The organism is Micromonospora sp. LOL_025 (assembly GCF_048060285.1).
Classification (GTDB): Bacteria; Actinomycetota; Actinomycetes; order Mycobacteriales; family Micromonosporaceae; genus Micromonospora.
In genome coordinates this window covers 1-57671 of sequence record NZ_JBHMIR010000017.1, presented here as the reverse complement: position 1 = coordinate 57671, position 57671 = coordinate 1, and the positions used below count along the sequence as shown (strand labels likewise).

The following is a 57671-nucleotide window of genomic DNA, read 5'->3' as shown; positions in this document are numbered from 1 at the left end:
CCAGTGCACGCTGGCCAGGGTGCCGCCGGTCAGGAGCACCGCGCCGACGACGGCCGCGACGACGGCGCGACGCAGCCAGCGCGTACGCCGGCGAGCGGCCGGGCGCGGCCTTCGGATCAGCTTGGGGAGTCGGGGCCGCATCGGGCGAGTATCCCAGGGCCGCCCGACGACCGGTCCCGCCCCCGGCCGTGCGCGGTCGCCGGCGGCGCGGAGCGACTGACCGGTCCCCGGCGGCGGTGACGATCGCCGAGGCGGACCGGACGCCCTGTGGCGCCGTTCCGGGCGTCACAGGTGGTGCCGCCGCCCGGCCGAGCGGTCAACTATGAAGGTGCCGGAAGCCGGCCCGCTTCAGTTGCAGCGAGCCGGCCGGTCCTCTCCGCGGTCACCCCCGGGATGGCTGCGTGGTCAGCAGCACGGTGGTGCCGTCAGGCAGGCACCGTCCCGTTCAGGTACGCGTTGATCTGGTCGATCTCCAGCGCGTTGAAGACCTCGGGCTGGGCGGCGGCCTGGTTCGAGTTGATGATCCGCTTGAACAAGTTGTAGTGCGCGATCGACCGCAGCCCGATGACGCGGTTGGGGGTGACCAGGTAACCGGTGCCGCCGGTGCTCCAGATGAGGTACATCAGTCCATCCTTCGTGACAATCTCGGGGGGAGATCCGGGCGCCCCGGCGTACGGGGCACCCGTGAGAACCGACTCGGGGTTAACTCGCTGACCGTTCGGCTGGAAGATCTCAAGGTGCAGGTGCGCGCCGGTGGAGCGGCCGGTGGATCCCACGTTGCCGATGTGCTGGCCGGCGGCGACCTGCGTGCCCGTCCCGACTCTGGGAGCCTCCCGCATGTGCCCGTAGACACTCCGCCAACCATCGGCGTGCGTGATGGTGGCGTGGTGGCCGAGGCCGCTCGCGCTGTACGAGACGCTGGTCACCGTGCCCGCCGCGATCGAACGGATCGGATAGCCGAGGATCCCGGAGTAGCTGTAGTCCGTGCCGTTGTGCATCCTGGACTGACCGGTGATCGGATCTGTCCGCATGCCGTACGAGGACGTGACCGGGACCCATTTGTCGAATGGCCGGTTCCATCTCGGCGTCGCGCCGTACGCGGCCTCCGCGAGCCACGCTTCCGGAATGATGCCGGCCGCCAGCGTGGCGGTGACCAGGCCAAGCAGATGGCGACGGTCGATGCCACGCGGCGCCGCCCCATCCACCGGCGATGTTTCGTCGAACGTCTGCATTCGGCCCCTTGCTCACAATGAACGACGAACGATCCGCACCGGGGAGACCACCGACTGTGACTTCTGCTCAGTTCCGGGCCGCTGGTTCGGGACGGGCCGACCAACCCCTTCGGCAGCGAACCAGCGAGCCCGCGTGCATCTGGGATCTTGGATATTAGGGGATCGAACTCCGTTGGTGTCAAGACTCGGCTTCCGCCCGGTGGTCAGGCCCGAAGCCGCGCCGGCCGCCTCGGCGGCGCCGGCCGCCCTCGACGGTGCCCATGGAACGGATAAGGGGCGACGCGACCGCTGGCGACCGACCGTGGTCACCGAAGGGATCACCTGAACCCGGGCCGGACGCGCCCGCGGTCGGCGACCGCCCCGGCAACGGCCACCGAGCGTCCGCAGTGGACGACGCATTGACACGGCAGCGCGTACGCGGCCAGACTGACGCCACAACTCCATCAGCGCGTGTGTATGGGGGAAGTCCGGTCGAAGTCCGGCGCTGGCCCGCAACGGTAGGCCGTCGAGGTGCACCTCTGACGGCAAGCCCGAATACCCGACGTACGCGAGTCCGCTCCCCCACCCGTCGTGGCCCACGGGTCGGAGTCCCGCTCGACCCCCCGCGCTGCGATGGTCGTCCGGGCTTCTGACGACCGCCGGGCCGGAAAGGCGCTTCCGATGGCCGTCCGCCTGAGCCGGCACCGCCTGCTCGCCCTGCTCTGCGGTGTGCTCACCGCACTCACCCTCGCGACGCCGGCATCGGCCCACGTCTCCCCCACCTCGCCCGCCGGGGTCGGTCGGTCGGAGGCCGCGGCCGGCTGGCTGGCCCGGCAACTCGTCGACGGCGAACGCCTCGAGGTGGTCTTCGACGGCGTCGCCTACCCCGACCAGGGGCTGACCCTCGACGCGGTGTTCGCCTTCGCCGCCGCCGGCGTCGCCGACGACCCGGAGGCCCGGGCGCTGGCCTGGGTCACCCGGCCGGACATCCGCGACACCTACGTCGGCGACGGCACGACCGAGGCGTACGCGGGCGCGACCGCCAAGCTCGCCCTCGCCGTCCAGGTGCGCGGCGGCGACCCGACCGACGTCGGCGGCGTGGATCTGATCGCCCGGCTGCGCTCGCTCCAGGCCCCCAGCGGCCGGTTCACCGACCGGTCGGCGTACGGGGACTACAGCAACACGTTCAGCCAGTCCTTCGCCCTCCTCGCCCTGGACAGCACCTCGCAGGGCACGCCCCCGGCGGCCGCCGCCTGGCTGGCCGGCACCCGCTGCCCGGACGGCGGCTACCCGGCGCTGCCCGCGCAACCGGTCTGCACCTCCGACGTGGACGCCACCGCGCTCGCGGTGCAGGCGCTGCGGGTCGCCGGCCGCCCGACCGACGCCACCGCCGGGCTGCACTGGCTGCTGTCCGTGCAGCGCGCCGACGGCGGTTTCGCCAACGCCGCCGGCACCCCGAACGCCAACAGCACCGGCCTCGCCGCCCAGGCGCTGCGCGACGGTCACCGACCGCTGGCCTGGGCACGGGCGCGGGCGTTCCTCGCCGGCCTCCAGGTCGGCTGCGCCGGGGCACCGGCCGACCGGGGCGCGGTCGACTTCGACGGCGGCACCTTCGACCCGGGCACCGCTGCCCGGGCCACCGGCCAGGCTGTCCTCGGCCTGACCGGCACCGGCTACGCCCGGCTGTCCGCGGCCGGCGCCACCCCGGGCACGCCGGCCCCCGCCTGCCCGTGACCCGTCCCGTCGCTCACCCGATTCCAGGAGGAACCGTGTTCCGTCACCGATCCACCGTGCGCGCCCGGCTCGCCGGCCTGCTGGCCGCCGCCGTCGCCACCGTCGCCCTCACCGCCGTCGAACCCGCCCCACGGGCCGCGCACGCCGCCGCCTGCACCGGCACCTCCGGCGTCACCGTCGTGGTGGACTTCGCCGCGCTCGGCGGCGGCGTCCAGGTCGCCTGCGCCCCGGGCGACCCGGCCACCGGGGTGGCCGCCCTCCAGGGCGCCGGCTTCACGGTGACCGGCACCCAGCGCTGGGGACTGGCATTCGTCTGCCGGATCAACGGCAAGCCGACCGTCGCGACCGATCCGTGTGTCAACACCCCGCCCGCCACGGCGTACTGGTCGTACTGGCACGCCTCCAGCGGCGGCGCCTGGTCCTACAGCACGTCCGGCGCGAGCAGCTACAACCCGGCCCCGGGCACCGTCGAGGGCTGGTCGTTCGGCGCGGGCGCCCCGCCGAGCATCGCCGCGCCCTGACCGTAGCCGCACACGGCGTGACCACGGTGCCGCACCGGGTGTCGGCCACCGCCCCTGGCGTCGCGAGACCTGCGGGCGGTACGGTGTCGGCACCCGGTGCACACCGGGTCCACAACTGCATACGTCCCGTGTGGGGGGAAGCCGGTTCGAAGCCGGCGCTGACCCGCAACCGTGAGCGAGGCCCCGGCCTCGCGAGCCGGAATGCCCCGCCCGGGACGAGCGGCTTCCACTGTCGAGGTTCACAGGGTGAAGTCCGGGCCACCGAGGCCCGCTCCACCCCGCTCATCGCATCACGCGAGCGGGGTGTCGCTGTCCCCGGGTGCTTTCCGGAGCTTCCACCGACCGCTCCGCGAAAGGCACCCCTCATGTCCCGGTCCCGGTCCCGCTCCCGGCGTCTCGGTGCCGGCGTGTTCGCCGCCACGGCGGCGACGATCGCCGCGCTCACCGCCGTACCCCTGACCGTCGTGGCCGCGCCCGCCCCGGCCCACGCTGCCGCCGCGCGCGACGCCGCTTCCTGGCTGGCCGGCGAGTTCGCCGACGGGGTGCTGCCCGGCCCGTTCGGCGGCCCGGACTGGGGTCTGACCGTCGACGGGATCCTCGCCCTGTCCGCGACCGGGGTGGACGCGCCGGTACGTCAGGCCGCCACGGCGCAGATCGCGGCGCACGTGCGGTCCTACAACAGCTACGACGACTGGGGCTTCCCGGGCTTCACCGACGGCGGGGCGACCGCGAAGCTGCTGTACGCCGCCTCCGCCGCCGGAGCTGACCCCACCGACTTCGGCGGCTTCGACCTGCGGACGGAGACCCTGTCGCTGGTCGCCGGCGCGGACGCGGGGCACCAGCGGGGGCGGATCACCAGCCGCACCACCGCCGACAGCGGGCCGGACGCCAGCAACACCTTCGACCAGTCCTTCGCGGTGCTGGGCCTGGCGCGCAGCGGCGACGTGCCGCAGGACACCGTCGACTTCCTCGTCCGGCAGCAGTGCGCGGCCGGTGGGTTCCGGCTCTACCCCGACACCGCCGACGGCCCGTCGCCGTCCTGCGACGAGCAGGCCGGCGCCACCCTCGACGTCGACTCGACCGCGATGGCCGTGCAGGCGCTGCTCGCCGCCGCCGACGACGGCGCCACCGGCGCCACCACAGCGGCCGGCAAGGCCGCGGACTGGCTGGTGGACCAGCAGCACCCCGACGGGTCGTTCGGCGGGTCCGGCCCGACCACCGGCGTAAACTCCAACAGCACCGGCCTGGCCGGGCAGGCCCTCGCCGCCGCCGGCCGCGACACCGAGGCCGCGCGGGCCGCGGGCGCGTTGGCCGCACTACAGCTCACCGCGGCACACGGTGGCGCGGCCGCCGCCGACGCGGGCGCCATCGCCTACAACGCCGACAGCCTGGCAACGGCCGTCGCGTCCGGGATCGGGGACAACGGCCGGGACCAGTGGCGCCGCAGCACCGCACAGGCCCTGCTCGGTCTCGTCCAGGTGCCGCTGGGGCGGATCGGACTCGACCCGCCGCCGTCGTCCCCCGGGCCGACCCCGACCGGCACGACCTCGCCCACCGCCACCGCCTCCCCGACGGCCACCACCTCCCCCACGCCCACCGGGTCACCGACGCCCACCGTGCCGGCCAGCCCGACGCCGAGCCCGTCGGCGACCACCGGGTCGCCGACGCCGTCCGCCACGGCATCGGCGACCGCCGCCCCGAGTGCGACCCCGACCACCCCCGGCCTGGGCGGGCTGCCGACGACCGGCGCGGCGATCACCAGCTACGTGCTGATCGCGTTCCTGCTGGTCGGGGGCGGGGTGCTGCTCCTCGTACTCAGCCGTCGGCGGGCGGCATGACCGTCCGGGCCGCCCGCGCCGGTCTGGTCGTCGCCCTCACCGCCGCCGGCACGGTGGTCGGGTCGGGCACCCCCGCGAGCGCCGCCGGCTCGGCCGGCTACTGCCCGGACGCCTCCGGCGTCACGGTGGTGGTCGACTTCCACGAACTCGGCGGCGGGACCGTGGTGCGGTGCGCCCGGGGCGAGCAGCCCACCGGTCTGGCGGCGCTCAAGAACGCCGGCTTCCAGGTCACCGGCACGCTGCGCTGGGGCGAGGGGTTCGTCTGCCGGATCGAGGGCAAGCCGTCGACGGCGTCCGAGAAGTGCGTCGACACGCCGCCCGCCAGCGCCTACTGGTCGTACTGGCACGCCGCCAGCGGCGGCAACTGGACGTACAGCGACAAGGGTGTGCTCAACCGCAGGCCGCCGGCCGGCAGCTTCGAGGGCTGGTCGTTCTCCCTCAACCGCGATGCCAGCGACGCGCCGCGACCTGGCGCGGCGCCGAGGCGGCCCGCGCCCCCGCCACCGCCCCCTCCGCCACCGGCACCGCCCACCCAGGGCGGTGGCCCGGTCGCCCCACCGCCGGCAGGAGACGGCGGCCCGGTCGCGCCACCCCCCGCCACCGCAGGCCGCCCCGGTGTGGCCGGACCGGCGCCGGGCTCCTCCGGGCCCGCGCCGCTCCCCACCGGTACGCCGACGGCCGGTGGCCCGGGCCCGACACCGAGCGCGGGAGCCGCGACACCACCTGCGGGCGGTGCCGTCGGCACACCGTCGGGCAGCTCCGTCGACCAGCCGGTGGTGACCGAGGTCGCCGCCTCCCGTGCCGGTCGCGGTGTTCCGCTGGGCACGGCGGCCGGCGTGCTGCTGCTGGTCGCGCTCGGCGTGGGCGGCCTGCTGGCCGCACGGCGACGGCGGGCCGTCGAGCCGGATGACTGACCGGAGCATTCACCAGGCGGACATGTCCGGAGGGGCCGACCGGGGACGGTCGGTGGGCCGGGTGGCGCGACTGCCCCGGGCGCTACACCCCGGCGCCTGGTGGCTGTGGGCGCTCGGCCTGGCCACCGCGGCCAGCCACACCACCAATCCGTTGCCGCTGGGCCTGCTCGTCGCCGTCGCCGCGCTGGTGGTCGTCCGGCGGCGGGGAGACGCGCCGTGGGCGCTGGCGTTCCGGATGTACCTGGTGCTCGGCGCGGTGATCGTGGCGATGCGGGTGGTGTTCCGGATCGTGTTCGGCGGCGGGCAGGGCGAGCACGTGCTCGTCCGGCTTCCCGAAATCCCCCTGCCCGCCTGGGCGGCGGGAATTCGCCTGTTCGGGCCGGTCGCCGCCGAGCAGCTCCTCGGCGGGTTCTACGACGGACTGCGGCTGGCCACGATGCTGGTCTGCCTGGGCGCGGCGAACGCCCTGGCCAACCCGAAGCGGCTGCTCAAAGCCGTGCCCGGGGCGCTGTACGCGGTGGGCACGGCCGTGGTGGTGGCGCTGTCGGTCGCCCCGCAACTGGTGGAGAGCGTGCTGCGGGTCCGCCGGGCGCGGCGGCTGCGGGGCGCCTCCGGCCGGGGGGTACGGGCGTTGCGGGGCGTCGCGCTGCCGGTGCTGGCCGACGCGCTGGACCGGTCTCTGGCCCTGGCCGCGGCGATGGACTCCCGGGGCTACGGCCGCACCCCGGCGGTGCCGGCCGGGCAGCGCGCCGTCACCGGTGCGCTGGTGCTCGGCGGGCTGGTCGGCGTCTGCGCCGGCACGTACGGGCTGCTCGACGCCACCGGACCCGGCTACCTCGGTCTGCCGATGCTCCTCGTCGGCCTGTCGACCGCCGTGACCGGCATGTTGCTGGCCGGCCGTCGGGTACGGCGCAGCCGCTACCGGCCGGACCACTGGCGGGGCGCGGAACTGCTCGTGGCCGGCTGCGGGGTGGGCACCGCCGCGCTGACGGTACTGGCCGGCTCGGTCGATCCGGAGCTGCTCTATCCGCCGGTCAGCCCGCTCACCTGGCCCGAGCTGACACCGCTGGTGCTGCTCGCCGTCGTGGTCGCGGCGGCACCGGCCTGGTTGGCGCCGCCTCCCGCGCTCGCCCGACCGGCCGCCGCGCGGAACGCCGGCCCGCCGCCCGCACCACGTGCTCCCGTCGGCGCCGCACCCGTGGATGCGGCGAGTCACCCGACCTCGTCGTCCCACGCGCGGGGAGGCCCTTCGTGATCGACTTCGACCGGGTGACCGTCCGGTACGCCGAAAGCGCCCGCGTGACCCTGCGGGACGTGACGCTGCACATCGGTGAGGGTGAGCTCTGCCTCGTCGTCGGCCGCACGGGAACGGGCAAGTCCACGCTGCTGCGGGCGATCAACGGGCTGGTGCCGCACTTCACCGGCGGCACCCTGCACGGCAGCGTGACGGTGGACGGCCGGGACACCCGCCGCCATCCGCCGCGTGATCTCGCCGACGTCGTCGGCGTCGTCGGGCAGGACCCGCTGTCCGGGTTCGTCACCGACACCGTCGAGGAGGAACTCGCCTACGGGATGGAGCAGCTCGCCCTGCCGGCGACGGTGATGCGCAAACGCGTCGAGGAGACCCTCGACCTGCTCGGCATCGCCGAGCTCCGCGACCGGCCGCTGCGGACACTGTCCGGCGGGCAGCAGCAGCGCGTCGCCATCGGGGCGGTGCTCACCGCCCACCCGAAGGTGCTGGTGCTCGACGAGCCCACCTCCGCGCTGGACCCCACGGCGGCCGAGGACGTGCTCGCCGTGGTGACCCGGCTGGTGCACGACCTCGGCGTGACGGTGGTGCTGGCCGAGCACCGGTTGGAACGGGTCGTGCAGTACGCCGACCGGCTGCTGCACCTGCCGGGTGACGGCCGGGTGGTGGACGGGGAGCCGGCCGCCGTGCTCGACGGTGTCGACATCGCACCGCCGCTGGTCGAGTTGGGCCGTCTCGCGGGTTGGACGCCGTTGCCGCTGTCGGTACGCGACGCCCGCCGGCGGGCGGCCGCCCTGCGCCACCGGCTCGCCGACGCGGCGGTACCGGCCGCGACGACGGTCCCCGACGTGTCCCCCGTGCTGACGGCGCGCAAGGTCGTCGTGCGCTATCCGGGGACGGTCGCCGTGGCGGGCGTCGACGTCGACCTGGCTCCGGGGCGGATCGTGGCGTTGATGGGGCGTAACGGCTCCGGCAAGTCCAGCCTGCTCTGGGCGTTGCAGGGCAGCGGCCCCCGCCACGGCGGCACCGTCGCGGTGGTCGGCGCGCGGGGCACCGTCGACCCGAAGGCGCTGCCGGCGGGCCGGGCCCGTCGTCATGTCGGGTTGGTCCCGCAGACCCCCGGTGATCTGCTGTACCTGGAGACGGTGCGGGCCGAGTGCGACCAGGCCGACCGGGAGACCGGGGCAGCCGACGGCACCTGTCGGTCGATGCTCGACCAGCTCACTCCGGGGATACCCGCCGACCGGCACCCCCGTGACCTGTCCGAGGGGCAGCGGCTCGCGCTCGCGCTCGCCGTCCAGCTCACCGCCGCCCCGCCGGTGGTCCTGCTCGACGAACCGACCCGCGGCCTGGACTACCGCGCCAAGCGGCAGTTCACCGCTGTCGTCCGACAGCTTGCCGACGCCGGCCGGGCGGTGATGATCGCGACGCACGACGTCGAGCTCGTCGCGGCCCTCGCCGACCGGGTCGTGGTGATGGCCGGGGGAGAGATCGTCGCCGACGGCACCACGGCGGAGGTCATGCTCGCCTCGCCGGCGTTCGCCCCGCAGGTGGCCAAGGTTCTCGCTCCCGCGCCGTGGCTGACCGTGGAGCAGGTCGCGGCCGCGCTGGCCACGACCGGGGAGCCGGGGTGAGCGTGCTGCGGGTCGCCCCGCGCACCGCCGTCGTGCTGGTGCTAGCCTCCGCCGCCGCGCTGGCGACCTTCACCTGGCCGTTCTTCGTCCCCGCTGATCCCGAGGGCACGGCCCGCACCGGCGAGGCGCCGCTGGTGTTCCTCGTGGTGCTGCCGGTGCTCGTGGCCCTGGTGCTGGCCGAACTCAGCTCCGGCGGCATCGACAGCAAGGCGTTGGCGATGCTCGGGGTGCTCGCGGCCGTCAACGCCGCGCTGCGCCCGCTCGGCGCCGGCACCGCGGGCATCGAGACGGTGTTCTTCCTCCTCGTCCTCGCCGGCCGGGTGTTCGGGCCCGGGTTCGGCTTCCTGCTCGGCTCGACGTCGCTGTTCGCCTCCGCACTGCTCACCGCGGGGGTCGGGCCGTGGTTGCCGTTCCAGATGCTGGCCGCGTCCTGGATCGGTCTCGGCGCCGGGCTGCTACCGGCCAGGCTGCGGGGCCGGGCGGAGATCGCCGCCCTGGCCGGCTACGGCGTGCTCGCGGCCTACGGCTACGGGCTGCTGATGAACCTGTGGTTCTGGCCGTTCAGCATCGGCGCGGACACCCAGCTCTCCTACGTCGCCGGAGCGCCGCTGCTGGAGAACCTGCACCGATTCGCCGTGTTCACGGCGGTCACCTCCACCTTCGGCTGGGACACCGGCCGCGCGATCACCACCGCCGTGGCGATCGTCCTCGCCGGTCCCGCAGTCCTCGCCGCGCTGCGCCGCGCCGCCCGAAGGGCCGCGTTCGGCGCACCAGTTACCTTCGCCGCGCCCGATCCGCAGCCGGCCACGGGCACCACGCCTGGCCCACCGTGAAAGACGGTCGCCCTCGGTGTCGGGGACCGCGGCGGGCGACCGGGGCGCAGGGCGAGGTCACCGGGCGTCGGTGATGCCTAGCTCGGCACCACAGTCAGCGCACCTGACCAGGCCTTCGCAGCGGCGCCCGGCCGGAATGGATCGGGCGCAGCACTTCTCAGTCACCCCACGATCGTTACGGCCGCTCGTCAGAGGCTCGTCCCGACCCGTCCCGACCAGGGCACCGGACGACTCGACCAGGTGCAGGAACCGTCGAAGAGCCGGCCACGGCAGGTGCTTGGCTCCGGGATGGTGGTCAGGGCAGACCTGACTACCACCCCGGAACGTGTCACATGCCTGCCGTCAGCCCAGGTCGTGGGCGAGGGTGTTCCAGAAGTTCGGCATCGCGCTGAACCATGCCTTCTTCTTGTTCGAGGCGGCGTTGTTGCGCCCCACGTTGCTGCGGCTGTGCAGGCCGAACGCGTGCCGCTTGCCGACGACGGGAGCCGGTAGACCTCGCCTCCGCTGTCGCCGAAACATGGGTCGCAACCCTCGTACCTGGTCAGGCCGCCCCGGGCCGCGTCGCTGGCCTTGGCGATGACACCGCACGGGTTGCCGATCGTGCGGGCACGTTGGTCGGTGACCTGGATGCGACCCGCGTCGACCGCACCGGAGTTGATCGCGTTGGCCGTGGTCATCGGGCCGATCAACGTACCGGCGGTGTACCGGTTGGTCGTCGTAGTGCTGTTCCTCCAGCGTCGGGGAGCGTCGCCGGTCAGGCATGTTCGAGGTCCCGCGGCTGTCGGGATGCTCAGCATCACCTGCTGCCCTCGCCGTCGTGACACCACCATCGTCGGCTGCCGCGGCGATCGCCAGGCCGGCCGGCTCTTCCCTGCCACCCGAGCGCACAGGTCGGAGACAGCGGGCCGGCCGGCGCGAGGCCCCTGGTGGGTGGGGGGCATCCGGGTGGGGTGCGGATCGTCCGGGCGAGGACCGCAGTCGATGCGTTCGCGGGCTGCTGGCCGTGATGGGCAGACCCGAGTGAACGAGCATGTTCGATTTCTTGACAGTCCAGATGCGAGTCGCTAACACTTGTCCGTAACGCGAACGTAACGAACGGAACGCACGTTTCCTGCCCCAGCGCGACGCACTGGAACTGCGGGTGCGGTAGGTCGCCACTATCAGAACCAGCAAGCCGTGAGGCTGCGCATGCTGCAAGCATGTTAACGCTCACACCAAGATGGCCATGCCGGACGGGGAGATCGTTACCGTGGTCACCCGGGGAGTAGCAGCGGCTTCGGCCGCCGGTGTGCCGACCACCTGTGGCGCTTCGACTAGACCACACCGCTTTCAGCCGACTGTCGGGAGCATCGATGATGCGTTTACGTTCACTCCTCGTGCTTTCCGCCGTGGCCGCCGCCGCTCTCGTGGTGGTCGTCGACGGGCCGGCACGTGCCGCCACGCTGCCGGCCGGCGCCCGTTCGCTGGAGTCGGTCAACCGCGCCGGCCGGTACGTGCGGCACGTCGACCATCTCGGTCAGCTCGATCCGGTCACCTCCGGCAGCGCCAACCAGACCAAGCTGGATGCCACCTTCACCGTCGTCAACGGTCTGGCGTCCCCGACCTGCTACTCGTTCCAGACCAAGACCGGCATGTTCCTGCGGCACCGCGACTACCGGCTCCGGGTCGATTCCAACACAGGCGACGTCACCTTCCGGGCCGACGCCACCTTCTGCGGGGTGGACGGCTCGGTCGCCGGATCAGTGGCGCTCACCTCGTACAACTACCCGAACCGGCGGATCCGGCACCGCGACTTCGCGCTCTGGCTCGACACCTACCAGGACACGGCCGCGTTCCGGGCGGACAGCTCCTTCCGCCTCGTCGCGCCGTGGGCGCCCAGGACCACCAGGGGCCCGGTGATCCCGGGCCTCTTCGCCGACCCGCACATCACCAGATTCCACGAGCGCTATTACCTGTACCCGACCACCGACGGCTACGCGAGCTGGGCCGGCACCTACTACAAGGCATTCTCCTCCACCGACCTGGTCAACTGGACCGCCCATGGCGTCATCCTCGACCACGGCCCGGACGTGTCCTGGGCGGACAACTCGGCCTGGGCGCCGGCGGTGGCCAGCGCCAACGGCCGCTACTACCTGTACTTCAGCGGCGGCGCCGCCAGCGGCAACACCGCCAAACAGCTCGGCGTGGCCGTGGCCGACAGCCCCACCGGGCCGTTCCGCGACGCGCTGGGCCGACCGCTCATCCGTAGCGACCAGTTCTCCGTTGGACAGGCGATCGACCCGATGGTGTTCACCGACGACGACGGCCGGTCCTACCTGTACTGGGGACAGGGCGTCGCGCGGGCGGTGCGTCTGGACACCAACATGGTCTCCTTCGACGCGGCGCAGGTGCGGGTCATCACGCCGTCCGGCTACAACGAGGCGCCGTTCGTATTCAAGCGCAACGGCCGGTACTACTTCATGTGGTCGGAGAACGACACGCGCAGCGAGGACTACCGGGTCGCGTACGCCACCGGCTCCTCGCCCCTCGGGCCGTGGACCAGGCGCGGCGTGGTGCTGCAGAAGCGGCTCGAGGTCGGCATCAAGGGCACCGGCCACCACTCGGTGGTCCGCGCACCCGACAGCGACACCTGGTACGTCGCCTACCACCGGTTCGCCGTGCCGGCCGGCAACGGCACCAACCGCGAGACCGCCGTCGACCGGATGGAGTTCGACACCGACGGCACCATCCGCCCCGTCGTACCGACCCTCTAGCTGACCTGAATGCCCCTCCGCGAAGGAGATACACCCATGTCGAGAGTCCTTGCCCGGCTGGGCGCGGTGTCGGTCGCCGCGTGCCTGCTGTTCACCACCTGGTCGGGCGCGACGCCGAAGGAGGCGGCCGCGCTCGACCCGACCGTCGGCTACCTGATGGCGCACTTCACCGGCGAGTCGTCGACCGATCAGCAGATCTATCTCGCCCACAGCACCGACGGCCTGCGCTGGACGGACCTCAACAACGGTGGGCTCGTACTGCGTTCCACCGTCGGCACCCGTGGCGTCCGCGACCCCGCCCTGGTCCGCTCGCCCGCCGGCGACCGGTACTGGATCGTCGCCACGGACCTGTGCATCGGCTGCGGCCAGGACTGGTCGACCGCGATCAACAACGGCAGCCGTAACCTCGTCGTGTGGGAGTCCACCGACCTGGTCAACTGGTCGGCGCCGTGGCTGCTGAACGTCGCCGGAGCGATCCCGGACGGACGAAATGCCTGGGCTCCGGAGGCGATCTGGAACCCGGCCACCGGCGACTACGTCCTCTACTGGGCCACGAACGTCCCCCTCGACGGGGCGACCAAGCATCGCGTCTACTCCGCGCGCACGGCGAACTTCCGCAGCATCACGACCCCGCAGAACTACATCAACCGGCCCGGCAGCCAGGAGATCATCGACACCCAGATCGTCGAGGTGCCGGCCGGCGCCGGCGCCTACCGCTACGTCCGGGCCTCCCGGGACAGCCAGATCACCGTCGAAGGCAGCAACTCCATCCTCGGCACCTGGACAAGCCTTGGAAACCTGTCCGGCCTCGGGCTGACCGGCTCCCAGGTCGAGGGTCCGATGTGGCTGAAGTTCAACAGCCGCGACGAGTGGGTGCTCTACCTTGACCAGTACGCGTCCGGGCGCGGCTACCTGCCCGTCCTGACCACCGACCCGTCGAGCCCCGGCGGCTTCCGGCTGCCGGCGTCCGGCTCGTACGCCATGGGCGGCACCAAGAAGCGGCACGGCTCGATCCTCAACCTGACCGTCAACGAGCAGAGCCGCGTGCTCGCCCGTTGGGGCACCACCGCGGCCAGCCGGATCCAGTCGTACAACTTCCCCGACCGGTACGTGCGGCACGCCGACTACGACGCCCGCATCGACCCGAACGTCAGCCCGGCCCAGGACGGCCAGTGGCGGCTGGTACCCGGCCTGGCCGGTTCCGGCACGGTGTCCATCCAGTCGGTCAACTTCCCGGGCTACTACCTGCGCCACTACGGGTTCGACTTCCGACTGGAAGCCAACGACGGCACCGCCGTCTTCGCCGCCGACGCCACCTTCCAGCAGGTCGCCGGCCTCGCCAACTCCTCCTGGACGTCGTTCCGGTCCTACAGCCACCCGGACCGCTACATCCGGCACTCCAACTACCTGCTCCGACTCGATCCAATCACCGACGTGCAGGGCCGTACCGACGCCACCTTCCGCGTCACCAACTGAACCCGCCTCTGGACAGCCTCCGCCGGACGAATTTCCGGCATGGCGATGTCAAGGCCCGCCCGCCCGTTCGCCCGAGAGTGAGGAGACAACATGAGGTCTCGGAAGGAACGGACGATGACTCGTCCCCGTCCACTGGTCGCGGTGGTCGGCGTCCTCGCGTTCATCCTCGGCGCTCTGGCGGTGCCGCAGCCCGCCTCGGCGGCCACCACGCTGGTCTACACGACGTTCAAGGGGGACGGGGCGGCCGACCAGGAGTTGTGGGTCTACCAGTCCACCAACGGGGGGACGAGCTACGACGTCCTCTACGACACGAACTTCCGGGGGCCGACAGGGGTGCTCCGCGATCCGAGCATCATCAAGCGCGACGGCACCTACTACGTCGCGTACACGTGGCAGTCCTGGACGACGAACTCGACCTACTTCGCCGTCGCGCGCAGCACCGACCTGCGGAACTGGACGAACATCGCCACCGTCCCGTCGGGCATCGCCAGTACCCGGAACGTGTGGGCACCGGAGTTCCACATCGAGGGCAGCACGGTCCGGGTCATCGTGAGTGTCCGGCAGAGCACGAACTCGAGCGGCTTCCGGCCGTACGTCTACACCGCCCAGAACCCGGGCCTCACGTCGTGGAGCGGCCCGCAGCAGATGCGCGGCCTGGGCTACAACTACATCGACACGTACGTCGTGAAGTCCGGCAGCACCTACCACGCCTTCACGAAGAACGAGAGCACGAAGTACATCGAGCGCTGGACGAGCATCAGCCTGACCAGCGGCTGGACCCGCGCAGGCACGCTGTGGAGCTCGGGCTACGAGGGTCCGTCCCTGGTCCGGCTGGACAACGGGCAGTACCGGATCTACGTCGACAAGTACACCAACGGCGGTATCTGGACGGCGACGAGTTCGAACCTCACCTCGTGGACCGGCCTGAGCCTGGTGGACTGCTCCGGCTGCCGCCACGGCACGGCGATCCCGAAGTGACCTGACCCGTTCGCGGTCGTCCGAGCGGCTCGCGAATGCGAGTTGCCCCAGTCAGCCCGATCCGTCGTCGCCTCGCCACGTCGAGCGCGTCCGTCGAGAGGACCCGTGTCATGCGCATACGTACGCGATCCCTGGCCATCGCGTTGATCACCGCTGTCGTGCTCAGCGTCAGCATGGCCGCCGTTTCCACCCCGAGCAGCGCCGCGCCTGGAGCGTCGTTCCAGAATCCCATCGTCGGTACGCCCAACAGCGCCGACCCGTGGCTCGGTTACCACAACGGCTACTACTACTACACGGCCGCCACCTGGACAGGGAACATCTACATCCGCAAGGCGTCGACCCTTGGCGGCCTGCGCACCGCGCCGGAGACCCGGGTGTTCACGATGTCGCAGCCGAACGCGACATCGAACATGTGGGCGCCCAGCATGCACCTGCTCAACGGCCCGAACGGGCAGCGCTGGTATCTGTACTACTCGGCCGGCCCGAGCGCGTGCTGCGGCGGGCAGCGACAGCATGTGCTGGAGAGCGCGGGAACCGATCCGATGGGCCCCTACACCTATCGAGGCCCACTCAACCTGATGCCCAACAACGGCTGGTCGATCGATGGCAGCGTCATGACGGTCGGCGGAGTGAACTACTTCGTGTTCTCCGCGTTCAACAACAACTCGGGGTTCGACAACGGCGGCCTGCAGAGCCTGTACATCACGCGCCTGACCAACCCGTGGACGCCCGCGTCGTTGGGGACGCTGATCTCTGAACCCACGCTCTCATGGGAGCGCCAGGGCAACCCCGTCAACGAAGGCCCCTACGTGCTGCAACGCGCCGGCCGCACATTCCTCACCTACTCGGCCAGCTACTGCGGCACACCCGACTACAAGATCGGAGCGCTCGAGCTGACCGGCTCCAACCCGCTGGGCCGCACCTCGTGGACCAAACTCAGCAACCCGCTCTTCCAACGCAACGACGCCAACGGAGTGTACGGTCCCGCCCACCACTCCTTCTTCACCTCGCCGGACGGCACGGAGGACTGGATCGTCTACCACGCCAACTCCTCGTCCTCCCAGGGATGCGGGACCACCCGCACCAGCCGCGCGCAGCGAATCTCCTGGAACCCGGACGGCACGCCCAACCTCGGCGTCCCCGTCTCCACCTCAACCGTCCTGGCCGGCCCGTCCGGCGAACTCAACAATCCGGGCGCGGTGCCCGTCCAACGATTGCAGTCATTCAACTTCCAGGACCGCTACGTGCGGCACCAGAACTACGCCGTCCGAATCGACCCGAACGTCATCCCGGCGCTGGACGGGCAGTTCCGGGTGGTCCCCGGACTGGCGAGCAGCGCGCCCGGTTACCTGTCGTTCGAGTCGGTCAACCACCCCGGCCACTACCTGCGGCACAACAACTACGTGCTGGGACTCGAACCGAACAACGGCTCGACGACGTTCAGGCAGGACGCCACCTTCCGTCAGATGGCCGGGCTGGCGAACTCGTCGTGGTCGTCGTTCCAGTCCTACAACTTCCCCGACCGGTACGTCAGGCACAGCAACTACACGCTACGGGTCGACGTGATCAGCACCGACACCGACCGCGCCGACGCCACGTTCCGCCGGACCTCCTGAACCCCGACCCCGTGTTCGAATCCGAATGTTCCTGAACGTGTGGGTTCGAATGCTGGTGTCCCGTTGGCGGTTCCGTTACCGATGTACCCGAGACGACATCAGTCCGATGTCCGAACCCAGAGAGGTCAATCCAGTGATGGGACATTTCGCGACACGGACCACGTCGTCAGACGGTTACGGATCAGGGCCGTCGCGGCGCACCCGGCCGGTTCGTCGGCTGCTGATCGCCCTGGTGACCGCGGTGACGGCGATGGTCGGCGGCGTCGTCGTCACGTCGTCGCCGGCCACCGCCGCCACCAACCAGTTCCGCGGCATGAACTGGGCCGTGCTGGGTGACAACTTCAGCACCGGCCCGCTCGTCGTGCAGGGCCTGAGCGCGTCCGACAGCAACGCGACAGTGCGGGCCAAGGCCAACGCCCTCTACGACGACATGGCGTCCACCATGGGGGTCACCACCGTCCGGCTGCCCATCAACACCCACACGGTGGGGACGGCGTGGTGGAACGCCTACCGGGGCGCCATCGACGCCGCCACCGCCCGCGGCTTCAAGGTCATCCTGGCCTACTGGGAGGACGGTGCCGCCTCCGGGGGCAGGATCACGAACCTGGCGGCGTGGAACACGATGTGGTCCACGGTGACCAACACGTACGGCTCGAACGCCCACGTCTACTTCGAGCCGATGAACGAGCCGCACGGTTACAGCTCGGCGGAGTGGCGCAACATCGCCGCCGACTGGCTCAGCTACCACCACTCGGCGGTGCCCGGCCGGGTGCTCATCGGCGGCACCGGCTACAGCCAGGACCTGCGGGACGTCTGCAACGACGCCCGCTTCAGCTCGACGCTGCTCTCCTTCCACCACTACGCCTTCTTCTACAGCGCGATGACCTACGACGCCTTCCGCAGCCACATCCAGACCCGCCTCGGCAACTGCGCCTCCCGCGCGGTCGCGACCGAGTTCGGCGCGCCCATGGACAGCGGCCTCGACTACGCCAACGCGAGCAGCACCGACAACTTCGTGCGCCACATCCGGGCCATGGCCCAGGTCATGCGGGACAACCGCATGGGCGGCACCTACTGGCCGGCCCTCGGCGGCAAGCCCACCGGCAGCTCCGGCTACGACTGGTACTCGATGTTCTCGCTCAGCGGCAGCGGCACCAACCTCAACCTGACCGTCCGCAACACCTCCGGCGCCGACCGGGTCCGATATGCCTGGGGCGACACCATCGGCGGTGGCCCCACGACGCCTCCGCCCGCGACGGGAACGGTCTACCGGATCAACGTGCGGCACAGCGGCAAGGCGATGGACGTCCAGTCACCGAACACCGACAACGGCGCGCGCGTCGGCCAGTACACGTACGGCGGCGACGCATGGCAGCAGTGGCAGTTCCAGGACGCCGGCAGCGGCTACTGGCGCATCATCAGCCGGCACAGCGGAAAATGCCTCGACGTGGTGAGCGCATCCACCGCCGACGGTGCCGAACTCGTCCAGTACACCTGTGGCACCGGCACCAACCAGCAGTTCCAGATGGTCGCCAACGGCAGCTACTTCCAGCTCCGGGCACGACACAGCAGCAAGTGCGTGGACGTGCCGTCCGCATCGACCGCGGACGGCGTGATCCTCAAGCAGTATCCGTGCAACACCGGCACCAACCAGCAGTGGTCGCGCACGGGCGTCTGACGATCGTCTCGACCTGACCACGGACCGCCGTACCGACGCGGTCCTCGCCTCCGCAGCACCAGGCAGCCCGGCGGTCCGGCCGCCGCTCGGCGGGGCCGGCTGAACCACACCGCGCTGCCGCGTGAGGCGCCGCCCCGACGCCGACCGGGTCGGGGCCCCGCCTGAGGTGCGGCCCGGCCCCGGGCCGCACCTCAGGCGCGCGGCGGGGCGGTCGAGTCGCGTACCCGCAGGGACGGGCTGATGACGACCCGGTGTGCGGGGCGCTCGGGGTCGGTCAGCCGGTCGGCGACCAGGCGCACGGCGGCGCGGCCGATGGAGCGCCGGGGCGGCCGGACCGCGGTCAGCGGTGGGCTGAAGAGCTCGGCGACCTCGTCGTCGTACGCCACGATGGAGAGATCGCCGGGCACCGAGAGGTGCCGCTCCTCGCAGTGCTGCACCAGCGCGATCGCCTCCGGGTCGGCGTGCACCAGCAGCGCGCGGGTGCCGGTCACCTGGCACTGGTGGAGGACGGCGTCGAGCGCGGCGTCGCGCTCCGGTGCGCGGGCGTCCGGCACCGCGGCCGCGACGGTGGCATCGGGGTCCAGGCCGCACTCCGCCATGGCGTCGAGCCAGCCACGCCGCACGTGCCGGCTGGTGGGGCTGTTGGCGGCGACCACGAGGCCGACCTTGCGGTGCCCTAGGGAGGTGAGGTGCCGCACCGCCATGGCCGCGCCGAGTGCGTGGTCGGTGACCACCGACTCCATCACGGCGTGGTGGCTGCCCACCGTGGCCGTGCGTTCCAGCAGGACGACGGGGAAGCCGAGCTGGTCGAGCCACTCGATCGTGCGCCCGGAGGTGGGCGCGTCCATCCGCGGCGCGATGATCAGGCCGTCGACAGCCATCCGTTCCACGAGCCGGGCGAGCTGGGGCTTGTCGTCCTCGGTGTCGTACGAGGAACCGCGCAGCACCACGCGCATGTCAAGCTCGCGGGCGACCTCCTCGGCGCCGCGGGCCACGTCCGGCCAGTAGTAGTCCAGCGAGGGCACCAGCATGCCGAGAGTGCGCCCGTCCAGCGCGTCGAGGCCCACGCCGGGTGCCTCGTCGGCGGTCGGGGCATCCTCCGGCGTGACCAGCGCGACCCCACCGTGGACCCGGCTGACCAGACCTTCGGCGGCGAGCTGGGCGATGTCGCGGCGGATGGTGACGGGTGCGGCGCCGAGCGCGTGGGACAGGTCGGAGACGCGCATCGCCCCGTCGCGTTGCAGTGCCTCCAGCAGTTGCTGGCGGCGGGCGACCTGCAGCGGTCCGCGGGCCTCCGTGGGGCCGGCTGCGGGACTGTCCTTGGTCATGGGGCACCTCCGAGGAAAGCTTCGTGCGGCGCAAGCTCCTCCACGGTGAGGACGAGCTCGCCGGCTGGTCCGAACGCGGTGACGTCGATCGCGAGCCGGTGCAGCCGCGCCCCCCACACGTCGAAGAGCATAGGGTCCTCGACCGCGCGTACCGTCGCGGCGCAGGGGGCGGACGCCGGGCGCCAACTGAGCCCGACCCGCCCGGCACCGTCGAGCGCGGTGACCTCGGCGCGGCCGCCGCCGAGCCGCACCTGGCCGGCGACGAGCAGGTGAACGTGGGTCGGCGGCGGCTCGGTGGTCGGGTCGAATTCCCAGGCGTCGACGACCACGACGCGTCCGCGGTGCCGTTCCAGCCTGGCGGTGCGCCACCAGTGCCGCAGATCGGGGCGCGGGTACGCGGCGGCGATGTCCATGGTGGCCTCGGCCCTGGTGTCGTCGGTGGCGTGGGTGACGTCGCGGGCGGCGAAGGCCCGGCCGGGTGACTGGCCGGTGGCGCGTACGTGCGGGACGTTGTGCCAGGTGCTCCGCATGGTCCAGATGCCGTACCGGTCCGGGCCGAACGTCTGCGCCGTGTAGGTGGGGCGGCCGGCGTCGACGAGCACCGGCACCGCGTTGAGGGCGACCACGACGCTGCCGACGTCGTTGTGGTTGTGGTGCTCGCCGTTGTGGCCGCCCTTCACCGCGAGGGTCAGGCCCTCCACGCTGCCGGCCGTGCGACGGGCGAGCATGACCTGGGTGGAGGGCAGCCATACGTCGCGCGGTAGCGGCGACCCGCCGGGTGCGGTGCGGACCCAGCTGGGGTCGGTCAGCGCCCGCAGCAGCCGTCCCAGGCCCTGCTCGGCGCCGGCGACCGGTGCGGCAGGACGGCGGTGGGCGGCGGCATGGGCCTGCGCTTCCCGGTCGCCGACGCGGCGGGCGGCGCGGTGCAGGGCGTGCCAGGGCTGGTTGGTGGTTGGCCGGGCGGCGCCGTCCGCGTGGTTGAGGTACCAGGGGCCGCCCAGGTGCACGCGGTGCGGGAAGGCGACGGTGTGGCGCAGCGCGTCACCAGGTACGCCGTCCAGCGCGCCGCTCGTGGCGTGGGCCAGGATGTCGAGCGCCTCCAGCGCCCGGCACGCGCCGTTCCACCAGTACTCGTAGCCCTCGTCGACGGCGCCGTCGACGGGCAGCGCCGCCACGTACCGGTCGAGTCCTTCGACGACCAGGTCGACCAGCGCGGCCCGCCGGGTCTGGTTGTCGACCAGGCGCAGCGCGGCGACGAGGACGTTGCCGTGGATCCACGGGTTCCAGTTGTGCACGTCGCCGTCGAGGCCGAGCCAGTGCCAGTCGCGGCGGGTGGTGAACGGGGTCAGCACGCGCCGGTCGACCTCGTGGCGGACGCGGGCGCGCAGGCCGGGCGCGTACGCGTCGAGCGGCTCGCCGAGCAGGTGGTCGATCCAGGCCAGCTGCGCGGCGACCTCGCCGGCGCCGAGGTCGAGGTACGGGTCGGTCACGGTGGGCAGCACCGCGCCGTGCGCGGTGTGGGTGTCGTCGTGGGCGGGCCAGCACCAGCTGCTCTGCTCGCACAGCAGTGTCACCCCGTCGACCACCTCGTCGAGCCAGCCGTCGTCGAGGATGACGGCGGCGACGACGGCGGCGCGGGTGAGCCGCCGCTGCCGGGCGAAAACCCGCCGCTCGTACGTGTCGCGGTCGCCGTCCCGGTGGTATCGGGCGTACTGGCTGGCCAGCGGGGTCGGCCACGGGGTGGCCCGGTCGCGTTCGGCGGACGCCCGGAGGCCGGCCAGCGTGGGCCCGTGCACGTGCGGCTCGGCCCAGGTGCCGCGCCGCGGCGCCGGGGGCACCGGCAGGGCCAGTTCCGAGGGCAGGAGCAGCTTTTCGAGCCGGGCGGCACCGACATCCGGCCAGGCTGATGCGAGCGGGCCGGCGAAGCGGTCAGCGGCCATGGCTCCTCGCAGATAGAGCGACTATGAACGATCGTGATCGTATCAGAGCGTTTCTCGGCGGACTGGCGGCGCTTACCGTAGTGGAGACGGGGCGGTCGACGCCCGCGTGCGGGCCCTGTCCGCCTTGGACGGGCAGCGAAGGGGCAACTCGCGCCAGGTCGGGCGCGCAATCTGCGCTTTTTTGATCGGATGTGCTCGTCACGGTTCGAGAAGGCATTGACTTGTTCTGTTGTGAACGTTTTACTTCGGAAACCTGGCCGTCGTCTCTACGTCACATGCGGGCGACACGCCGCTCCGACACATCCCATGGAGGCAATCGATGCGACGGGACTGCGGCTGATGGTTGGCGGGATCGGCGAGCTGGCGTCCGCGCCGGACCGGCATGCCAGCACCGCCGGGAGCTGGAACCGGGGTGACTGGTTGGCGCTGGCCGACCGCATGCTCGCCGCCGTCCGGCCGTTCGCGTCGCCTGGCCATGCTCTGGTCGTCGTCCCTGGCCGGGAGGGCGGCTACGGACGGGCCGTCGACGGCCTGGAGGGGTTCGCCCGGACGTTCCTGCTGGCTGGTTTCCGGGTCGCCGGTGCGCGGGGAGTGGGTGTCGAAGAGCTTGCCGACTGGTACGCGGCGGGATTCGCCGCCGGTACCGACCCGAGGTGTGCGGACCGCTGGGTGCGGCTGGACGAGCATCCCCAGGCGAAGGTCGAGGCCGCCTCCCTCGCGCTCGTCCTCGACCTGACCCGTCCGTGGATCTGGGACCGCCTCTCATCCGAGGTGCGGGAGCGGGTGGTGGCCTACCTGGCCCCGGCGGTCGGCGACGCCAGCTACCCGCGGATCAACTGGGTCTGGTTCCGCCTGGTCGTGCAGACGTTCCTGCGTTCGGTGGGCGGGCCGCACTCGCTGGACGAGATGGCGGAGGACCTGGCCACCCATGACGGATTCGCCCGCGCCGACGGCTGGATGTCCGACGGACCCGAGCGCGCCTACGACCACTACGTGGGCTGGGCGCTGCACGTCTATCCGACGTTGTGGGCGCGGATGGCCGGCGCGGAGGAGCTGGCCGCGGGGCGCCGTGAGCGGGATCTGGCCGGCCTCGACCGGTACCTGCGTGACGCGGTCGCGCTCGTGGGCGCGGACGGGTCGCCGCTGGTGCAGGGGCGGAGCCTGACCTACCGGTTCGCGGCCGCGGCCCCGTTCTGGGTCGGCGCGGTCGCGGGGGTGCCGTCGGTCAGCCTCGGCCAGCTGCGCCGCGCCGCCACCGGCATCGTGCGGCACTTCGTCGACCACGGCGCCTTCGACGACCGCGGTCTGCTCACCACGGGCTGGCACGGGCCGTGGCCCCGGCTGGCCCAGGCGTACTCAGGACCCGGCTCGCCGTACTGGGCCAGCAAGGGGCTGCTCGGCATCGCCCTCCCCGAGGACCATCCGGTGTGGACGACACCGGAGGAGCCGCTGCCGGTCGAGCAGCGGGACACCGTCCGGGTCGTACGCGCGCCCGGCTGGCTGGTCTCGGCCACCCGCTCCGACGGCGTCGTCCGGGTAATCAACCACGGCACCGACCACGCCGTCGAGGACGCCGCCGTCGGTGACTCGCCGCTCTACGCCCGGCTCGGCTACTCCACCGCGACCAGTCCGGTGCTCGACGAGAGCGGCTGGGCCAACCCGCTCGACCAGTCCGTCACCCTCGTCGACGAGGACGGCCGGGCCACCCATCGCACCGGGATGCGCCTGCTGACGGTGCATCTCGATGGCGACGGCGTGGGCGTGGCCGGTTCGCGCACCCTCGCCCACTGGGTGGATCCGGACCCGGACCACCGTGACCACGGCGGTGGCCGCGCGGGCACGTTCCGGCCGGCCGGGCACCTCACCGTGTACTCGCTGGTCCTCGGGCCCTGGGAGCTGCGCCTGGTCCGGGTCGACGACCTCGCCGGCGGCGTCGACGCCGCCGGGCTGCGGCTCAGGATCGGTGGTTGGGCCGTTGCCGGTGATGCGACGGCCGCCTTCGACGGCGGCGTGGTCAGCGTGACCGGTGCGGGCCTGACGAGCCGGCTGGAGGGCTTGCACGGCGGTGGCACGGCCGGCGCCACGGCCGTGCCCGATGGCGGGCCGTTGGCCGGCGGGCTGGTGGTGCCCTGGGTGGATCACGTGGTCCGGCCCGGTGCGTGGGTCGTCGTCCTCACCGAGCTGTCCAGGGACTGCGCGGTCACGACCCGGCAGGCGTGCCGGGTCGTGCTGGGCGAGGACGCCGACGGTCTCGATGTGGCGGTCGGCTGGCCGGGCGGGGCGAGCACGGTGACCCGCCTGGACATCGAGCGGGCCAAGACCGCGGACCAGCGGCCTGGTAGCAGTTCGGGCCCATCCGAGGCCCCTGACCCAAGGAGTAAGGGATGAAGCGCGCAATATCGGTTGCCGTCAGTGCCGCGACGGCGCTGACCCTCGTCCTCACCGGCTGTGGCGGCGAGGACGAGCCGGTCGACCCCAACGCCCCGGTGACGATCACCCTGGCGGGTTGGAGCCTGGAGTCAACGCCGGAGTTCAAGACCCTCGCCGACGGCTTCAAGGCGAGCCACCCGAACGTGACGGTGGAACTCAAGGAGTACGACGCCACCAACTACGACACCCAGATGACCGCCGACCTGGCCGCCGGCACCGCCCCGGACGTGTACGTGCTGAAGAACCTGAAGAACTTCTACACCTATCAGAGCGGCGGCCAACTGCTCGACGTGACCGACACCTCCTCGGCTCTCAGGGGGGTGAGTTCGGCCGCCGCCTACCAGGTCGAGGGCAAGGCTTACGCGGTGCCGTACCGGCAGGACTCCTGGGTGCTGTTCTACAACAAGGAACTGTTCGCCAAGGCGAAGGTGAACCCGCCGGACGGCAGCTGGACCTGGGACGACTACGCCACCGCGGCCAAGGCGCTGACCACCGGCCTCAAGGGTGCCGGCGCCAGGGCGACCGGCACCTACCAGCACGTATTCCAGTCCACGACGCAGGGGTTCGCGCTCGCGCAGACGCCGGGCGCCGACCTGCTCTCCGGTGACTTCTCCTATCTCAAGCCGTACTACCAGCGGTCCCTGGACCTGCAGGCGGCCGGCGCGCAGCCGACGTACGGCACCGCGAGCACGAACAAGCTCACCTACCAGGCACAGTTCGGCAAGCAGCAGTCGGCGATGCTGCTGATGGGCACCTGGTACATCGCGACCCTGCTCCAGCAGCGCACGACCGGCGACGCCGACAAGTTCGAGTGGGGCATCGCCCCGGCGCCGCAGTTCGACAAGTCCACCACCGGCACCTCCGCCACGCCGGTGACGTTCGGCGACCCGACCGGGCTCGGCATCAACCCGAAGATCGGCAAGTCTAAGGTCGCCGCGGCCAAGGCGTTCCTGCGGTACGTGGCCGGCGAGGAAGCCGGCAAGGCACTCGCCGGAATCGGCATCACACCGGCCCAGGTCACCGACGCGGTAAGCCGGACCCTGTTCGGGCTGGACGGCGTGCCGCAGGACGCACTGTCCGCCTTCGCCTACGCCACCCACTCGGTCAAGCCGGAGAACCCGGTGTCCAGGCACACCGCCGGCCTACAGAACCTCCTCAAAGACACCCACTCGGCGATCCTGTCCACAAGCGAGGACGTCGACGCGGCGTTGAACGAGGCGCAGAGTCGCGCCAAGAACGAGGTCCTCAACCAGTGAGCTCGGGGTGGGTCCGGCGCGTCGCTCCCCTGCGCACGCCGGATCCGCTGCCCAGGCCGGACGTCTCGGAGAGTCCCTATGGCAACAGCGCTGCGAATGCGGCCCAGGCGCAGCTTGGTACGGCGCAACACGGTGGCCGGGTGGTCGTTCATCCTGCCCAACTTCATCGGCTTCGCCGCGCTCACCCTGGTGCCGGTCGCCGTACTGTTCTACGTCGCCTTCACCAACTGGAACGTCTTCGGCGTGGCCGAGTGGACGGGCACCGCGAACTTCCGCCGGATGTGGGTCGACGCGAGCTTCTGGACCGCGCTGCGCAACACCGTCTACTACACCGTCTTCCACATCCCACTGACCCTGGCGGCCGCGCTGGGCCTCGCGCTGCTGCTCAACCGCAAGCTCCGTGGCGTGCGGTTCTTCCGCACGGTCGCGTTCTTCCCGTACATCACGTCGATCGTCGCGATCGCGGTCGTCTGGAACCAGTTGTTCAGCCCCGAGTACGGGCCGATCAACGCTCTCCTCCGCGCGGTCGGAGTGGGCGACCCGCCGGGATGGACGACGTCGGGTGACTGGTCGATGCCGGCGGTGATCATCGTGGGCACCTGGCGGTACATGGGCTACTACATGCTGCTCTTCCTGGCCGGTCTGCAGACCATCCCAGCCCAGCTGTACGAGGCGGCCCAGATCGACGGCGCCAACTCGTGGCAGCGGTTCGTGCACGTCACCGTCCCGGGGCTGCGGCACACCACGTTCTTCGTGACCGTGATGCTGACCATCGAGAGCTTCAAGGTCTTCGACCTCATCCTGGTGATGACGGAGGGCGGCCCCGGCCAGTCCACCCTGGTGCTGTCGCACTACATCTACCAGAAGGGCTTCGTGGAGAACCAGTTCGGCTACGCCTCGGCGGTCTCCATCGTGCTGTTCGCCATCTGCTTCGGCATCACGATCATCCAGTTCATGATCAACAGGCGGAGGGAAAGCTGATGACGGTCACCGACCTCTCCGCGCCGGCTCCGGCCATCACCGTGCCCGGCGGCACCCGGCCGAGCGGCCGCCGGGTGGCGCCCCGGGCCTGGCGACTGGCCGGCTACGCCGCCCTCGTGCTCGCGGCGGTGGCGCTGCTGCTGCCGTTCTACTGGATGGTGATGTCGTCGTTGAAGGTCAACAACGACGTCTTCACCATCCCGATCAAGTGGCTGCCCGACCAGGTGGTGTGGCGCAACTACGTCGACATCTGGCAGCGCTCGGACATGACGACGTGGCTGAAGAACACCCTCCTGCTCTCGGTCGTCGTCACCTTCCTGCAGGTGTTCACCGGCAGCTTCGCCGCGTACGGCTTCGCCCGGATCCGCTTCCCCGGCCGCAACCTGCTGTTCCTGGCGTACGTGGGAACGATCGCGGTGCCGTGGCAGTCGTACATGATCCCGCAGTTCATCCTGATGTCGAAGCTGCAGTTGTCGAACACCCTCTGGTCGATCGTCGCGCTGCAGGCGTTCGGCGCGTTCGGCGTGTTCCTGATGAAGCAGTTCTACGAGACCATCCCGGAGGAACTCAGCGAGTCGGCGCGGGTCGACGGGCTCAGCGAGTTCGGCATCTACCGCCGGATCATGCTGCCGCTGTCCCGCCCCGCCCTGGCCAGTCTGACGCTCCTCACGTTCGTCACCACCTGGAACGACTACCTCGGCCCGCTGATCTACCTGCGCAGCCCCGACCTGCGCACCATCCAGCTGGGACTGAACACGTTCATCTCGCAGTACAACGCCGAGTACGCGCTCATCATGACCGGCTCGGTGCTGTCCGTGCTGCCGGTGGCGGTCATCTTCCTGGTCGGGCAGCGGTACTTCATCGAAGGCATCGCCAGCACCGGACTGAAGGGCTGACCGGATGATCCCGCGTCCGCGCCACGACACCATCGCCGCCGTCTTCGACGGCATCTACACCGCGCTGGTCAGCAACATGCTGCTGGTGCTCGGCGGCCTGCCGCTGGTGGTCCTCGCGCTCACCACCGACGCCGCCCGGGCCTGGCCGCTGTACGCGCTGGCCGCCCCACTGTGTGCCCCGGGGCTGTGCGGCGTCTTCGCGGTCATGTCCGGCTACTCGTCCGGCGGGGCCGGTGGGGTGCTCCGCACGTTCGGCCGAGCCTGGCGGGCCACCGCCCGCCGGGCCGTCCTCTGGGCCGCCGCGGCCACCGCCGTCCTGGTCGTCCTCGGCGTCGACGCGTACGCGCTGTGGGGTCACCGGGCCGGTGCGCTCACGCTGCCGATCCTGGCCGTACTCGCCGTGCTGACCGCCGCCACCGCGCTGCTCGGACTGGTGACCATCGCCGAGCGGCCCACCGCGCGACTGCGCGACGTGGCCCGTGCCTGCGCCTACCTGGCGGTGCGCCGTTGGTACCTCACCGCCGCGTCACTGCTGGTCCTGGCTCTGCTGGCGCAGCTCTTCGCGGCCCGTCCCGCGATCGCACTCGGCGTCGCGGCCGCGCCGTTGTGGTACGTCGTGTGGTCCAACAGCCGGTACAGCCTGCGTGCCGCGCTCGACGCACCGACGGCCGCGGCCCGGAGCACCTGATCACCTCCGCCCTCCCGGCGGTCGAGCCGGGACGCCGACGACACACCTGCCCGGCACCGGTCCGGACACACGAGGGAGAACAGCATCCATGACGGCGACCGACGTCCGTCCCAGCCCAGACGCCGAAGCGATGGCGGCCGCGGTGACCGCCGCGATACGTACCGTCGAGGCGAACATCGACACCTTCGGCACGCGGTACCCGGCGGACACCACCGTCGCCAACCGCTACCCGCCACGACCACCGACCGCCGGCCAGCTCGAGGGCGCCAACGTCGGCTGGACGACCAGCTTCTGGCCCGGGATGTTGTGGCTCGCCCACGACCTGACCGGCGACGAACACCACCTGCGAGCAGCCCTGGCACATGTCGACAGCTTCGCCGACCGGGTGCACGGCGGCATCGACCTGGACACCCACGACCTCGGTTTCCTCTACACCCTCGCCTGCGTCACGCCGGCCCGGCGCACCGGCGACCGGCGCGCCCGGTCGGCTGCCCTGGCCGCCGCCGACCACCTGATGACCCGCTTCCTCGAACCGGCCGGCATCATCCAGGCCTGGGGCGACCTGGCCGACCCCCGCCAACGCGGCCGCACCATCATCGACAGCCTGATGAACACTCCGCTGCTCTACTGGGCCAGCCAGACCACCGGCGACGGCCGCTACGCCGCCGCCGCCCGCCGGCACACCGCCCAACTGCGCGAGCACATCCTGCGCCCGGACGGCACCACCTTCCACACCTTCTACTGGGACCCGGACACCGGCGCACCACTGCGCGGCGAGACCGAACAGGGCCACGCCGACCACACCTGCTGGGCCCGCGGGCAGGCCTGGGGCATCTACGGCTTCGCCCTCAACCACCGGTACACCGGTGACCCCACGCTGCTGGCCGCCGCGTCGACCTGCGCGGACCACTTCCTCGCCCGGCTACCGGCCGACCACGTCGCCTATTGGGACCTGGAGTTCGGCGACGGCAGCGGCCAGGAACGCGACAGCTCCGCCGCCGCCATCGCCGCCTGCGGCCTGGCCGAACTCGCCGGCAGCGTCCCCGACCCGACGCGGGCGGAGCGCTACCGGGCGGGGGCCGGCCGGATCCTGCGCTCCCTGGTGGACAACTACGCCAGCGACGGCCATCCGGTCTCGAACGCGCTTCTCCTGCACGGCGTCTACGACAAGCCCAAGGGCGTCGGCGTCGACGAGGGCAACCTCTGGGGTGACTACTTCTACCTGGAGGCCCTCACCCGCGCCACCACCCCCGGCTGGACCAGTCCCTGGTGACCCGCCCCAACCGTACGGATCTCGGAGAGGTGACCATGAACCACCGATACCACTGCACCATCCCGGCCGCCGACGGCCACAACACGCTGCCCGCCAACCCCTGCCGCCTGCTGGACTTCACCCTGCTGAAGCTATCGGCCGGTCAGTCCTGGACCGGCGGGTCCGGCGACCGGGAGATCCTCGCGGTCGTCCTCGGCGGCACCGCGGACTTCACCGTCGCCGACCACCACTTCCCGCAGGTCGGCCAGCGTGCCGACGTCTTCTCCGGCAAGCCGCATTCGGTGTACGTCCCGGCCAGCGCCACCCTCGTCGTGGAGGCGGTCACCGATGTGGAGATCGCCCTGCCCAGCGCCCCCAGCGACCTGGCCACCGATCCGTACGTCATCGCACCGGAACAGGTCGCGAGCGGGCGCTGGGGAGCGGCCAACTTCGGTCGGACCTACCACCAGATCCTCACCGAGATCAGCCAACCGGACCTGCCCGCCCGCCGGCTCATCGTCGGCGAGACCTACACGCCCTCCGGAAACTGGAGCACCTACCCGCCGCACCGTCACCGGGTCGACGACCTGCCCGCCGAGGCGGCGCACGAGGAGATGTACTACTACCGGGTCAACCCGCCGAACGGATTCGGCATCAGCCGGGTCTACACCGACGACGGGTACGAGGAGAACGTCACCATCCGGGACCACGTGATGCAGATGATGCCGGAGGGCTACCACACCGTCGTCAGCGCACCCGGCTACACCACGTACTTCCTGTGGTTCCTGGCCGGCACCCAGCGCACGCAAGGCGCCCGCGAGGACGCCGACCTGGCCTGGGTCGGCCAGACCGTCCCGACCCTGCGCAGCCTGGGCCTGTGACGATGGCCCTGGACGCCTTCCGCCTCGACGGGCGGGTCGCCCTCGTCACCGGCGCGAACCGCGGCATCGGTCAGGCCGTCGCGACCGCGCTGGCCCAGGCCGGCGCCGACGTCGCCCTGCTGGGCCGCACCGACCCCGCCGAAACGATCGCCGTGGTGGAGAAGCTCGGTCGCCGGGCCCTGGTCGTGCCCGGCGACCTGGCCGCCGCCGGACCAGCCGAGTTCGCCGAGGTCGTCGAGGCGGCCGCGGCGGGACTGGGCCGCCTGGACATCCTGGTGAACAACGCCGGCATCATCCGCCGCGCCGCCGCCGTCAGCCACCCACCGGAGGACTGGGCGGCGGTGCTGCGCGTCGACCTCGACGCGGTGTTCCACCTGTGTCAGGCGGCCGGCCGGCTCATGCTCGACCAGGGGCACGGAAAGATCATCAACATCGCGTCGATGCTGTCGTACCAGGGCGGTGTCCGGGTGCCGTCCTACACCGCCGCGAAACACGCCGTCGTCGGGCTCACCCGGGCGCTGGCCAACGAATGGGCCGCGGACGGCGTGAACGTCAACGCGATTGCGCCCGGCTACATCGCGACCGACAACACCGCGGCCCTGCGCGCCGACCCCGACCGGGAACGCGCCATCCGCGACCGCATCCCGGCCGGCCGCTGGGGCGCCCCCGAGGATCTCATGGGCGCAGCGGTCTTCCTCGCCTCCGACGCCGCCCGGTACGTGCACGGAGCCGTCCTTCCGGTGGACGGAGGCTGGCTCGCCCGATAGGAGTGTGCGCAGCGTGGAAACGGATCGGCTGTTCAGCGCCCAGCGGCAGGAGCGCCTGCTCGCCGAACTGCGCGGGCAGGGCGCGGTACGGGTGCGCGACCTCGCCCGCGAGTTCGGCGTCAGCGAGCTCACCATCCGGCGCGACATCACCGCGCTCGCCGAACGGGGCCTGGTGTCGAAGGTCCACGGCGGCGCCACGCTGCCATCCCACAGCAACACCCTCAGCCAGCCCCGCCAGGCTCCGCTCCGCTTCACCATCGGCATGGTCGTGCCGTCGCTCGACTTCTACTGGCCACCCGTCGTGGCCGGCGCGCGCGCGGCCGCGGCCGCGCTCGGCGTCAGCATCCAACTGCGCGGTTCGAGCTACGACCCCGACGAGGACCGCCGCCAGATGGGCCGTCTCGTGGAGGCGCAACAGGTTCAAGGTCTGTTGCTGGCGCCGAGCCTGGACGGCGACCACGCCGACGAGATCCTCGAATGGATCGGCCACCTGCCGGTCCCGACCATTCTCGTCGAGCGCCAGCCACGCCGGTGGACGCCGACCACCCGGCACATCGAGTGGGTGCGCAGCGACCACTCGCTCGGCCTCGAGATCGCCGTCTACCACCTCCGGCAGCAGGGGCACCGACGAATCGGGCTCGTCGTGGCGCAGGGCAGCCCCACTTCAGTCCACCTGCGGTACGCCTGGCGGACAGCCGCCGCCGACCCGAGCACGTCCGGCGCCCTCGCCATGCAGGAAACCGTCACGACGCCCGGCCAGCGGGACGTCATCGTCCGCATCCTGCGGGAATGCCGACTCTCCAGGATCACGGCGTTGATCGTGCACAGCGATCCGCACGCCATCGCGGTCGCCCAGTTCTGCGCCGAGATGGGCATCGCCATCCCCGGTGACCTGGCGATCGTCTCCTACGACGACGAGATCGCCCACCTGGTCGATCCCGCGCTCACGGCCGTCCGGCCGCCGAAGAGCCACGTCGGCCGCCTTGCCGTCGAACTCATGGTCTCCCGCCTTCTCAACGGTGAACGCCGGCCACCGCACCGGGTGCTACTCGCCCCCGACCTCGTTGTCCGCGGTTCCTCGCTGTCTCTCACGCAACGGCACTAGCCAGCAGGAAGCGGTCACCGACGACGTTCGAACATGTACGTTCATGGATAAGTTGGTTCGGATTGTGGCTTCCTGGTTCGCGGTCGGTTACCAAGGTGTCACCCCGGCATGAACCGTCACCGGTCAGCGGTGGGCGGCACCAGGCCTGAGCGTGTCGCTCCGACGCTGACGGCGGTCGCCGTCCGCCCACGGAAGGACGAACGTAGTGAGACGCAACAGACGGTTCCTGTCACTGGTGGCAGCGCTCACCCTGGCCGGCTCGGCGGTCGTGGCAGTCATCACCCTGGGCGCCGCTCCGGCACAGGCGGCGCCGGTTTCGATCCCGAACGGCGCGCAGTTCACCGACACCAACGGCAACGGGCTGCACGCGCACGGCGGTGGGGTACTCAACGTCGGCGGCTACTACTACTGGTTCGGTGAGAACCGCAACGCCAACAACACGTTCCGGGCCGTATCCGTCTACCGCTCCACCAACCTGCGCGACTGGGAGTTCCGCAACAACGTGCTGACCCAGTCGTCGGCGACGGAGCTGCAGGTGGCCAACATCGAGCGGCCAAAGGTGATTTACAACGCCGGTACCGGACGGTACGTGATGTGGATGCACAAGGAGAACGGCACCGACTACGGCGAGGCCAGGGCCGCCGTCGCCTCGTCGGCCACCGTGGACGGCACCTACACCTACCATGGCAGCTTCCGGCCGCTGGGCCACATGTCGCGGGACATCACGCTCTACAACGACGGCGGTACCGCCTACATGCTCTCCGCCGCCGACGAGAACCGCGACCTGCACATCTACCGCCTCACCGCCGACTATCTCGACGTGGCCACATTGGTCGGCAACTTCTGGAACGACGCCAGCCGCGAGGCGCCGGCCCTGTTCAAGCGCGGCAGCACCTACTTCCTGCTCACCTCGGGCCTGACCGGCTGGAGTCCGAACCAGGCCAAGTACGCCACGGCGTCCAGCATCTCCGGTCCGTGGACCGCCATGACCAACGTCGCCGACTCGACGACCTTCCGCTCTCAACCAACCTTCGTACTCCCCATCCAGGGCACGTCGACGACGAGCTACCTCTACCTGGGCGACCGCTGGGCCGGCGCCTGGGGCGGGCCGGTCAACGACTCCCAGTACGTGTGGTTACCGATCGCCTTCCCCTCTGCCACGACCATGAGCCTGACCTGGTATCCCACCATCACCATCGACGCGGCCACGGGTACCGTCACCGGACAGGCGCCGCCCTACTACCGCATCACCAACCGCAACAGCGGCAAGGTGGTGGACGTGCTGGACATGGCCGTCACCGACAACGCCGAAATCAAGCAGTGGTCCTGGAACGGCGGTGCGAACCAGAAGTGGGAGTTCCGCGACGCCGGCAGCGGCTACTACCGGATCGTCAACCAGCACAGCGGCAGATGCCTCGACGTCGCCGACGCCTCCACCGCCAACAACGCCAACCTCATCCAGTACAGCTGTGGCGGGGGCACCAACCAGCAGTTCCAGTGGGTCGCCACCGGCAGCTACTACCAGCTGCGCGCCCGGCACAGCGGCAAATGTCTGGACGTGGTGAGCGGCGGCACCGCCGACGGCACCGACATCACGCAGTACACCTGCGGAACCGGTACCAACCAGCAATGGACACGCCGCCAGTCCTGACACCGCCGTCACCGCCGGGCGCCGCGGGCATCGGGCGCGATCGGATAGCGGGCGGTGTCACGCGTGCGGCGACGGATCGGGCCGCTCGATGCCGTGTCGGGCGGCGGCGTGGCCGGAGGGCCCGGGTCGACCAGCGTGGGATCCGGCAGCCGGCGCTCGGGGGCGGGGAGACCGGCCTCGGCCGCGAACTCCTCGAAGCCGGAACGGAGGGTCGCCGCGCAGTGACCACGCAGTGACGAACGGGTGCCGTTCGGACAGCGCCCGCACATCCTCGGACGTGCGCGACCTACCGTCGGGTCACATGACGGAGCGGGAAGCGGCAGCCCGTCTGCTGCGGCGTGCCACCTTCGGGCCCACGACCCCGGAGGTGGACGCGGCGCAGCGGGCCGGTGACGGGCTTCGCGCCCTCTTCAATCGGTCGACCAGCCGGCCAAGGTGCTCGACCGAACGTCACCGATCCGTGTAATGTTATCGATAACATCGGCGTCGTTCGTTCTCGGTCGGGCCCTCTGCCGACCAGGCACCGGGCCCCGGGGCAGGCACGCCCCGCCCAGCACCGCCTTCCGATGCGGCGCCTCAACCGGCGACAGGTGCGCTGCCGGGGGTCCTGCTTCAGAGGGGCGGCGCCGCCCGACCCGGCCCGGTGGTGCTCGTCCAGCGATGGGACCGCATGGGCCGGGCCGACCACCACCCCGCCCACCGCGCCCGGAGGCCGTGATGCCCTCTCCCTTCCTCAACCGTCGACACCTGCTCAGATCCGCTGGGATGGTCGCCGTCGCCAGCACCGGCGGGTCCGTTCTCGGCGCCGTCAGCGGCGGCGGTGCGACCAGCGCCGCCCTGCCCCCGGCCCGGTCCGACATCGGCGTCTCTGCCTACGCTTTCGAGCCAGGCCAGGTCCGGCTGTCCACGAGCCGTTGGCAGGAGAACCAGGGCCGTACGCTGAACTACCTGCGCTTCGTCGACGTCAACCGGCTTCTGTACAACTTCCGCGCCAACCACCGCCTCTCCACTGCCGGTGCCGCCGCGACCGGCGGGTGGGACGCCCCGACGTTTCCGTTCCGCACCCACGTGCAGGGACACTTCCTGACCGCATGGGCCCACGCGTGGGCGGTGCTCGGCGACACCACCTGCCGGGACAAGGCGAATTACATGGTGGCGGAGCTGGCGAGGTGTCAGGCCAACAACGCTGCCGCCGGATTCAACGCCGGATACCTGTCCGGATTCCCCGAATCCGAGTTCACCGCGCTGGAGGCGCGGACGCTGGGCAACGGCAACGTGCCGTACTACTGCATTCACAAGACCCTCGCTGGGCTGCTCGACGTCTGGCGCCTCATCGGCAACGCCCAGGCCCGCGACGTGCTGCTGGCGCTGGCCGGCTGGGTCGACTGGCGTACCGCCCGACTCACCACCGCCCAGATGCAGGCCACGCTGGGCACCGAGTTCGGCGGCATGAACGCCGTCCTGGCGGACCTCTACCAGCAGACCGGCACCGTCCGGTGGCTCACCGCCGCCCAGCGGTTCGACCACGACGCCGTGTTCAACCCCCTCGCCGCCAACTCCGACCAGCTCAACGGGCTGCACGCCAACACACAGGTGCCGAAGTGGATCGGTGCCGCCCGGGAGTTCAAGGCCACCGGCACGGCCCGCTACCGGGACATCGCCAGCAACGCGTGGAACATCACCGTCAACGCGCACAGCTACGTGATCGGCGGCAACAGCCAGGCCGAGCACTTCCGGGCACCCCACGCCATCGCCGGACACCTGCTCTCGGACACCTGCGAGGCGTGTAACACGTACAACATGCTGAAGCTCACCCGGGAGCTGTGGCTGCTGGACCCGAACCGGGCCGCCTACTTCGACTTCTACGAGCGGGCCCTGCTCAACCACATGATCGGCCAGCAGAACCCGGCCGACAACCACGGGCACATCACCTACTTCACACCGCTGAACCCCGGCGGCCGGCGCGGTGTCGGCCCGGCGTGGGGAGGTGGCACCTGGAGCACCGACTACCACTCGTTCTGGTGCTGCCAGGGCACCGGGGTGGAGACCAACACCACGCTGATGGACTCGATCTACTTCCACCACGGCAGCACGCTGACGGTGAACCTCTTCATGCCGTCTGTGCTCACCTGGTCACAGCGCGGGATCACGGTCACCCAGACCACCTCGTACCCGGTTGGCGACACCACCGCCCTAACCGTCACCGGCGCAGCCGGCGGGTCGTGGACGATGCGGATCCGGATCCCCGGGTGGACGAGCGGCGCCACCGTCAGCGTCAACGGCACGCCGCAGAACATCGCCACGACGCCTGGCAGCTACGCCAGCCTCACCCGGTCCTGGACCTCCGGCGACGTGGTCACCGTCCAGCTGCCGATGCGGGTCGTGCTCTCCCCCGCCAACGACAATGCCGCAGTGCAGGCGATCACGTACGGGCCGGTGGTGCTCTCCGGCAACTACGGCAACACCGCTCTGAGTGGGCTGCCCTCGCTGAACACCGCCTCGATCACGCGGACCAGCACCAGCGCCCTCGCGTTCACCGCCGTGGCCGACGGCGCCACGGTCAACCTCGGACCGTTCTACGACGCGCACGGACACAACTACACGGTCTACTGGAGCGCCGCCCCCGGCGGTGGGGACGACGAGGCCAGCTTCCGCCTCGTCAACGCGGCCAGCGGCCTCGTACTCGGCATCCGGGACATGTCCACCGCCGACGGCGGCCTCGCCCTGCAATGGGGCGACACCGGCACCGCCGACCACGACTGGCAGCCCCTGATCGACGGATCGGCGATCCGGCTGCGCAACGTCAACAGCGGCAAGGTGCTCGGGGTGGAGAACATGTCCACCGCCGACAACGCCCGCGTCCTCCAGTGGGCCGACAACGGCACCGCGGACCACCTGTGGACGCCCGTCGACGTGGGCGACGGCACGCACAAGCTGCGCAATGTGCACAGCGGCAAGCTGCTCGCCATCGCCGGCGATGCCACCTCGCAGGGCGCCCAGGCGGTGCAGGACCGGGACAACGGCAGCCCGGACAACCAGTGGCGGTTCGTGCCCAACGGCGCCCGCCGGATCCAGAACCTCGCCAGCGGGCTCGTACTCGGCGTACGGGACATGTCCACCGCCGACGGCGGGCTCATCCTCCAGTGGGGCGACAGCGGCACGGCCGACCACCTGTGGACCGCGGCCGTGGACACCGGCGGCTACCTGCGCCTGCGCAACTCGCACAGCGGCAAGGTGCTCGGGGTCGAGGGCGGTTCCAGCGCCGCCGGCGCCCGGATCGTGCAGTGGGCCGACAACGGCGCGACCGACCATCGGTGGCGGTTGCGCTACGGCGGCAGCGGCTACTTCCGCATCCAGTGCGCCAACGGCGGTCGGGTCCTCGGCGTCAGCGGCGGCTCCGGCAGCCAGGGCGCCCTGATCGTCCTCGCCGACGACAGCGGGGCAGCCGACCGGCGCTGGCGCTTCATCTGACCGCACGGGCGGGTCGGCGGGCGCCACCCGCTCCATGCCGGCGCAGCTGGCCGGCCACCTGGCCGGCCAGCTGCGCCAGTGGGTGCGCGGCCGACGGCGTGCCGATTTCCGCGGCGTCGCCGCTGCCAGGCGGCCGGTCGGGTCGGCCGAGCATCCCGCAACGGCGGCGACCCGCAATCGACGCCAGGTCAGCGTGGAGTCGACCCGCGTGACGTCGCTGATCGCGCGGTGACCGTACCGATCGTCCACGCCGTACGTCTCCATCCCGTGCTCAGGTTGTCGACGTTGCGCGGGAATTCCGGCCGGGTCAACGCGCGGGGGCGCCGACGCTGCCGCGCACGACCAGGCTCGGTGCGACTGTCCGTCGCAGCGGGCCGACGACACCGGACTCGATCTGAGCGAGCAGCAGGTCCAGGCTCGCCCGGGCGACCGCGGCGAAGTCGGGGCGCACGGTGGTCAGCGGCGGAATGAAGTACGCCGCCTCGGGCACGTCGTCGAAGCCCACCACGCTGATGTCGTCCGGCACCCGCCGGCCGTGCTCGTACAACGCCCGCAGCACACCGAGCGCCAGATGGTCGTTGGCGGTGAAGACCGCGGTGACCTCGGGCATCCGGGCCAACATCTGCCCGCACCGGTACCCCGCGGCCGCCGACCAGTCCGCCGGCAGCAGCGGCGGCAACTCGGCCCCCGCCGCCTGCAACGTCTCCCGCCATCCGTCGATCCGGCCGGCGCTGTCGAACCAGTCCGACGGCCCGGAGACATGCCAGACCGTCCGGTGCCCGGCGTCGAGGAGGTGCTGGGTGGCGGCTCGGGCCCCGGCGACCTGGTCGACCGTCACCAGGGGCACCGGGCGGCGCGGGTCGCCGTCGACGGTGACCAACGGGACGTCCTTGGGGAGCCGTTCGAGGGCCTCTCCCGCCGACTCGACCGGTGCGATCACCACGATGCCGGCGACCCGGTGTGCGAGGTGCCGCTCCACCGCCGCGGAGATGGACTGGTGGTCGAGATCGCTCACGCTGCCGACGCTGACCGCGAACCCCGCCTCGGCGGCCGCCTGCTCCAGGGCGGCCAGCAGCGAGGCCGGACCGTAGAGGGTGGTGTTCTGCGCGACCACGCCGATCACCTGGGACCGGCCGGTGACCAGCGCCCGGGCCGCACGGTTGGGCCGGTAGCCGAGCTCCGCGATGGCCGCCTGGACCCGCAGCCGGGTCTGCTCGCGCACGTTCGGATGCCCGTTGAGCACCCGGGACACCGTCTGATGGGAGACGCCTGCGAGGCGAGCCACGTCCGTCATCGCAGGACCGCGCACGGCCACCTCACCCTCCCCCGCCCGCCCCGTCGGCGATCGCGCGTCGAGGTCGACGGGAGCGGCCTTCGTGGTACGAAATCCGCCCTCGCGACCGCCGCGCCCGTGTGGGTACGGTGGCCGGGGTTGGAACCTCGACAGTCTACGCCAGCCGTCCCACTGACCAGGGAACGGCTGACCCGGCGATCCGGCGCGGCGCTGCCGCGGTGTTCCCAGGGTGATCAACGCACCATCAGCGCCCGCCCGACGATCCGCGCTCCCGCCCGGTGACGGCCGGTAGCCGAAACGCGAAGAGAAAGCCACCCGGCGTCCGCCCGGGTGGCCCCCGCCCGGGCGGCCTCCGTGTGGAGGGGCCACCCGGATCGTCGAAGGGTGGGCGCTCAGAACCCCCGGGCGAGCCGGTAGTACGCCTGGTTCCAACGGATCTCGTCGGCGAAGCGGCGCGTGTCGGTGTGCGCGTCGATGACGACCAGCTCAGTACGGGTCATGTCCGCCAGGTCGTGCAGTTCCTCGACGCCCACCGCCTGGGACAGCACGGTGTGGTGCGGGGCGCCGGCGGTGATCCATGCCTCCGCCGAGCCGGCCAGGTGCGGGCGGGGCCGCCAGACGGCCCGGGCGACCGGCAGCTTCCGCAGCGGGTGCGGCGGCACCACCACGTCGACCTCGTTGGCCACCAGGCGGAAGCGTTCCCCCATGTCCGTGAGGCCGAGCACCACGGCGGGACCAGGCGCCGCGTCGAACACCATCCGGACGGGGTCCTCGCGCCCACCGATGCTCAACGGATGGATCTCGACCTTCGGGGTGTCGGCGGCGATCGTCGGGCACACCTCGAGCATGTGGGCGCCGAGCACCAGCTCGTTGCCGGGCGTCAGGTCGTAGGTGTAGTCCTCCATGAAGGACGTCCCGCCCTCCACCCCGACCGCCATCGCCTTGAGCGAGTGCACCAGCACCGAGGTCTTCCAGTCGCCCTCGCCGCCGAAGCCGTAGCCGTCGGCCATGAGTCGCTGCACGGCGATGCCGGGCAGTTGGCGCAGACCGCCGAGGTCCTCGAAGTTCGTGGTGAAGGCCCGGAAGCCGCCCTCGTCGAGGAACGCGCGCAGGCCCAGTTCCAGGCGCGCGGCGTAGCGCAGGGAGTCGTGTCGCGCCCCGCCCGGCCGTAGCCGCGGGTCGACCCGGTACGTGTCGTCGTACTCCTTGACCAGGTCGTCGATCCGAGCGTCAGTCACCTGGTCGACGACCGCCACGAGGTCGTTGACGCCGTAGGTGTTGACCGAGACGCCGAACCGCAGCTCCGCCTCGACCTTGTCGCCCTCGGTCACGGCCACGTCGCGCATGTTGTCGCCGAAGCGGGCCAGCCGCAGCGACCGCATCGCCGAGTACCCGAGCGCCGCGCGCGCCCACGCGCCGACACGGGCGATCACCCGCGGGTCGCTCACGTGCCCCGCGACGGTCTTGCGGGCCACGCCGAGGCGGGTCTGGATGAAGCCGAACTCGCGGTCGCCGTGCGCGGCCTGGTTCAGGTTCATGAAGTCCATGTCGATCTCGTCCCACGGCAGGAGGACGTTGGCCTGGGTGTGCAGGTGCAGCAGCGGCGTCCGCAGGGCGTCCAGGCCGGCGATCCACATCTTGGCCGGCGAGAAGGTGTGCATCCAGGCGACCACCCCGACGGCTCCCTGTGCTGCCGCGTCCCGACAGACCTTGAGGATGTCGGCGCTGGAGGTCAGGACCGGCTTCCAGACCACCCGGACCGGGATCCCCGGCGAGTCGTCGAGCTGCGCGGCGATCTGCCGGGACTGCTCGGCGACCTGCCGGAGGGTCTCCTCGCCGTACAGGCCCTGGCTGCCGGTGAGGAACCAGACCTCGGGTTCAGCGTGCGTTGCCATGCGATTGCCTTCCGAGAGGGCGGTCACTTGAAGCGGATGCCGATGAGGCGCTGGAGGAGGATGAAGGCGAAGAGCAGGCCACCGATCACGATCCTCGTCCACCAGGAGTTCAGGCTCCCGTCGAAGGTGATCAGGGTCTGGATCACGCCCAGCACCAGCACACCCAGCACGGTGCCGAACACGTAGCCGGACCCGCCGGTGAGCACGGTGCCGCCGATGACGACGGCCGCGATCACGTCCAGCTCCATGCCGACGGCGATCAGCGGTGCGCCGGAGAGCGTGTAGAACGACAGCAGGATGCCGCCGACCGCCGAGCACAACCCGCTCACCGTGTAGACGGCGATGCGGGTACGCCCCACCGGCAGGCCCATCAGCAGCGCCGACTGCGGGTTGCCGCCGATCGCGTACACGTTGCGGCCGAAGCGGGTGTACGTGAGCACGTAGGCGGCCACGAGCACCACCGCGAACGCGATCAGCACGCTGATCGTCACGAAGCTCCCCCTGGGATCCCCGATGCGCTCCTGCGACACAGCCGTCCAGAACCCGTCGGTGATGGGGATCGACGCGTCGCTGATGAACGTGCACATGCCCCGGGCGAAGAACATCCCGGCGAGGGTGGCGATGAACGGTTGGATCTCGAAGAAGTGGATCGCGCAGCCCATCAGGAACCCGAGAGTCGGACCGATCAGCAGCGCGATCACCAGCACCAGGCCAGCGGGCAGCCCGTTCTGCAGCAGCGACGCCGACACCATCGCGGTCATCGCGACGACGGAGCCGACCGACAGGTCGATGCCACCGGTGAGGATCACGAAGGTCATGCCGACCGCGACGACCAGCAGGAAACCGTTGTCGATGAAGACGTTGAAGACGACCTGCACGTTGGAGAACGCCCGGTACTGGGACACGCCGACGCCGTACATGACCAGCAGCAGGGCGAGCGTGGCCAGGACCGGGACGTGCCGCCGGGGCACCCCGGGCCGCCAGGTGCGGCCGGTGGTCAGCGACGTACTGCTCATGCCGGCACCTGCTCCTTCTCCCGCCGCCCCACCGTGGGCCCGGGTGTGGTTGCGTCCCGTCGGCGGCGGAACCTCGCCCGGAACGCCGGCGACTGGATGAGGCAGACGGCGATGACGACGACCGCCTTGAACAGCAGGGCCGTCTGCGGCGAGATGTTCATGGCGTAGACCGTGGTGGTGAGGGTCTGGATGATCAGCGCACCGAGGATGGTGCCGCCGAGGGAGAACCGGCCGCCCGCGAGGGACGTGCCGCCGATGACCACCGCGAGGATCGCGTCGAGCTCCACCCAGAGACCAACGGCGTTGCCGTCGGCGCTGGACACGTTCGCCGTCATCATGAACCCGGCGATCGCGGCGCAGGCCGCGCTGACGACGTACACCAGGAAGATGACGCGCCCGGAGCGGATGCCGGCCAGCCGGCTCGCCTCGGCGTTGCCGCCGACGGACTCGACGATCAAGCCGAGCGCGGTGCGACGGGTGAACGCGGCGATGAGCAGGGCCACCCCCAGGGCGATGAAGACGGCCAGCGGGAGGGTCAGGAAGTGCCCGAGCCCGATCGCGCGGTACGGACCGGAGTTGATCGTGATGATCTGCCCCTCGGTGACCAGTTGCGCGAGCCCTCGGCCAGCAACCATCAGGATCAGCGTGGCGATGATCGGCTGGATGCCGATGACGGCGACCAGCACCCCGTTCCAGGCGCCGAGCACGAGCGCGGCGCCGAAGGCCAGCGCGAGCGCCGTGAGAACGGTCGCCACGCTGTTCTGGTCGGCTGTCTCGCTGATGTAGAGGCAGGCTATGGCGCCGCTGATCGCCGACAGTGAGCCGACGGAGAGGTCGATGCCGCCGGTGGCGATGACGAGGGTCATGCCCAACGCGACAAGGATCAGCGGGGCGCTCAGCCGGAGGATGTCGACCGGGGTCCCGTACAGGTGCCCGTTCTTGACCTCGACGGAGAGGAAGCCGGGCCGGTAGACCGTGTTGGCGGCGATCATGATCGCCAGCACGAGCGCGGGCCAGAACAGGCGGTGGCCGGTCAGCGGACGGAGGCGCTCGACGACGGCGTTCATCGGTTCACCTCCTCACTGCTGGTTCCACTGGCGATGGTGCGCATGACGCGGTCGGCGTCGAGAGTGTCGTCGTTGTCGATCTGGGCGACCATGGTCCGGTCGCGCATCACGGCGACGCGGTGGCTCAGCCGCAGCACCTCCTCCAGCTCCGCGGAGATGAACAGCACCGCCATGCCGCCGTCGGAGAGCTGCACCACCAGCTTCTGGATCTCGGCCTTCGCGCCGACGTCGATTCCGCGCGTGGGCTCGTCGAGGATCAACAGACGCGGCTCGGTGATGAGCCAGCGCGCCAGAAGCACCTTCTGCTGGTTGCCGCCGGAGAGGTTACGCACCGGCAGGTCCGGGTTCGCCGGCCGGATGCTGAGCGCCTTGACGTACTTCTCGACCAGCTCGTCCTGTCGGCGACGGGAAATCGGCCGTAGCCAGCCGCGCGCGGCCTGCATCGCGAGGATCATGTTCTCCCGCACCGACAGCTCAGGCACGATGCCCTCCGCCCGGCGGTTCTCCGAGCAGAACCCCACGCCGCGGTCGATGGCCTGGACCGGGCCACGCAGGGCCGCCGCGCCACCGTCGATGACGACCTTGCCGTGGTCGGCGCGGTCGGCGCCGAACAGCAACCGCGCGACCTCGGTGCGGCCGGAGCCGAGCAGGCCGGCGAGGCCGACCACCTCGCCGGCGTGGATCCGCAGGTCGAACGGGGCGACCGCACCCCTGCGGCCCAGGCCCGACGCCTCCACCAACGGGGCCTCGCCGGACCGGACGGCACTGGCTCGCTTCTGCTGCTCGTCGAGGCGCTCCAGCACGTCGAGTTCCTTGCCGATCATCTTCTCGACGAGGTCGACCTGGGGCAGCTCCCCGGTCCGGTACTCCCCCACCAGCGTGCCGTTGCGCAGCACCGTGATGCGGTCGGCGATGCCGTACACCTGGTCGAGGAAGTGGGTGACGAAGAGGATCGCCATGCCCCCGTCGCGCAGCTGCCGCATGATCCGGAACAACTGCGCGACCTCTCCCGCGTCCAGGCTGGACGTCGGCTCGTCGAGGATCAGCACCCGGGCCCGTACGTCGATCGCGCGGGCGATGGCAACCATCTGCTGCACCGCCAGCGAATACGCCCCCAGTTGCGCGGTGACGTCGATGTCGAGGTCCAGCCGGGCCAGGAGTGCCCGCGCCCGCCGTCGCGTCTCGCCCCACCGGATGGCGCCGAGGCGGCGCGGTTCCCGGCCGATGAAGATGTTCTCCGCCACGGACAGGTTGGTGCAGAGGTTGACCTCCTGGTAGACGGTGCTCACGCCGGAGGCGGCCGCCTGCATCGGGCCGGTGAAGGCGACCTGTCGACCGTCGAGGGTGACAGTGCCCTCGTCGGTTCCGTGGACGCCGGTCAACACCTTGATCAAAGTCGACTTGCCGGCGCCGTTCTCGCCCATCAGGGCGTGGACCTCGCCCGGAAACAACCGGAAGTCGACATCGTGGAGCGCGCGTACCCCGGGGAATGTCTTGCTGATCCCGGTCATGGTCAGGACCGGACGGCTACCCGTCATCCCATCGGACCTCTTCCGCATCGTGTCGGTAGACAAGAGTGAGCGACGGGTCGGGGTCGCCGTCCCCCGGACGGCGACCCCGACGTCAGTCAGTACTTGCGGTTGGGCAGGGCCGCCTTGGCCTGCTCCTGCGTGAAGGTGGTCTCCTCGGTCTCGATCCGGGGCGGCACCTCCTCGCCGGCGTGGACCTTCTTCGCCAGGTCCATCAGCTGCGGGCCGAGCAGCGGGCTGCACTCCGCGATGAAGTTGAACTTGCCGTCGGCGAGGGCCTGCATGCCGTCCTTCACGGCGTCGATCGTGATGATGGTGATGTCCTTGCCCGGCGTCTTGCCGGCGGCGGTGATCGCCTCCAGCGCGCCCAGACCCATGTCGTCGTTGTGCGCGAAGAGCACGTCGATCTTCGGGTTGGCCTTGAGGAACTGTTCCATGACCTGCTTGCCCCCGGCCCGGGTGAAGTCACCCGACTGGGAGGCGACGATTTGCAGGTTCGGGCTGGCGGCGATCGCCTCGGCGAAGCCCTTCTTGCGGTCGTTGGCCGGCGCCGAGCCGGTGCTGCCCTGCAACTCGACGATGGTGACCGGCCCGGCGGCGGCCTTCTTGTTCTCCACCAGCCACTCGCCGGCCAGGCGGCCCTCCTTGACGAAGTCCGAGCCGAGGAAGGTCTTGTAGAGGGACTTGTCCGCCGAGTCGACGGAGCGGTCGGTCAGGATGACCGGGATGTTGGCGTCCTTCGCCTCCTTGAGCACGGTGTCCCAGCCGGACTCGACGACGGGCGAGAAGGCGATGACGTCGACCTTCTGCTGGATGTAGTTGCGGATCGCCTTGATCTGGTTTTCCTGCTTCTGCTGGGCGTCGTCGAACTTCAGCTCGACGCCCGCTGCCGCCGCCGCCTCCTTGATCGAGATGGTGTTCGCCGTGCGCCAACCGCTCTCCGCGCCGACCTGGGAGAAGCCCAGCGTGATCTTGCCGTCGTCGGCGGAATCGCCGCCGGTGTCGCTGTTGCCGCAGGCCGACGCGCTGCCCGCGAGCAGCACAGCGGCGACGACCGCAATGACGGTGCGTGCCGTTCTCCAGGTTCTCATCGGTTCTCCTCGGGATGGGTGATCCGGACAGGTGGCCTGCCAGGCCGTGCCCGGTGTGGTGATGGGGGGGTGGTTGCGACAAGGGGCTGTGCCGGCTGGGCGTGCCCGGTCAGGAGGTTCGAGGGTGGCCGGTCATCCGATGGTGGAGCGTTGGCCGTAGACGTTCTGGTAGCGGTCGTAGAGCGAGTTGATGTCGGCCTGTGCGATCGACAGTGGCTGCCCGAGTGCCCTCGCCAGGTGCGCGGTACGGGCGACGTCCTCGCACATCACCGCGGCCTTGACCGCCGCGCGGGCGTCCCTGCCGATCGTGAAGACGCCGTGGTTGCGCATGAGCACCGCGGTCGAGCGGTGCCCGGACAGGGTGCTGACGATCCCCTTGCCGATGTCGTCCCCGCCGATCAGCGCGAACGGCCCCACCGGGATCTCCCCGCCGAACTCGTCGGCCTGGGCGGTCAGCCAGCACGGGATCGCCTCACCCCGGGCCGCCCAGGCGGTGGCGTAGCTGCTGTGCGTGTGCACGACGCCGCCGACCTCGGGCATGGCGCGGTAGACGTAGGCGTGCGCCGCGGTGTCGCTGGACGGGGCCCCGCCTCCGTCGACGACGGTCCCGTTCAGGTCGCAGACGACCATCGTTTCTGCCGTCAGGTCGTCGTAGTCGACGCCGCTGGGCTTGATCACCAGGAGGTCCTGCCCCGGGACGCGCGCCGAGACGTTGCCGGAGGTCCACGCCACCAGGCCGTACCGGGTCAGTTCGCCGTGCAGGCAGGCCACCGTCTCGCGCAGGGAGCTCACCTGCCGCGCCAGATCGGAGTTCATACGACCACCTCCAGAACCGTTTCACTCGACACCGCGTCCACGGCAGCGTTCCGAATCGCCCGCAGGCGGAGCATGACGTCGTTGCCGCCTCGACCGAAGTGGTCGTGCAGTGCCCGGTACTCGGCGTAGAGGGCGTCGTACGCCCGCACGTTGTCCGGGTCCGGCTGGTACACGCCCTCGTCCACCCGGCCCATCGCCTCCGCGGCGCGGTGGACGTCCGGGTACGCCCCGGCGGCGACCGCCGCGTGGATCGCCGAGCCGAGCGCCGGCCCCTGGGCGGAGCCGATGATGCCCAGCGGACGGTTGGTGACATCGGCGTAGATCTGCATGAGCAGGCGGTTCGAGGTGAGACCACCCGCGACGACCAGGTCGTTCACCGACACTCCGGCCTCGACGAACGCCTCGATGATCATGCGGGTGCCGAAGGCCGTGGACTCCAGCAGCGCCCGGTAGACGTCCTGCGGCCGGGTCGCCAGTGTCAGCCCGACGACCAGCCCGCTGAGGTCGTGGTTGACCAGCAACGACCGGTTGCCGCTCCACCAGTCCAGCGCGACCAGGCCGTGCGCGCCGACCGGCTGGCATGCGGCCAGCTCGGTGAGGCGCTCGTGCGAGGCGATCCCCGCCGGGGCGGCATGCTCCACGAACCAGCCGAAGATGTCCCCGACGCCGCTCTGTCCGGCCTCGTAGCCCCACGCGCCGGAGCTGATGCCGCCGTCGACGACACCGCACATCCCCGGCACCTCGGCCGGGTGGGTGCCGTTGAGGACGTGGCAGGTGGACGTGCCCATGATCGCCACCAGCCGGCCGGGCTCCAGCGCCCGGGCGGCGGCCACGGTGACGTGCGCGTCGACGTTGCCGACCGCGACGGCGATGCCCGCCGGCAACCCGGTCCAGGCGGCCGCGCGGGCGCTGAGGGTGCCGGCCCGGTCGCCCAAGGGCAGCAGTCGGCCGTCCAGTTTGGTCACGAAGTCGACGAAGCCCGGGTTCAGCGCGCTCAGGTACTCCGTCGACGGATACCGACCGTCCTGCCGGATGCCCTTGTAACCGGCGGTGCAGACGTTGCGGGTCTCCTCGTCGCACAGCTGCCACACGATCCAGTCGGCCGCCTCGATGAAGCGCTCGGCGCGCCGGTAGACCTCTGGGTCCTCCTCGAGGATCTGCAGGCCCTTGGCGAACTGCCATTCGGCGGAGATCCTGCCGCCGTACCGACCGATCCACGGCTCGTTCCGCTCGTGGGCCAGCGCGTTGATCCGGTCGGCGTGCGACTGGGCCGCGTGGTGCTTCCACAGCTTCACCCAGGCGTGCGGCCGGTGGCGCAGCTCCGGGACCTCACACAGCGGGGTGCCGTCGGCGAGCGTCGGCAGCACCGTGCAGGCGGTGAAGTCGGTGCCGATGCCGACGACCTGGGACCGGTCCACGCCGGCGTCCGCCAGCGCGGCGGGGACGGCGTACCGCAGGACGTCGCGGTAGTCCTCCGGGTCCTGCAGGGCCCAGTCCGGGGGCAGAGCAGGACCGCCGTCGGGGAGCACGGAGTCGATCACGCCGTGGCGGTACTCGTGCACCGCGCTGCCGACCTCCGCGCCATCACGAACCCGCACCACGAGGGCCCGCCCGGAGAGCGTGCCGTAGTCGACTCCGACCACGTACCGCTCGTCCCCACCATCCGCACTGCTCATGACCACCTCCGATCGATGACCGGCATAGTGTTAACGCTCACATACAACGCCGTCAAGACACTGGGCCGCAACAGCTCCGTAACGGAAGCGATGAGCAGAGCGTTCTTCACTGATCGGACTCGTCACCCCCGCCCTGCGGCTTCGGCGCCATCGTCATTCCCGATGCGCCGGTCACCGTCGCGTTCAGATGCGGGTCCACCGTTGGTTCGCCGCGCCGGTACAGGTCCACAGGATCAGCGGAGCGTTGTTGGCGGTGCTGCCCCCGCTGGCATCGAGACACTTGCCCGACTGAACGCCACGGACGGTGCCGTCGGCCTGCATGGTCCACTGTTGGTTCGCGCCGGTGCCGCAGGCCCAGAGGATCACCCTGGTGCGGTCCGCGGTGCCGTTGTTCTCGGCGTCGAGGCATCTGCCACCGATGCGTAACTGGCCGGCAGTAGCGGTGATGATCTGGGTGATGCCACCGTTGCAGTCCCAGATGACCGCCTGGGTGCCGTCGTTCGGTACGCCGCCGAGCACATCCAGGCAACGGCCTGATCCGGCTCCGCGCAGGCTGAAGTTCGTGACGGGGGTCGTGGCGCCGGCTCGGACCCGGTACATGACCACCCCGTGCGGCGGGACGCTTGCGCTGATCGCCCCGGTGGTGTTCCGGGCCGCCTTGGTCCAGACGTCGAACAGGCTGTAGGTACCTGCCGCGTCCATGCCGATCTCCGTGGCGGTGGTGGAGACCGTCGCGGTGCTGCCCGAGCGGTTCAGCAGGGCGACCGCGCCTGAGCCGTCGCTGAGCGTCTTGGCCCACACCTCGGTCTCGCCGAAGTCACGGACCCGGCGGGCCTGCCGACCGGCACTGTCCTGGTTGATGGCGAGCACGTCGGGGTTCGTCAGTACCGTGCGTACGTCGGAGGACATCGAGGTGATGTCGTTGCCCGCGATCAGCGGGGCCGCCATGATGGCCCACATGCTAAAGTGCGCCCGGTTCTCGGTGGGGGTGAACGTGCCGCGTACGCCCACTTCGAGCATGTCGGGATCGTTCCAGTGCTGCGGCCCCGCCCAGGGGTGAAGGGGCGCCTGCACGTCGAGAATCTCGGTGATTCCCATGAAGCAGTCGGCGCGGCAGCCGGTGCTCCACCGGTCGGTGATGTCCTCGGTCGTGCGCCACATGTCCGCGACCGAACCCCAGTTGTAGGACGGGCCCGTGTTGGCGTGCACGCTGTTGGGGTTGATCGAGTAGACGATCGGCCGCCCCGTGGCGCGTAGTGCGTCGCGCATCTTCGAGAAGCTCGCGACCTGGTCGTTGACGGTGCCCCAGGGTGAACACCAGTCGTACTTGAGGAAGTCGACGCCCCACGCGGCGAATGTGTCGGCATCCTGCTGCTCGTGGCCCAGTGCGCCCGTGGCACCACCGATGGTGTTGAAGTACTGCGCGCAGGTCTCCTCGCGCGGCGCCTGGTAGATGCCGAACTTCAGCCCTCTGCCGTGAATGTAGTCGCCGAGCGCCCTCATGCCGGACGGGAAGCGCACGGGGTCGGAGCGGAGGTTTCCGGAGGCGTCACGGGTCGTCGCCTGCCAGCAGTCGTCGACGACGACGTACTCGTAGCCGGCCGCCCGCATGCCGGAGCTGACCATGGCGTCGGCGGCCGCGCGGATCTTGGTTTCGTTGATGTCACAGCCGAACGTGTTCCAGCTGTTCCAGCCCAGCGGCGGCCGGACGGCGGGGCTGCCGGGCGCCGCCGGGGCGGGCGGGACGGAAACGAGGGTCGCACCTGCCAGGGCGGTGGCAAGAGCGGTCAGGACGGCCGTCAGAGGCCGCGTAGCCGTTCTCATGGGGGACCTGCCTTCCGGAGACGGGATCGACGGGATCAGGAGACGCGGAAGCTGGCGTCCTGCCGGCCGCTGTCACTGGCGTTCGCGCCGACCGGCCTGTGTGGGCAGGCCCATCGAGCCCTTCCACCACCGGCAGTGCCAGGACGCGGTCCCGGGCGTGCGCCCCTCCCCCGTCACCAACGGTCGGGCCGGACCTCCGGAGATGCCGGACGGCCCGGCCCCTGCGGTGCCGTGGTCGTTCGAAGCGGCGCCAGATCAGACGCTGATCCGACCGGCCCCGGCGCTCGCCGTGACGATGGGCTTCACGTTGCAGGCGGTGTCGAGCCATTCCGACACCTCCATCGCCTTGCTGGAGCGCCGGTTGATCAGACGGACGTAGCCGCCGTCCGAGTCGGGGACCTGCAACTGCTGGTTGGTCGCGTTGAGATCGGGCCACTGCCGGTACTCCGCGCCGTCAGTGGTGTTCCATTCCCACAGATCGACAACTTTGCCGCTGTTGCGGGCCTGCAACCGGTAGTAGCCACTGCCGGAACTGACGAACCGGAACTGCTGCCAGGCACCGTCGTTGCGGGACCACTGCTGGATAGGCGCGCCGTCGGCGGTCGACGTGTCGGCGACATCGAGAACCTTGCCGCTGTGCCGATTGACCAGCACGTAGTAGGCGCTGGTGTCGATGACCGCGGCCTGGGCCGGAGGCGACGCGATCACTGCGCCGACGACGCCGACGACGAGGGTTCAGACAGGCCTCCCGAAATGGCACGCCGAATCGAGCCGGCGCGGCGCGCCACCGCTCAACACCAGTTCAGCGTCGAGTTGACCCTGGTGACGTTGCTGATCGTGTTGTTGGCCCCGCCGCAGGGACTCTGGGTGATATTGGTGCCGCTGACCGTCAGGTTCTGGAAACGGATGCCGGAGGAGATCGGGAACTCCGTGCGCGAGGAGATCCTCACCTCGCCGCCGCCCGTCACCGTCCCGGACACCCCGGCGATGGTGACGTTGTAGCAGTTCTCCACCAGGATCGCGTTGTTCCCCGTGTTCGAGATCGTCACTCGGTCGATGACCGCGCCCCCGGACTCGGACACGCAGAAGATCCCCCGGCCGCCGCCGGAGGCGATCACGTTGCCGACCCGGATGTTGGTCGGGTACGAGCTACCCACCCGGCCGTTGCGGTTGGCCATGCGGAACGCGGCGTACCCGGTCCCGGTGCCGGCGCCCTGCGCGTCGACCGTGCCGACCGTGGCGTTGATCGTGTCGTTCAGCAGCAGGCCGGAGTAGCCGGTGTTCCGCGCCGTGACCGTTCCCACCGTCAGGCCGTCCACACCGTACGTCTCCACTCCGTGCGCACCGGTCCCCGAGACGTACACGTTGTCGATGCGGACGTTGCGCACCTTCACCGCCCGGTCTCCACCGTGGTTGTCGATGCGCACCCCCAGGCCCGAGGAGACCCGCATGTCGATCTGGCCCAGGGTCAGGTTGTTCACGTTGCGCATGAAGATCCCGTACAACGGCGACCCGGTCAGCGTCAGGTTCTGCACCTCGACGTCCGTGGTGCCCCGCGAGTACACCGGCGCCTGGTCGCCCGAACCCGATCCGGTGACGTTGATCGTGCCGCACACCGCCAGGGTCGTGTACGACGGCAGCGACAACCGCGAACCCGCGCTCATCGACCCGGAGCCACGAACCACCACCCGCTGCTTCGACGTCCGGCCCGCCGACAGCGAGTTCACCGCCGCCTGCATCGCCGACAGCATGCTCGAACCCGAATAGACCGTCGACGAACCATTACGGGCCGTCCAGGTGCTACCGCTCAGCACGGCCTCGGCGTTGGTCGCCCCGCTGCCACAACCGGTGCCCGGTGGTGGCGTGGTCGGAGCACCCCCGCCACCCACCCGAACCATCTGCCACTGCTGGTTCGCACCGTTGAGATCGGTGTACTGACTGATCCGGGCGCCGTCGGCGGTGGACCACTCCCATGCCTCCAGCGCCTTGCCGGAATGGCGGTTGATCAGCCGGACATGACCGCCGTCGGAGTCGAGAACCTGGAACTGCTGGTTGGTGGCGTTGAGATCGGGCCACTGACGGTACTCGGCGCCGTCGGCGACGTTCCACTCCCAGAGGTCGACTACCTTGCCGCTGTGCCGAGCCTTGAGGCGGTAGTAGCCGCTGCCGGAGGAGGCGAACTGGAACTGTTGCCACTCGCCGTCGTTGCGGGACCACTGTTGGATCACGGCGCCGTCCTCCGCCGAGGTGTCCCGGACGTCGAGGACCTTGCCGCTGTGTCGGTTGACCAGTACGTAGTAGGCGCTGGTGTCGATGGTTGCCGCCTGCGCCGGCGGTGCGCTGACCACGGCGACACCGGCCGCGCCGGCCAGCGCGGTGATCATGGCCAGCGCCAGGCCGCTACGCCGGCCGCGGCGGATCGATTCGCGGCTGAACGGACTTCTCATGGTTTTCAGGGGCATCGTTCCTCCTGGCATGGTCGAGAGGCTCAGGGCGAGCCCACCGAGGTGACCGAGAACCGCGGTCACCGGAGCCGGTGGGTCGCTGATCCGGGTGGGTGGCTGGCTATTCCAGGTGGAAGGTGGCGGAGGCACGCTCGGCGCTCGAACTCACCGCTTCCACGTGGAGCAGTCCGCCGCGGTGGCGTACGTACCGGCCCGGGAAGTTCTGTGACTCCAGGGAGAGCCCGGCGCTGGCGGCCAGGCCGGACCGGCGGTGGAAGCTCGCGTCAGCGCCGAAGAGGGCCGAGCCGTCGTTCTGCTCCACGTACAGGGCGAAGTCTCGGTGGCGCAGGTAGTAGCCCGGGAAGTTGGTCGACTCCAGCGACACGGATCCGGCGCCGGCGAGGCCGGCGACGATGCGGAACTGCGAGTCGGCCAGGTTGGTCACGTTCGGCTCGACGCGGGCCCGGTGATCGTAGTGTCGGACGTAGCTGGCGGTCAGGTCGTGCGAGCGCAACCGCACCGGGGTGGCCCCGTCGGGCACCGGGATGCCGAGGTTCGGGGTGCCGTCGGCGTTCCAGTACAGCTTCTGGATCCGGGTCCGCCGGTTCGGATCGTTGAGCGGATCGCCGCTGATGTCGCGGTAGTTGCGGTCGTGGTAGACCAGGATGTCGCTCTGCCCGTCCTCCGAGACGGTGAAAGAGTTGTGGCCCGGGCCGTACTGGCCGGTGGCCGCGTTGCTGGCGAACACCGGGGTCGGACTCTTGCTCCAGGAGGCGGCGTCGAGCAGGTTCGCGCCGGCGGAGGCGCTCAACATGCCGAGGCAGTAGTTGGCGTCCGTGGCGCTGGCCGAGTAGGTCAGGAAGACCCGGCCGTTGCGCTGGATCACCGCCGGCCCCTCGGCCACCCGGTAGCCGCGGGTCTCCCAGTCGTACGTCGGCACGACGAGCCGGGTCACCGTGCCCGTGATCTGCCACGGGTTGGCACCCATCCGGGCGAGGTAGACGTTGGAGTTGGTGGAGATGCCGGGCTCCTGCTGCGCCCACGTCAGATAGCGCACCCCACTGACCACGAACGTCGAGGCGTCCAGGCTGAAGGTGTCCCACGGGGTGGTGATCCGGCCGCGCTCGGTCCACGAGCCGGCCAGCGGGTTCGCGTTTGCGTTCTCCAGCACGTACATCCGGATCCGCCACACGTCGTCGCTCCGCCCCGCGGCGAAGTACACGTACCACCGGTTGTTGATGAAGTGGATCTCGGGTGCCCAGATGTGGGCGCCCATCTCCCCGCTGGTGTGCCGGCGCCAGATCGTCGTCTCCGCAGCGGTGGCCAGCCCCTGCAGTGTGGTGGCCCGACGCAGCACGATCCGGTCGTACTGCGGCACCGTCGCGGTCATGTAGTAGTAGCCGTCGGTGTGCCTGACGATGTGCGGGTCGGCCCGCTGGGTCGCCAGCGGGTTGGTGTAGTTCACCGGCGGCGCGGCCTGCGCCGGGCCAGCCACCGGAAGGCCGGCCGACACGGCGAGTATCGCGAGTACCGCGGCCAGGACCGACCGCAGGCGCCAGCGGGTACGGCGGTCGGTGGACCCCGGGCTGATCGCCCGGCGGTTGACTGGACGGAACGGGTGCTGATGCGGCATGTGCCCTCCCAGTTGGGCGAGATCGTCGGTCAGCGGAGGTGAGCGTGAGGGCATCCAGCTCGGCGTGGCCCGAGTCCGGGTTCGAGGGTGCGGAGCATCCCGGTGGGCAGGCGCGGGCCCGCCCACCGGAATCGGCCGGGTCAGTACACGTAGGGCCAGGCAGCGGCGTCGTAGCCGATGCGGTTGATGCCGAGCAGCGACGCGCCGCTGTCGGCGTAGTAGTGGTAGAACAGGTAGTCGCCGTCAGCACCTGCGAGGAACGCCTGGTGGCCGGGGCCGTGGACACTGCCGTGCGAGGCGAGGATCTGAGTGCCCCCGCCGGAAAGCAGGTCCCGACCGGCGCGGTCGACGAACGGCCCGGTCGGGCTCGCCGACCGGCCCACCATGACGCGGTACGTGCTGCTGGCGCCCTGGCAGCAGCGATCGAACGAGACGTACAGGTAGTACCACGCACCGCGCTTGACCACGACTGGTGCCTCGATGCCGGGACCATAGGCGGCGAGGCCCTGCATCGAGGTGCCGAGCCGACGTCCGGTAGCCGGGTCGAGCTGGATCGTCTTGATTCCGGACCAGAACGAGCCGAAGCTCAGCCACCAGCGGCCCTGGTCGTCGACCACGAGGTTCGGGTCGATCGCGTTGAAGTTGTCCGACGTCCGCGACTCGATGACGAGGCCCTCGTTGGTCCAGCTTCCGGACGCGCCGGTGGTGCTGGTGGCCAGGAAGATCGCCGAGCGGTTGGAGCCGAAGGTCGATGCCGAGTAGTACAGGTAGTAGCGGCCGTTGTGGTACGACAGGTCCGGCGCCCACAGGTTGCGCGAGCCACCGGTGTACGTGGTGGTCCACGGCGCGCCACCGGGGAAGACGGCGCCGGCGTTGCGGTAGGTGACCCGGTCGGTCGAGGTTTTCAACGCGATGTTGTTGCCGGTGTGCGCAAGCAGGTAGGTGTCGTCGGGCCGCTTGACCACGGTGGGGTCGTGGACACCGATGTCTCCCGAAACCCTGATGGGCTGCGGGTAGGACGCCGGCGGGTTACCCGTCGGCGGAGGCGGTGTGGTGGTCGGGGTGCTGCCCCCCAGTCGCACCAACTGCCACTGCTGGTTGGCCCCGTCCACGTCGGAATAGCCGGCCAACCTGCCACCATCCGCCGTCGACCACTCCCACACATCGATGACCTTGCTCGACTGCCGGTTCACGAACCGCACGAACCCACCCGCGGAGTCCAGCAACCGGAACTGCTGCGTGGCCGACCCCCGGTCGCTGGTCTGCACCAACCGCGTGCCATCGGTCGCGCTCGGCAACTCCAGCACCTTCCCGCTGTGCCGCGACCGCACCTTGTAGTACCCACCACCGGCATCGACGAACTGCCACTGCTGCACCGCAAGATCGTTACGCGTCCACTGATTCACCGGCGCGTTCTCCGCCGTCGACCAGTCATAGACATCCATCGCCTTACCACTGTGCCGGTTCACGAACACGTACGACGCCGACGTATCCACCGTCGCCGCCGACGCCGACGGCCCCCCGAACACCACCCCCGCACCCGCCAACAACACCGCCACACCCGCCGCCAACCCCACCCGCCACCCACGCCGCCGCGCACCCACCCGCGGCACCCGATCCACACTCACCATCGAAATCTCCTTTCTGACAAGAGGCGTCGCAAAGAATCGTCTGGCCGATCTGATACGGCGGAAGCCCGTATGCGACGTGCGGCTGGGCTCCAGCCATGCCGGCTCGGGTAGTTGGTCGCGGTCTTCGTAATCGCCGGGCCGGCTCAGCGGTTCAGTGCCCGATCTGGAACGTGGCGTCCGCCCGATCCATCGTGCTCGAGGACGCGCTGATCGGGTCGATGCGCAGGACGTAGTCGGCATGCCGCAGGTAGTGATTGCTGAAGTTGTGCGAGCGGAACGAGGACCATCCGCCGTCGGCGAGGCCGGCGGTCCGATAGAAGGTGGCGTCGGCGGCAAAGCCGGAGGATCCGTCGTTCCAAGCCAGGACCAGGACGTAGTTGCTGTGCCGCAGGTACCGGCCGGGGTAGTTGACCGATTCGAACGACACGCCCGAGGAATTCGCCAGTCCAGGTCGTAGGCGCCATTGGGCGTCGGCATAGGGGTCGAACGGGTAGGGGTCGATCCGCGCCGCGTTGCTGGCATGGCGGATCAGGTGGTCGGGGAAGTTGTAGGACTTGATCCGGTTCCAGTTCGGTGCGCCCCAACGGGACAGCATCGCCACGTGCTCGGCGGCGGTGATGGGTGCGATGGTGGGATGCTTGGCGTTCAGCGGCTGGGTGTAGCGTTCCTTGCCGAGCGGGGTCCAGCTGTTGCTGTTGATGTCGCCGCTGCGCCAGACGTAGAGCTCGCCGTTGTTCGGGGAGAACGAGTCGCCCCAGAGGAACCATCCGTTGCGGTCGTTGGCCTTGACCACGATCGGCGCCTCGATGCCGCCATTGACCACGCCGCTGGTGTACGTGCCACGGTCGAAGCTGCGCGGGGCGAGGCTGCTGGACCGGGCGCCGTAGAGCCGGCCGTCGGCGAAGCTCTTGTAGTACAGGTAGTTCGATCCGCTCCCGACGTGCATGGTGGCGTCCAGCACGTCGAATCCCGGGTCGAAGTACAGCTGATGGGCGCTGACCGTACGGAAGTCGGTGGTGTAGTTGACGTAGAAGGAGTCCCGGTTGTTGTTCCTGGCGGAGTACAAGATGCCGTACTGGCCCCGGGAGGCGTCCCAGAACGCCTCCGGCGCCCAGGTGTGGGTTGGCATCGTGTGCATGCGCACCCGGCGGTAGCCGGTGAAGCTGCGCAAGTCGGGAGAATCCCAGACGTGGATGTACTGGTTCTGTTGTGTGAAGTCCGTACCCTTGAGGTCGGTGGCGAGCACGACGAAGGTGTTGTCCTGCTTGCGCATGATGAACGGGTCACGCAGGCCGCCGGTGCCGGCGGTGGGGGTGACGACCGGGTTGTTCTGGTTCAGCGGCGTCCAGGTGAGCCCGTCCGTGCTGACAGCCAGGTGCAGGCCGTAGTTGTTCGCCGCCGACGACGGCGACTCGGTGAAGTAGCCCATGACGTAGCCGCCGTAGGCCAGGGCGGCCCGGGCCGGCGCGGCGCCGTGAGACAGGACGCCGGTGCCAGCGGCCATCGCCGCGGATGCTCCGGCGGCCAGCAGGGTGCGTCGGGAAACCATCGGGTACTCCTTTCCGGCCTCGAATGCGGGCCAGGCGAGGTGCGAGCGGCCGCGCCGGACGGACGGGCTGGTTCACTCCCCGGAGGGAGCGGTGAGGGCGACCCCGAGCCGGGCGGGGGCGCCGAAGTTAGGTGTCCCGTCGGCGTTCCAGGTGAACTTCTGGGCTCGGGTCGACCGGTTCATGTCGCAGCCGCCGCCGGCCGAGTCGTTGGCGTGGTAGACGATCCAGCTCTCGGTGCCGTCGGGTGACGTGAAGAACCCGTTGTGCCCCGGGGCGTAGACACCGTTGGCGTCACTGCGCTGGAAGACCGGGTTCGGCGCCTTGGTCCAGTGCGCCGGGTTGAGGGGCTCGCTGCCGGTGAAGGTGAGCAGACCGAGCTTGTAGTCCGGCCCCCAGCAGGCGCTCGCCGAGTAGACGATCATCGTGCGCCCGTTGCGGTACAGCGGTTCCGGGCCCTCGTTGACCGGATGGGTCTGCCGCTCCCAGGCCAACGTCGGGGAGCTCAACCGAACCCGGCTGCCGCCGAGCGTCCATGGGTTGCTCATCGGCGTGATGAACAGGCTCTGCCCGTAGCTGCCACCGGGGTTGTACGTACCCATCAGGTAGAGCCGGTTGTTGACCGTCATGATGCTCGCGTCGAGCTGCCAGTCGCTGCCCAGATCGGCCTTGAACGTGTACGGGCCCATCGGGTCGGTGCCGGCGCTTTCCAGCACGTGCAGTCGCTGGGTGGGGTTGAAGTCGGGCACGTTCTGCCCGGCGGTGTAGTAGAAGTACCACCGCGGTCCGTTCGGACCATTGATCAGGTGGAACTCCGGCGCCCACATGTTGCAGCAGCCGTTGGGCCGTCCGGCCAGGTTGAAGATCACCTGATCCTGGGCGGTGGCCAGCCCGGCGAGGGTGGTGGACCGACGAATGGTGATCGTCGAGTTCCACGTCGTCGTGGCCAGGTAGTAGACCCCGTTGTGCACCTGGAGCCACGGGTCGGGGCCGTTGCGCTTGATCGGGTTCGTGAACGTCCGGCTGCCGCCCGGTGGGGTGGTGGGTGTTCCGCCGCCCAGTCGCACCAACTGCCACTGCTGGTTGGCCCCGTCCACGTCGGAATAGCCGGCCAACCTGCCACCATC

General features: G+C 70.7%; 44 protein-coding genes and 2 riboswitches (1 of these 46 running past the window's edge). Of the genes, 24 read left to right on the top strand and 20 right to left on the bottom strand.

The window, feature by feature from the left end; all coding sequences use genetic code 11:
- Positions 1-141 carry the start of a SanA/YdcF family protein gene (locus ACFHW0_RS20595; RefSeq protein WP_416609934.1) on the bottom strand. It extends 579 nt beyond the left edge of the window, so the window shows 141 of its 720 coding nt (coding positions 1-141); the start codon lies at positions 139-141; its stop codon lies beyond the left edge, outside the window.
- A gap of 284 nt (positions 142-425) precedes the next feature.
- A complete protein-coding gene (locus ACFHW0_RS20590; RefSeq protein ID WP_416609932.1) occupies positions 426-1232 on the bottom strand; it encodes a M23 family metallopeptidase in 807 nt (268 codons plus the stop codon).
- Positions 1233-1645: 413 nt separating this feature from the next.
- A riboswitch (cobalamin riboswitch) is annotated at positions 1646-1793 on the top strand.
- A 99-nt stretch (positions 1794-1892) separates the two neighbouring features.
- Here ACFHW0_RS20590 and ACFHW0_RS20585 point away from each other — a divergent pair.
- The 7 genes from ACFHW0_RS20585 to ACFHW0_RS20555 all read left to right on the top strand — a co-directional run bounded on the left by ACFHW0_RS20585 (position 1893) and on the right by ACFHW0_RS20555 (position 9934).
- Positions 1893-2945 carry a peptidase gene (locus ACFHW0_RS20585; RefSeq protein WP_416609930.1) on the top strand — a complete coding sequence of 351 codons (1053 nt, stop codon included), beginning with the start codon at positions 1893-1895 and terminating at the stop codon, positions 2943-2945.
- Positions 2946-2980: 35 nt separating this feature from the next.
- On the top strand, positions 2981-3466 hold the full coding sequence (locus ACFHW0_RS20580; protein ID WP_366642884.1) for a hypothetical protein: 486 nt from the start codon (positions 2981-2983) through the stop codon (positions 3464-3466).
- Positions 3467-3554: 88 nt separating this feature from the next.
- Positions 3555-3695: riboswitch (cobalamin riboswitch) on the top strand.
- Between the two features lie 136 nt (positions 3696-3831).
- Positions 3832-5304: a prenyltransferase/squalene oxidase repeat-containing protein gene (locus ACFHW0_RS20575; RefSeq protein ID WP_416609928.1), complete on the top strand. Its 1473-nt coding sequence runs from the start codon at positions 3832-3834 to the stop codon at positions 5302-5304.
- The gene (locus ACFHW0_RS20570; RefSeq protein ID WP_416609926.1) at positions 5301-6218 is read left to right on the top strand and encodes a hypothetical protein; all 918 of its coding nucleotides are present in this window, start codon (positions 5301-5303) and stop codon (positions 6216-6218) included. The genes ACFHW0_RS20575 and ACFHW0_RS20570 overlap by 4 nt, the downstream gene beginning before the upstream one ends.
- A complete protein-coding gene (locus tag ACFHW0_RS20565; RefSeq protein ID WP_416609924.1) occupies positions 6211-7473 on the top strand; it encodes a CbiQ family ECF transporter T component in 1263 nt (420 codons plus the stop codon). Before ACFHW0_RS20570 ends, ACFHW0_RS20565 begins: the two co-directional genes overlap by 8 nt.
- A complete protein-coding gene (locus ACFHW0_RS20560) occupies positions 7470-9101 on the top strand; it encodes an ABC transporter ATP-binding protein (RefSeq protein WP_416609922.1) in 1632 nt (543 codons plus the stop codon). The genes ACFHW0_RS20565 and ACFHW0_RS20560 overlap by 4 nt, the downstream gene beginning before the upstream one ends.
- A complete protein-coding gene (locus ACFHW0_RS20555; protein WP_416609920.1) occupies positions 9098-9934 on the top strand; it encodes an ECF transporter S component in 837 nt (278 codons plus the stop codon). The genes ACFHW0_RS20560 and ACFHW0_RS20555 overlap by 4 nt, the downstream gene beginning before the upstream one ends.
- A 342-nt stretch (positions 9935-10276) precedes the next feature.
- Here the strand turns inward: ACFHW0_RS20555 and ACFHW0_RS20550 are convergent, their stop codons facing one another.
- Complete coding sequence (locus ACFHW0_RS20550) at positions 10277-10453, bottom strand: hypothetical protein (RefSeq protein WP_416609918.1); 177 nt, start codon at positions 10451-10453, stop codon at positions 10277-10279.
- Between the two features lie 857 nt (positions 10454-11310).
- On the opposite strand from ACFHW0_RS20550, the gene ACFHW0_RS20545 reads away from it, so the two are divergent.
- From ACFHW0_RS20545 to ACFHW0_RS20525, 5 genes are all read left to right on the top strand, one after another.
- Positions 11311-12687 (top strand): family 43 glycosylhydrolase, encoded by a 1377-nt coding sequence (locus ACFHW0_RS20545; RefSeq protein ID WP_416609916.1) that lies wholly within the window; start codon positions 11311-11313, stop codon positions 12685-12687.
- 36 nt (positions 12688-12723) lie between these two features.
- Positions 12724-14163, top strand: coding sequence for a glycoside hydrolase family 43 protein (locus ACFHW0_RS20540; protein ID WP_416609914.1), 1440 nt, complete (start codon positions 12724-12726; stop codon positions 14161-14163).
- Between the two features lie 114 nt (positions 14164-14277).
- Positions 14278-15141, top strand: coding sequence for a family 43 glycosylhydrolase (locus tag ACFHW0_RS20535; protein WP_416609912.1), 864 nt, complete (start codon positions 14278-14280; stop codon positions 15139-15141).
- 110 nt (positions 15142-15251) lie between these two features.
- Entirely contained in the window at positions 15252-16757 is a 1506-nt protein-coding gene (locus tag ACFHW0_RS20530; protein WP_416609910.1) for a family 43 glycosylhydrolase, read from the top strand.
- A 232-nt stretch (positions 16758-16989) separates the two neighbouring features.
- Positions 16990-18435 (top strand): RICIN domain-containing protein, encoded by a 1446-nt coding sequence (locus tag ACFHW0_RS20525; protein ID WP_416609908.1) that lies wholly within the window; start codon positions 16990-16992, stop codon positions 18433-18435.
- A gap of 191 nt (positions 18436-18626) precedes the next feature.
- Here the strand turns inward: ACFHW0_RS20525 and ACFHW0_RS20520 are convergent, their stop codons facing one another.
- The gene (locus ACFHW0_RS20520; protein ID WP_416609906.1) at positions 18627-19763 is read right to left on the bottom strand and encodes a substrate-binding domain-containing protein; all 1137 of its coding nucleotides are present in this window, start codon (positions 19761-19763) and stop codon (positions 18627-18629) included.
- Positions 19760-21703, bottom strand: a complete 1944-nt coding sequence (locus ACFHW0_RS20515; protein WP_416609904.1) for a heparinase — start codon at positions 21701-21703, stop codon at positions 19760-19762. Before ACFHW0_RS20515 ends, ACFHW0_RS20520 begins: the two co-directional genes overlap by 4 nt.
- 306 nt (positions 21704-22009) lie before the next feature.
- On the opposite strand from ACFHW0_RS20515, the gene ACFHW0_RS20510 reads away from it, so the two are divergent.
- The 12 genes from ACFHW0_RS20510 to ACFHW0_RS20455 all read left to right on the top strand — a co-directional run bounded on the left by ACFHW0_RS20510 (position 22010) and on the right by ACFHW0_RS20455 (position 37313).
- A complete protein-coding gene (locus tag ACFHW0_RS20510) occupies positions 22010-24091 on the top strand; it encodes a DUF2264 domain-containing protein (RefSeq protein ID WP_416609902.1) in 2082 nt (693 codons plus the stop codon).
- Entirely contained in the window at positions 24088-25389 is a 1302-nt protein-coding gene (locus ACFHW0_RS20505; RefSeq protein ID WP_416609900.1) for an ABC transporter substrate-binding protein, read from the top strand. Before ACFHW0_RS20510 ends, ACFHW0_RS20505 begins: the two co-directional genes overlap by 4 nt.
- Positions 25390-25467: 78 nt before the next feature.
- Positions 25468-26370: a carbohydrate ABC transporter permease gene (locus tag ACFHW0_RS20500; RefSeq protein WP_416609898.1), complete on the top strand. Its 903-nt coding sequence runs from the start codon at positions 25468-25470 to the stop codon at positions 26368-26370.
- Complete coding sequence (locus tag ACFHW0_RS20495) at positions 26370-27266, top strand: carbohydrate ABC transporter permease (protein WP_416609896.1); 897 nt, start codon at positions 26370-26372, stop codon at positions 27264-27266. Before ACFHW0_RS20500 ends, ACFHW0_RS20495 begins: the two co-directional genes overlap by 1 nt.
- A gap of 4 nt (positions 27267-27270) precedes the next feature.
- Positions 27271-27954, top strand: a complete 684-nt coding sequence (locus ACFHW0_RS20490; RefSeq protein WP_416609894.1) for a hypothetical protein — start codon at positions 27271-27273, stop codon at positions 27952-27954.
- Positions 27955-28042: 88 nt separating this feature from the next.
- Entirely contained in the window at positions 28043-29227 is a 1185-nt protein-coding gene (locus ACFHW0_RS20485) for a glycoside hydrolase family 88 protein (protein WP_416609892.1), read from the top strand.
- Positions 29228-29262: 35 nt separating this feature from the next.
- Positions 29263-30087 carry a 5-deoxy-glucuronate isomerase gene (gene iolB, locus ACFHW0_RS20480; protein WP_416609891.1) on the top strand — a complete coding sequence of 275 codons (825 nt, stop codon included), beginning with the start codon at positions 29263-29265 and terminating at the stop codon, positions 30085-30087.
- Between the two features lie 2 nt (positions 30088-30089).
- A complete protein-coding gene (kduD, locus tag ACFHW0_RS20475; protein ID WP_416610052.1) occupies positions 30090-30854 on the top strand; it encodes a 2-dehydro-3-deoxy-D-gluconate 5-dehydrogenase KduD in 765 nt (254 codons plus the stop codon).
- 13 nt (positions 30855-30867) lie between these two features.
- Positions 30868-31959: a substrate-binding domain-containing protein gene (locus ACFHW0_RS20470; protein WP_416609889.1), complete on the top strand. Its 1092-nt coding sequence runs from the start codon at positions 30868-30870 to the stop codon at positions 31957-31959.
- Between the two features lie 205 nt (positions 31960-32164).
- Positions 32165-33610 (top strand): RICIN domain-containing protein, encoded by a 1446-nt coding sequence (locus ACFHW0_RS20465; RefSeq protein ID WP_416609887.1) that lies wholly within the window; start codon positions 32165-32167, stop codon positions 33608-33610.
- 717 nt (positions 33611-34327) lie between these two features.
- On the top strand, positions 34328-37081 hold the full coding sequence (locus tag ACFHW0_RS20460) for a beta-L-arabinofuranosidase domain-containing protein (protein WP_416609885.1): 2754 nt from the start codon (positions 34328-34330) through the stop codon (positions 37079-37081).
- A 34-nt stretch (positions 37082-37115) separates the two neighbouring features.
- The gene (locus ACFHW0_RS20455; protein ID WP_416609883.1) at positions 37116-37313 is read left to right on the top strand and encodes a hypothetical protein; all 198 of its coding nucleotides are present in this window, start codon (positions 37116-37118) and stop codon (positions 37311-37313) included.
- 75 nt (positions 37314-37388) lie between these two features.
- On the opposite strand, the gene ACFHW0_RS20450 is transcribed toward ACFHW0_RS20455, so the two are convergent.
- The 15 genes from ACFHW0_RS20450 to ACFHW0_RS20380 all read right to left on the bottom strand — a co-directional run.
- Complete coding sequence (locus tag ACFHW0_RS20450) at positions 37389-38375, bottom strand: LacI family DNA-binding transcriptional regulator (protein WP_416609881.1); 987 nt, start codon at positions 38373-38375, stop codon at positions 37389-37391.
- A gap of 392 nt (positions 38376-38767) precedes the next feature.
- A complete protein-coding gene (araA, locus tag ACFHW0_RS20445) occupies positions 38768-40270 on the bottom strand; it encodes an L-arabinose isomerase (RefSeq protein WP_416609879.1) in 1503 nt (500 codons plus the stop codon).
- 23 nt (positions 40271-40293) lie between these two features.
- Positions 40294-41286, bottom strand: a complete 993-nt coding sequence (gene yjfF / locus ACFHW0_RS20440) for a galactofuranose ABC transporter, permease protein YjfF (RefSeq protein ID WP_416609877.1) — start codon at positions 41284-41286, stop codon at positions 40294-40296.
- Entirely contained in the window at positions 41283-42353 is a 1071-nt protein-coding gene (locus ACFHW0_RS20435) for an ABC transporter permease (RefSeq protein WP_416609875.1), read from the bottom strand. Before ACFHW0_RS20435 ends, yjfF begins: the two co-directional genes overlap by 4 nt.
- Positions 42350-43891, bottom strand: coding sequence for a sugar ABC transporter ATP-binding protein (locus ACFHW0_RS20430; RefSeq protein WP_416609873.1), 1542 nt, complete (start codon positions 43889-43891; stop codon positions 42350-42352). The genes ACFHW0_RS20435 and ACFHW0_RS20430 overlap by 4 nt, the downstream gene beginning before the upstream one ends.
- 89 nt (positions 43892-43980) lie before the next feature.
- Positions 43981-44973 carry an ABC transporter substrate-binding protein gene (locus tag ACFHW0_RS20425; protein ID WP_416609871.1) on the bottom strand — a complete coding sequence of 331 codons (993 nt, stop codon included), beginning with the start codon at positions 44971-44973 and terminating at the stop codon, positions 43981-43983.
- Positions 44974-45105: 132 nt separating this feature from the next.
- Positions 45106-45789, bottom strand: coding sequence for an L-ribulose-5-phosphate 4-epimerase (locus ACFHW0_RS20420; protein ID WP_416609869.1), 684 nt, complete (start codon positions 45787-45789; stop codon positions 45106-45108).
- Positions 45786-47465 carry a ribulokinase gene (araB, locus tag ACFHW0_RS20415; protein ID WP_416609867.1) on the bottom strand — a complete coding sequence of 560 codons (1680 nt, stop codon included), beginning with the start codon at positions 47463-47465 and terminating at the stop codon, positions 45786-45788. Before araB ends, ACFHW0_RS20420 begins: the two co-directional genes overlap by 4 nt.
- A gap of 183 nt (positions 47466-47648) precedes the next feature.
- Positions 47649-49289 carry a glycoside hydrolase family 27 protein gene (locus tag ACFHW0_RS20410; protein ID WP_416609865.1) on the bottom strand — a complete coding sequence of 547 codons (1641 nt, stop codon included), beginning with the start codon at positions 49287-49289 and terminating at the stop codon, positions 47649-47651.
- Between the two features lie 255 nt (positions 49290-49544).
- A complete protein-coding gene (locus ACFHW0_RS20405) occupies positions 49545-49997 on the bottom strand; it encodes an RICIN domain-containing protein (RefSeq protein ID WP_416609863.1) in 453 nt (150 codons plus the stop codon).
- A gap of 83 nt (positions 49998-50080) precedes the next feature.
- Positions 50081-51736, bottom strand: a complete 1656-nt coding sequence (locus tag ACFHW0_RS20400) for an RICIN domain-containing protein (RefSeq protein ID WP_416609861.1) — start codon at positions 51734-51736, stop codon at positions 50081-50083.
- 118 nt (positions 51737-51854) lie between these two features.
- A complete protein-coding gene (locus ACFHW0_RS20395) occupies positions 51855-53366 on the bottom strand; it encodes a family 43 glycosylhydrolase (RefSeq protein WP_416609859.1) in 1512 nt (503 codons plus the stop codon).
- Between the two features lie 140 nt (positions 53367-53506).
- Positions 53507-55237 carry a family 43 glycosylhydrolase gene (locus ACFHW0_RS20390; RefSeq protein WP_416609857.1) on the bottom strand — a complete coding sequence of 577 codons (1731 nt, stop codon included), beginning with the start codon at positions 55235-55237 and terminating at the stop codon, positions 53507-53509.
- The gene (locus tag ACFHW0_RS20385) at positions 55149-56546 is read right to left on the bottom strand and encodes a glycoside hydrolase family 43 protein (protein WP_416609855.1); all 1398 of its coding nucleotides are present in this window, start codon (positions 56544-56546) and stop codon (positions 55149-55151) included. Before ACFHW0_RS20385 ends, ACFHW0_RS20390 begins: the two co-directional genes overlap by 89 nt.
- 72 nt (positions 56547-56618) lie before the next feature.
- A partial coding sequence (locus ACFHW0_RS20380) for a family 43 glycosylhydrolase (RefSeq protein ID WP_416609853.1) occupies positions 56619-57671 on the bottom strand: 1053 nt, incomplete at its 5' end.

Bases quoted from the DNA above. Each gene is read 5' to 3' on its own strand.
- ACFHW0_RS20505 (WP_416609900.1), top strand. From the start codon at position 24,088: ATGAAGCGCGCAATATCGGTTGCCGTCAGTGCCGCGACGGCGCTGACC.
- kduD (WP_416610052.1), top strand. From the start codon at position 30,090: ATGGCCCTGGACGCCTTCCGCCTCGACGGGCGGGTCGCCCTCGTCACC.
- ACFHW0_RS20515 (WP_416609904.1), bottom strand. From the start codon at position 21,703: ATGGCCGCTGACCGCTTCGCCGGCCCGCTCGCATCAGCCTGGCCGGAT.
- ACFHW0_RS20430 (WP_416609873.1), bottom strand. From the start codon at position 43,891: ATGACGGGTAGCCGTCCGGTCCTGACCATGACCGGGATCAGCAAGACA.
- ACFHW0_RS20570 (WP_416609926.1), top strand. From the start codon at position 5,301: ATGACCGTCCGGGCCGCCCGCGCCGGTCTGGTCGTCGCCCTCACCGCC.
- araA (WP_416609879.1), bottom strand. From the start codon at position 40,270: ATGGCAACGCACGCTGAACCCGAGGTCTGGTTCCTCACCGGCAGCCAG.
- ACFHW0_RS20450 (WP_416609881.1), bottom strand. From the start codon at position 38,375: ATGACGGACGTGGCTCGCCTCGCAGGCGTCTCCCATCAGACGGTGTCC.
- ACFHW0_RS20495 (WP_416609896.1), top strand. From the start codon at position 26,370: ATGACGGTCACCGACCTCTCCGCGCCGGCTCCGGCCATCACCGTGCCC.
- ACFHW0_RS20530 (WP_416609910.1), top strand. From the start codon at position 15,252: ATGCGCATACGTACGCGATCCCTGGCCATCGCGTTGATCACCGCTGTC.
- ACFHW0_RS20565 (WP_416609924.1), top strand. From the start codon at position 6,211: ATGACTGACCGGAGCATTCACCAGGCGGACATGTCCGGAGGGGCCGAC.
- ACFHW0_RS20455 (WP_416609883.1), top strand. From the start codon at position 37,116: ATGCCGGCGCAGCTGGCCGGCCACCTGGCCGGCCAGCTGCGCCAGTGG.
- araB (WP_416609867.1), bottom strand. From the start codon at position 47,465: ATGAGCAGTGCGGATGGTGGGGACGAGCGGTACGTGGTCGGAGTCGAC.
- ACFHW0_RS20490 (WP_416609894.1), top strand. From the start codon at position 27,271: ATGATCCCGCGTCCGCGCCACGACACCATCGCCGCCGTCTTCGACGGC.
- yjfF (WP_416609877.1), bottom strand. From the start codon at position 41,286: ATGAGCAGTACGTCGCTGACCACCGGCCGCACCTGGCGGCCCGGGGTG.
- ACFHW0_RS20550 (WP_416609918.1), bottom strand. From the start codon at position 10,453: ATGTTTCGGCGACAGCGGAGGCGAGGTCTACCGGCTCCCGTCGTCGGC.
- ACFHW0_RS20520 (WP_416609906.1), bottom strand. From the start codon at position 19,763: ATGACCAAGGACAGTCCCGCAGCCGGCCCCACGGAGGCCCGCGGACCG.
- ACFHW0_RS20510 (WP_416609902.1), top strand. From the start codon at position 22,010: ATGGAGGCAATCGATGCGACGGGACTGCGGCTGATGGTTGGCGGGATC.
- ACFHW0_RS20395 (WP_416609859.1), bottom strand. From the start codon at position 53,366: ATGCCGCATCAGCACCCGTTCCGTCCAGTCAACCGCCGGGCGATCAGC.
- ACFHW0_RS20485 (WP_416609892.1), top strand. From the start codon at position 28,043: ATGACGGCGACCGACGTCCGTCCCAGCCCAGACGCCGAAGCGATGGCG.
- ACFHW0_RS20400 (WP_416609861.1), bottom strand. From the start codon at position 51,736: ATGAGAAGTCCGTTCAGCCGCGAATCGATCCGCCGCGGCCGGCGTAGC.
- ACFHW0_RS20385 (WP_416609855.1), bottom strand. From the start codon at position 56,546: ATGGTTTCCCGACGCACCCTGCTGGCCGCCGGAGCATCCGCGGCGATG.
- ACFHW0_RS20425 (WP_416609871.1), bottom strand. From the start codon at position 44,973: ATGAGAACCTGGAGAACGGCACGCACCGTCATTGCGGTCGTCGCCGCT.
- ACFHW0_RS20420 (WP_416609869.1), bottom strand. From the start codon at position 45,789: ATGAACTCCGATCTGGCGCGGCAGGTGAGCTCCCTGCGCGAGACGGTG.
- ACFHW0_RS20590 (WP_416609932.1), bottom strand. From the start codon at position 1,232: ATGCAGACGTTCGACGAAACATCGCCGGTGGATGGGGCGGCGCCGCGT.
- ACFHW0_RS20585 (WP_416609930.1), top strand. From the start codon at position 1,893: ATGGCCGTCCGCCTGAGCCGGCACCGCCTGCTCGCCCTGCTCTGCGGT.
- ACFHW0_RS20575 (WP_416609928.1), top strand. From the start codon at position 3,832: ATGTCCCGGTCCCGGTCCCGCTCCCGGCGTCTCGGTGCCGGCGTGTTC.
- ACFHW0_RS20435 (WP_416609875.1), bottom strand. From the start codon at position 42,353: ATGAACGCCGTCGTCGAGCGCCTCCGTCCGCTGACCGGCCACCGCCTG.
- ACFHW0_RS20410 (WP_416609865.1), bottom strand. From the start codon at position 49,289: ATGAGAACGGCTACGCGGCCTCTGACGGCCGTCCTGACCGCTCTTGCC.
- ACFHW0_RS20535 (WP_416609912.1), top strand. From the start codon at position 14,278: ATGACTCGTCCCCGTCCACTGGTCGCGGTGGTCGGCGTCCTCGCGTTC.
- ACFHW0_RS20540 (WP_416609914.1), top strand. From the start codon at position 12,724: ATGTCGAGAGTCCTTGCCCGGCTGGGCGCGGTGTCGGTCGCCGCGTGC.
- iolB (WP_416609891.1), top strand. From the start codon at position 29,263: ATGAACCACCGATACCACTGCACCATCCCGGCCGCCGACGGCCACAAC.
- ACFHW0_RS20390 (WP_416609857.1), bottom strand. From the start codon at position 55,237: ATGCCGACTACGTCCTGCGCATCGACCCGATCAGCGCGTCCTCGAGCA.
- ACFHW0_RS20460 (WP_416609885.1), top strand. From the start codon at position 34,328: ATGCCCTCTCCCTTCCTCAACCGTCGACACCTGCTCAGATCCGCTGGG.
- ACFHW0_RS20500 (WP_416609898.1), top strand. From the start codon at position 25,468: ATGGCAACAGCGCTGCGAATGCGGCCCAGGCGCAGCTTGGTACGGCGC.